The sequence below is a fragment of the Paenarthrobacter sp. PPS72 genome (assembly GCF_048537125.1).
Lineage (GTDB): Bacteria > Actinomycetota > Actinomycetes > Actinomycetales > Micrococcaceae > Arthrobacter > Arthrobacter nitroguajacolicus_E.
This window is the reverse complement of the sequence record NZ_JBLYIE010000003.1, coordinates 56,105-111,729: the sequence shown is the minus strand read 5'-3', so window position 1 is coordinate 111,729 and position 55,625 is coordinate 56,105. Positions and strand designations below refer to the sequence as shown.

The 55,625-nt window shown below is 63.2% G+C and carries 52 protein-coding genes, 3 pseudogenes and 1 riboswitch (2 of these 56 running past the window's edge); of the genes and pseudogenes, 20 read left to right on the top strand and 35 right to left on the bottom strand.

The window, feature by feature from the left end:
- Both gcvP and ACLRGI_RS01305 read right to left on the bottom strand, forming a co-directional pair.
- Positions 1-2,745, bottom strand: partial view of an aminomethyl-transferring glycine dehydrogenase gene (gene gcvP / locus ACLRGI_RS01310; protein ID WP_419199924.1) — the 5' portion only. 120 nt of this gene lie to the left of the window's left edge; the window shows 2,745 of its 2,865 coding nt (coding positions 1-2,745); its start codon is at positions 2,743-2,745; its stop codon lies off the left edge, out of view.
- 149 nt (positions 2,746-2,894) lie between these two features.
- Positions 2,895-2,993, bottom strand: a riboswitch (glycine riboswitch).
- A gap of 74 nt (positions 2,994-3,067) precedes the next feature.
- On the bottom strand, positions 3,068-4,597 hold the full coding sequence (locus tag ACLRGI_RS01305; protein WP_419199923.1) for a PucR family transcriptional regulator: 1,530 nt from the start codon (positions 4,595-4,597) through the stop codon (positions 3,068-3,070).
- 187 nt (positions 4,598-4,784) lie between these two features.
- On the opposite strand from ACLRGI_RS01305, the gene speB reads away from it, so the two are divergent.
- The 7 genes and pseudogenes from speB to ACLRGI_RS01270 all read left to right on the top strand — a co-directional run bounded on the left by speB (position 4,785) and on the right by ACLRGI_RS01270 (position 12,445).
- Positions 4,785-5,807 carry an agmatinase gene (gene speB / locus ACLRGI_RS01300; RefSeq protein ID WP_419199922.1) on the top strand — a complete coding sequence of 341 codons (1,023 nt, stop codon included), beginning with the start codon at positions 4,785-4,787 and terminating at the stop codon, positions 5,805-5,807.
- Positions 5,804-7,246 carry a purine-cytosine permease family protein gene (locus ACLRGI_RS01295; RefSeq protein WP_419199921.1) on the top strand — a complete coding sequence of 481 codons (1,443 nt, stop codon included), beginning with the start codon at positions 5,804-5,806 and terminating at the stop codon, positions 7,244-7,246. Before speB ends, ACLRGI_RS01295 begins: the two co-directional genes overlap by 4 nt.
- A 50-nt stretch (positions 7,247-7,296) precedes the next feature.
- A complete protein-coding gene (locus tag ACLRGI_RS01290; protein ID WP_419199920.1) occupies positions 7,297-8,808 on the top strand; it encodes an aldehyde dehydrogenase family protein in 1,512 nt (503 codons plus the stop codon).
- A 29-nt stretch (positions 8,809-8,837) separates the two neighbouring features.
- Entirely contained in the window at positions 8,838-10,121 is a 1,284-nt protein-coding gene (locus tag ACLRGI_RS01285; RefSeq protein WP_419199919.1) for a D-arabinono-1,4-lactone oxidase, read from the top strand.
- Positions 10,122-10,277: 156 nt separating this feature from the next.
- Positions 10,278-10,742 carry a large conductance mechanosensitive channel protein MscL gene (gene mscL, locus ACLRGI_RS01280; RefSeq protein WP_419199918.1) on the top strand — a complete coding sequence of 155 codons (465 nt, stop codon included), beginning with the start codon at positions 10,278-10,280 and terminating at the stop codon, positions 10,740-10,742.
- Positions 10,743-10,916: 174 nt separating this feature from the next.
- Positions 10,917-11,697, top strand: a pseudogene (locus ACLRGI_RS01275) (amino acid-binding protein); the annotation flags it as partial.
- 112 nt (positions 11,698-11,809) lie between these two features.
- The gene (locus ACLRGI_RS01270) at positions 11,810-12,445 is read left to right on the top strand and encodes a DUF502 domain-containing protein (protein ID WP_419199917.1); all 636 of its coding nucleotides are present in this window, start codon (positions 11,810-11,812) and stop codon (positions 12,443-12,445) included.
- Between the two features lie 110 nt (positions 12,446-12,555).
- Here ACLRGI_RS01270 and ACLRGI_RS01265 read toward each other — a convergent pair whose 3' ends face one another.
- The 4 genes and pseudogenes from ACLRGI_RS01265 to ACLRGI_RS01250 all read right to left on the bottom strand — a co-directional run bounded on the left by ACLRGI_RS01265 (position 12,556) and on the right by ACLRGI_RS01250 (position 16,452).
- Positions 12,556-12,903, bottom strand: coding sequence for a hypothetical protein (locus ACLRGI_RS01265; RefSeq protein ID WP_419199916.1), 348 nt, complete (start codon positions 12,901-12,903; stop codon positions 12,556-12,558).
- Between the two features lie 485 nt (positions 12,904-13,388).
- A complete protein-coding gene (locus ACLRGI_RS01260) occupies positions 13,389-14,762 on the bottom strand; it encodes an NAD(P)(+) transhydrogenase (Re/Si-specific) subunit beta (protein WP_419199915.1) in 1,374 nt (457 codons plus the stop codon).
- Between the two features lie 176 nt (positions 14,763-14,938).
- Positions 14,939-15,232: pseudogene (locus ACLRGI_RS01255) on the bottom strand (NAD(P) transhydrogenase subunit alpha part 2); the annotation flags it as partial.
- Positions 15,232-16,452: a Re/Si-specific NAD(P)(+) transhydrogenase subunit alpha gene (locus tag ACLRGI_RS01250; protein WP_419199935.1), complete on the bottom strand. Its 1,221-nt coding sequence runs from the start codon at positions 16,450-16,452 to the stop codon at positions 15,232-15,234. The gene ACLRGI_RS01250 and the pseudogene ACLRGI_RS01255, both read right to left, overlap by 1 nt.
- A gap of 185 nt (positions 16,453-16,637) precedes the next feature.
- On the opposite strand from ACLRGI_RS01250, the gene ACLRGI_RS01245 reads away from it, so the two are divergent.
- Both ACLRGI_RS01245 and ACLRGI_RS01240 read left to right on the top strand, forming a co-directional pair.
- Complete coding sequence (locus ACLRGI_RS01245) at positions 16,638-17,249, top strand: NADPH-dependent FMN reductase (RefSeq protein WP_419199914.1); 612 nt, start codon at positions 16,638-16,640, stop codon at positions 17,247-17,249.
- A gap of 143 nt (positions 17,250-17,392) precedes the next feature.
- Positions 17,393-17,767 (top strand): superantigen-like protein SSL4, encoded by a 375-nt coding sequence (locus tag ACLRGI_RS01240; protein ID WP_419199913.1) that lies wholly within the window; start codon positions 17,393-17,395, stop codon positions 17,765-17,767.
- Between the two features lie 35 nt (positions 17,768-17,802).
- Here ACLRGI_RS01240 and ACLRGI_RS01235 read toward each other — a convergent pair whose 3' ends face one another.
- Positions 17,803-18,504: an HAD family hydrolase gene (locus ACLRGI_RS01235; protein ID WP_419199912.1), complete on the bottom strand. Its 702-nt coding sequence runs from the start codon at positions 18,502-18,504 to the stop codon at positions 17,803-17,805.
- Entirely contained in the window at positions 18,494-18,808 is a 315-nt protein-coding gene (locus ACLRGI_RS01230) for a hypothetical protein (RefSeq protein WP_419199911.1), read from the bottom strand. The genes ACLRGI_RS01235 and ACLRGI_RS01230 overlap by 11 nt, the downstream gene beginning before the upstream one ends.
- A gap of 81 nt (positions 18,809-18,889) precedes the next feature.
- Between ACLRGI_RS01230 and ACLRGI_RS01225 the strand changes: the two genes are divergently transcribed.
- Both ACLRGI_RS01225 and ACLRGI_RS01220 read left to right on the top strand, forming a co-directional pair.
- Positions 18,890-19,531, top strand: a complete 642-nt coding sequence (locus tag ACLRGI_RS01225; RefSeq protein ID WP_419199910.1) for an NADPH-dependent F420 reductase — start codon at positions 18,890-18,892, stop codon at positions 19,529-19,531.
- 208 nt (positions 19,532-19,739) lie between these two features.
- The gene (locus ACLRGI_RS01220) at positions 19,740-20,522 is read left to right on the top strand and encodes a VOC family protein (protein ID WP_419199909.1); all 783 of its coding nucleotides are present in this window, start codon (positions 19,740-19,742) and stop codon (positions 20,520-20,522) included.
- A 41-nt stretch (positions 20,523-20,563) separates the two neighbouring features.
- Here the strand turns inward: ACLRGI_RS01220 and ACLRGI_RS01215 are convergent, their stop codons facing one another.
- Both ACLRGI_RS01215 and ACLRGI_RS01210 read right to left on the bottom strand, forming a co-directional pair.
- On the bottom strand, positions 20,564-21,448 hold the full coding sequence (locus ACLRGI_RS01215; RefSeq protein ID WP_419199908.1) for a PaaX family transcriptional regulator: 885 nt from the start codon (positions 21,446-21,448) through the stop codon (positions 20,564-20,566).
- 96 nt (positions 21,449-21,544) lie between these two features.
- The gene (locus tag ACLRGI_RS01210; protein WP_419199907.1) at positions 21,545-21,925 is read right to left on the bottom strand and encodes a hypothetical protein; all 381 of its coding nucleotides are present in this window, start codon (positions 21,923-21,925) and stop codon (positions 21,545-21,547) included.
- A 210-nt stretch (positions 21,926-22,135) separates the two neighbouring features.
- Between ACLRGI_RS01210 and ACLRGI_RS01205 the strand changes: the two genes are divergently transcribed.
- On the top strand, positions 22,136-22,669 hold the full coding sequence (locus ACLRGI_RS01205; protein WP_419199906.1) for an ABC transporter permease family protein: 534 nt from the start codon (positions 22,136-22,138) through the stop codon (positions 22,667-22,669).
- 120 nt (positions 22,670-22,789) lie between these two features.
- On the opposite strand, the gene ACLRGI_RS01200 is transcribed toward ACLRGI_RS01205, so the two are convergent.
- Genes ACLRGI_RS01200 through ACLRGI_RS01170 form a run of 7 tightly spaced genes read right to left on the bottom strand, consistent with a single transcriptional unit; the run spans position 22,790 to position 30,980 of the window.
- On the bottom strand, positions 22,790-23,197 hold the full coding sequence (locus ACLRGI_RS01200) for an acyl-CoA thioesterase (protein ID WP_419199905.1): 408 nt from the start codon (positions 23,195-23,197) through the stop codon (positions 22,790-22,792).
- 5 nt (positions 23,198-23,202) lie between these two features.
- On the bottom strand, positions 23,203-24,573 hold the full coding sequence (locus ACLRGI_RS01195; protein WP_419199904.1) for an MFS transporter: 1,371 nt from the start codon (positions 24,571-24,573) through the stop codon (positions 23,203-23,205).
- Positions 24,574-24,575: 2 nt separating this feature from the next.
- Positions 24,576-26,966, bottom strand: coding sequence for a bifunctional salicylyl-CoA 5-hydroxylase/oxidoreductase (locus tag ACLRGI_RS01190; protein WP_419199903.1), 2,391 nt, complete (start codon positions 26,964-26,966; stop codon positions 24,576-24,578).
- A 14-nt stretch (positions 26,967-26,980) separates the two neighbouring features.
- Positions 26,981-28,678 carry an AMP-binding protein gene (locus tag ACLRGI_RS01185; RefSeq protein WP_419199902.1) on the bottom strand — a complete coding sequence of 566 codons (1,698 nt, stop codon included), beginning with the start codon at positions 28,676-28,678 and terminating at the stop codon, positions 26,981-26,983.
- Positions 28,679-28,735: 57 nt separating this feature from the next.
- On the bottom strand, positions 28,736-29,608 hold the full coding sequence (locus ACLRGI_RS01180) for an acyl-CoA thioesterase (protein ID WP_419199901.1): 873 nt from the start codon (positions 29,606-29,608) through the stop codon (positions 28,736-28,738).
- A gap of 3 nt (positions 29,609-29,611) precedes the next feature.
- Positions 29,612-30,094, bottom strand: coding sequence for a cupin domain-containing protein (locus ACLRGI_RS01175; RefSeq protein ID WP_419199900.1), 483 nt, complete (start codon positions 30,092-30,094; stop codon positions 29,612-29,614).
- A 25-nt stretch (positions 30,095-30,119) separates the two neighbouring features.
- A complete protein-coding gene (locus ACLRGI_RS01170) occupies positions 30,120-30,980 on the bottom strand; it encodes a fumarylacetoacetate hydrolase family protein (protein WP_419199899.1) in 861 nt (286 codons plus the stop codon).
- Between the two features lie 136 nt (positions 30,981-31,116).
- Between ACLRGI_RS01170 and ACLRGI_RS01165 the strand changes: the two genes are divergently transcribed.
- Positions 31,117-31,515, top strand: a complete 399-nt coding sequence (locus ACLRGI_RS01165; RefSeq protein ID WP_419199898.1) for a RidA family protein — start codon at positions 31,117-31,119, stop codon at positions 31,513-31,515.
- A gap of 40 nt (positions 31,516-31,555) precedes the next feature.
- Positions 31,556-31,900 (top strand): iron chaperone, encoded by a 345-nt coding sequence (locus ACLRGI_RS01160; RefSeq protein WP_419199897.1) that lies wholly within the window; start codon positions 31,556-31,558, stop codon positions 31,898-31,900.
- Here ACLRGI_RS01160 and ACLRGI_RS01155 read toward each other — a convergent pair whose 3' ends face one another.
- The 12 genes from ACLRGI_RS01155 to ACLRGI_RS01100 all read right to left on the bottom strand — a co-directional run bounded on the left by ACLRGI_RS01155 (position 31,901) and on the right by ACLRGI_RS01100 (position 43,629).
- Entirely contained in the window at positions 31,901-32,704 is an 804-nt protein-coding gene (locus ACLRGI_RS01155) for an IclR family transcriptional regulator domain-containing protein (RefSeq protein ID WP_419199896.1), read from the bottom strand.
- Between the two features lie 192 nt (positions 32,705-32,896).
- Entirely contained in the window at positions 32,897-33,565 is a 669-nt protein-coding gene (locus tag ACLRGI_RS01150) for a 3-oxoacid CoA-transferase subunit B (protein WP_419199895.1), read from the bottom strand.
- A 2-nt stretch (positions 33,566-33,567) separates the two neighbouring features.
- Positions 33,568-34,254 (bottom strand): 3-oxoacid CoA-transferase subunit A, encoded by a 687-nt coding sequence (locus ACLRGI_RS01145; protein WP_178993081.1) that lies wholly within the window; start codon positions 34,252-34,254, stop codon positions 33,568-33,570.
- Positions 34,255-34,268: 14 nt separating this feature from the next.
- Positions 34,269-35,486, bottom strand: coding sequence for a thiolase family protein (locus ACLRGI_RS01140; protein WP_419199894.1), 1,218 nt, complete (start codon positions 35,484-35,486; stop codon positions 34,269-34,271).
- A 99-nt stretch (positions 35,487-35,585) separates the two neighbouring features.
- A complete protein-coding gene (pcaC, locus tag ACLRGI_RS01135; protein ID WP_419199893.1) occupies positions 35,586-36,047 on the bottom strand; it encodes a 4-carboxymuconolactone decarboxylase in 462 nt (153 codons plus the stop codon).
- Entirely contained in the window at positions 36,044-36,847 is an 804-nt protein-coding gene (locus tag ACLRGI_RS01130) for an alpha/beta fold hydrolase (protein ID WP_419199892.1), read from the bottom strand. The genes pcaC and ACLRGI_RS01130 overlap by 4 nt, the downstream gene beginning before the upstream one ends.
- Positions 36,840-38,261, bottom strand: a complete 1,422-nt coding sequence (locus ACLRGI_RS01125) for a lyase family protein (protein ID WP_419199891.1) — start codon at positions 38,259-38,261, stop codon at positions 36,840-36,842. Before ACLRGI_RS01125 ends, ACLRGI_RS01130 begins: the two co-directional genes overlap by 8 nt.
- A complete protein-coding gene (pcaG, locus tag ACLRGI_RS01120; protein WP_419199890.1) occupies positions 38,258-38,872 on the bottom strand; it encodes a protocatechuate 3,4-dioxygenase subunit alpha in 615 nt (204 codons plus the stop codon). The genes ACLRGI_RS01125 and pcaG overlap by 4 nt, the downstream gene beginning before the upstream one ends.
- A 4-nt stretch (positions 38,873-38,876) precedes the next feature.
- Complete coding sequence (gene pcaH, locus ACLRGI_RS01115; RefSeq protein WP_419199889.1) at positions 38,877-39,746, bottom strand: protocatechuate 3,4-dioxygenase subunit beta; 870 nt, start codon at positions 39,744-39,746, stop codon at positions 38,877-38,879.
- 50 nt (positions 39,747-39,796) lie between these two features.
- Positions 39,797-41,671, bottom strand: a complete 1,875-nt coding sequence (locus ACLRGI_RS01110; RefSeq protein WP_419199888.1) for a bifunctional sugar phosphate isomerase/epimerase/4-hydroxyphenylpyruvate dioxygenase family protein — start codon at positions 41,669-41,671, stop codon at positions 39,797-39,799.
- Positions 41,671-42,576: a shikimate dehydrogenase gene (locus ACLRGI_RS01105; protein ID WP_419199887.1), complete on the bottom strand. Its 906-nt coding sequence runs from the start codon at positions 42,574-42,576 to the stop codon at positions 41,671-41,673. The genes ACLRGI_RS01110 and ACLRGI_RS01105 overlap by 1 nt, the downstream gene beginning before the upstream one ends.
- 282 nt (positions 42,577-42,858) lie before the next feature.
- Entirely contained in the window at positions 42,859-43,629 is a 771-nt protein-coding gene (locus ACLRGI_RS01100; protein ID WP_419199886.1) for an IclR family transcriptional regulator, read from the bottom strand.
- A gap of 205 nt (positions 43,630-43,834) precedes the next feature.
- Between ACLRGI_RS01100 and ACLRGI_RS01095 the strand changes: the two genes are divergently transcribed.
- The gene (locus tag ACLRGI_RS01095; RefSeq protein WP_419199885.1) at positions 43,835-45,172 is read left to right on the top strand and encodes an MFS transporter; all 1,338 of its coding nucleotides are present in this window, start codon (positions 43,835-43,837) and stop codon (positions 45,170-45,172) included.
- A 139-nt stretch (positions 45,173-45,311) separates the two neighbouring features.
- Here the strand turns inward: ACLRGI_RS01095 and ACLRGI_RS01090 are convergent, their stop codons facing one another.
- A complete protein-coding gene (locus tag ACLRGI_RS01090) occupies positions 45,312-48,032 on the bottom strand; it encodes an FG-GAP repeat domain-containing protein (protein ID WP_419199884.1) in 2,721 nt (906 codons plus the stop codon).
- A 227-nt stretch (positions 48,033-48,259) separates the two neighbouring features.
- Here ACLRGI_RS01090 and ACLRGI_RS01085 point away from each other — a divergent pair, with 227 nt between their 5' ends.
- Entirely contained in the window at positions 48,260-48,496 is a 237-nt protein-coding gene (locus tag ACLRGI_RS01085; protein WP_419199883.1) for a hypothetical protein, read from the top strand.
- Positions 48,497-48,519: 23 nt separating this feature from the next.
- Here ACLRGI_RS01085 and ACLRGI_RS01080 read toward each other — a convergent pair whose 3' ends face one another.
- Both ACLRGI_RS01080 and ACLRGI_RS01075 read right to left on the bottom strand, forming a co-directional pair.
- Complete coding sequence (locus ACLRGI_RS01080; protein ID WP_017197341.1) at positions 48,520-48,807, bottom strand: MoaD/ThiS family protein; 288 nt, start codon at positions 48,805-48,807, stop codon at positions 48,520-48,522.
- 7 nt (positions 48,808-48,814) lie between these two features.
- Entirely contained in the window at positions 48,815-49,963 is a 1,149-nt protein-coding gene (locus tag ACLRGI_RS01075) for a WD40/YVTN/BNR-like repeat-containing protein (RefSeq protein WP_419199882.1), read from the bottom strand.
- Positions 49,964-50,280: 317 nt separating this feature from the next.
- On the opposite strand from ACLRGI_RS01075, the gene ACLRGI_RS01070 reads away from it, so the two are divergent.
- A complete protein-coding gene (locus ACLRGI_RS01070) occupies positions 50,281-51,471 on the top strand; it encodes a GGDEF domain-containing protein (protein ID WP_419199881.1) in 1,191 nt (396 codons plus the stop codon).
- 192 nt (positions 51,472-51,663) lie between these two features.
- A complete protein-coding gene (locus ACLRGI_RS01065) occupies positions 51,664-52,443 on the top strand; it encodes an isocitrate lyase/PEP mutase family protein (RefSeq protein ID WP_419199880.1) in 780 nt (259 codons plus the stop codon).
- Positions 52,444-52,520: 77 nt separating this feature from the next.
- Here ACLRGI_RS01065 and ACLRGI_RS01060 read toward each other — a convergent pair.
- Positions 52,521-53,445, bottom strand: a pseudogene (locus ACLRGI_RS01060) (LysR family transcriptional regulator).
- Positions 53,446-53,626: 181 nt separating this feature from the next.
- Between ACLRGI_RS01060 and ACLRGI_RS01055 the strand changes: the two are divergent.
- On the top strand, positions 53,627-53,971 hold the full coding sequence (locus ACLRGI_RS01055; protein WP_419199879.1) for a CBU_0592 family membrane protein: 345 nt from the start codon (positions 53,627-53,629) through the stop codon (positions 53,969-53,971).
- Positions 53,972-53,978: 7 nt separating this feature from the next.
- Here ACLRGI_RS01055 and ACLRGI_RS01050 read toward each other — a convergent pair whose 3' ends face one another.
- Complete coding sequence (locus ACLRGI_RS01050; RefSeq protein ID WP_309074207.1) at positions 53,979-54,179, bottom strand: hypothetical protein; 201 nt, start codon at positions 54,177-54,179, stop codon at positions 53,979-53,981.
- Positions 54,180-54,307: 128 nt separating this feature from the next.
- Here ACLRGI_RS01050 and ACLRGI_RS01045 point away from each other — a divergent pair, with 128 nt between their 5' ends.
- The gene (locus tag ACLRGI_RS01045) at positions 54,308-54,814 is read left to right on the top strand and encodes a universal stress protein (protein ID WP_419199878.1); all 507 of its coding nucleotides are present in this window, start codon (positions 54,308-54,310) and stop codon (positions 54,812-54,814) included.
- 307 nt (positions 54,815-55,121) lie between these two features.
- Here ACLRGI_RS01045 and ACLRGI_RS01040 read toward each other — a convergent pair whose 3' ends face one another.
- On the bottom strand, positions 55,122-55,625 hold the 3' end of the coding sequence (locus ACLRGI_RS01040; protein WP_419199877.1) for a GntP family permease. It continues 888 nt past the right edge of the window; the window shows 504 of its 1,392 coding nt (coding positions 889-1,392); its start codon lies beyond the right edge, outside the window — the gene reads right to left on this strand; it ends in the stop codon at positions 55,122-55,124.

Sequence of the window (55,625 nt, the reverse complement as noted above, 5' to 3'; positions counted from 1 at the left end):
CGCGGCCTGCTCGCGCGGGTAGTCGCGGTCCCAATCGGAACTTACGACGGCGGCAGCTGTGTGCGGTGCGTTGCGCAGCGGCGACTTCTCAACAGTGAAATCACCGCCGGCCACCTGCTCGATCTCGGCACGGATGGTGATCATGGCCTCGATGAAGCGGTCGATCTCGGCCAGGTCTTCGGATTCGGTGGGCTCCACCATCAAGGTGCCCGCAACGGGGAACGCGAGGGTGGGGGCGTGGAAGCCGAAGTCGATCAGGCGCTTGGCCACGTCTTCGGCAGTCACTCCCGTTCGGGCGGTCAGTTCGCGGAGGTCCAGGATGCATTCGTGGGCCACGAGCCCGCCCTCGCCGGTGTACAGGACCGGGAAGTGCTCATCCAAACGCGAGGCAACATAGTTCGCAGCCAACAGCGCGGACTTGGTTGCTTCCGTCAGCCCTTGCCCGCCCATGAGCTTCACGTACGCCCAGGAGATGGGCAGCACGCCAGCGGAGCCGTAACGGGAAGCCGAGATGGCCACGCCGTGCCCTTCCTCATGAGCGGCTTTGTTGGCATCGCCCGGCATGAACGGAGCCAGGTGTGCCTTCGCAGCAACCGGACCAACACCGGGTCCGCCGCCACCATGCGGGATGCAGAAGGTTTTGTGCAGGTTCAGGTGGGACACGTCCCCGCCGAACTTGCCCGGCTGGGCCAAACCAACCAGTGCGTTCAAGTTGGCGCCGTCAACGTACACTTGGCCACCGGCTGCGTGGATCGCGTCACAGACTTCGCGGACGTCGGCGTCGTACACGCCGTGGGTGGACGGGTAGGTGATCATGATGCAGGACAGGACATCCTTGTTTGCTTCGATCTTGGCGGTCAGGTCCGCGTGATCGATGGTGCCATCAGGCGCGGTGGCCACCACTACTACCTTCATGCCGGCCAGCACAGCGGAGGCCGCATTGGTGCCGTGAGCGGAAGCCGGGATAAGGCAGACAGTGCGCTGCTCGTCGCCGCGGGACAGGTGGTAGCCGCGGATGGCGAGGAGCCCGGCGAGCTCACCCTGGGACCCCGCGTTCGGCTGGATGGACACTTGGTCGTAGCCGGTGATCTCCGTGAGGTCCGCTTCCAGGTCCTCAATCAGCTCGCGCCAACCCGCTGTTTGGTGGTCCGGAGCAAACGGGTGGATGGAGGCGAACTCAGGCCAGGAAATGGCTTCCATTTCAGCGGTGGCATTCAGCTTCATGGTGCACGAACCCAGTGGGATCATGGTGCGGTCCAACGCGAGGTCCCGGTCTGACAGCTTGCGGATGTAGCGCAACAGCTGCGTCTCGGAACGGTGCGTGTTGAACACCGGGTGCTGCAGGAAATCGGAGGTTCGGACAACATCGGCGGGCAGTTCGAACCCGGCAGCATCGCCTACAGGACCGGCACCAAAGGCGACGGCGACTGCGGAGAGGACCTCCGGCGTCGTGGTTTCATCAACGGAGACGCCCACGGTGTCTGCGTCGATGAGGCGGAGGTTGATGCCTCGGGCTTCGGCGGCGGCGATGACCTTGTCCGCCTTGCCGGGGACGCGGACGGTCAGGGTGTCGAAGAAGGCCTCGGAGACGAGTTCGCGGCCGGCCTTCTGCAGGGCGGTAGCCAAAACGCGGGCATGGCCGTGGACGGTTTCGGCGATCGACTTCAAACCTTCGGGGCCGTGGTACACGGCATACATGGAGGCCACGATCGCGAGCAGTGCCTGCGCAGTGCAGATGTTGGACGTGGCCTTTTCGCGGCGAATGTGCTGCTCGCGGGTTTGCAGGGCCAGGCGGTAGGCGGGGACGCCGGCGTTGTCCTTGGAAACACCAACGATGCGGCCCGGTAGTGTGCGTTCCATGCCTTCGCGGACAGCCATGTAGGCGGCGTGCGGGCCGCCGAAGAACAGCGGGACGCCGAAGCGCTGCGCGGTTCCGACGGCGATGTCCGCACCTTGCTCGCCCGGGGGCGTGATGAGGGTGAGCGCCAGCAAATCGGCTGCGACCGTGACCAGAGCGCCGCCTTCCTTGGCCGCAGCGATGACGCCGGAGTGATCAAAAACGCGGCCCGAAACACCCGGTTGCTGCAGGACGATACCGTTGATGTCGCCGTCGGGAAGGCCGGCGCTGAGGTCGGCAATCTCAACCTCGAAGCCCAGTGCCTCGGCGCGTCCCTTCACAATGGCGATGGTCTGCGGGAGGAGGTCGGCGTCCAGGACAGTCTTGCCGTCCTTGGCGCCTGCGTTTTGTCCGGTGGACTTATTCGCCCGGCGCATCAACAGCACGGCCTCAGCCACAGCGGTGGCTTCGTCCAGCAGAGAAGCATTGGCTACGGGAAGTCCCGTGAGATCCTGCACCATGGTCTGGAAGTTGAGCAGCGCTTCAAGGCGGCCCTGGGAAATTTCCGGCTGGTACGGCGTGTAGGCCGTGTACCAAGCGGGAGCTTCGAGGATGTTGCGGCGGATCACCGGCGGCGTGACGGTGTCGTAGTAGCCCTGGCCGATCATCTGGACGGCGGTCTTGTTCTTGGACGCGAGCTTGCGGAGCTCGGCGAGGACCTGCACCTCGGTGAGGGCATCCTGCAGTTTCAGGGCAGTTTCCTGGCGGATGGAATCGGGAACCGCGACGTCTACCAAGCCGTCGACAGAGTCGTAGCCGATGGCCTTGAGCATGGTGTCAACGTCGGCTTGGCGGCGGGTGCCGATATGCCGGTCCGCGAAGGCGGTGGGGGTTGATTGAACAGTCAAGAGGAACTCCATGATTCAGGCGCCCAGTGAGCGCCACGATGATGTGGGGTTCCTCCCCGCTCTGTATTGGACCTGAGAGATTCCGCAGGGATGGTTGCCTGCTTGCACCGTCGGTGAGCCCGGTTACCCGGACTGCTTTCCAGAGTTGCCTAACCGCGGCGGTACATGGGCCTGAGAGATTCCTGGGGAGGATTTGCTCCTACGGCGCCTGACTGGATGTACCGGCAGGACTCTCCCGCCGCAGATCAAAAGCGTTGCATCACGTGAGTGACACGCTTCACACCATAGCGGGTTCTTTTCTATAAGCGCAAGCAAGGCGAAGCTACTCATGCATCGCCTCATGGATCTGCAGGGCGAACCACAACTGCGCCACGGTGGAGGTCTCACCCATGTCCAGCCCCGTCAGTTCGCCGATTTTCCGCATCCGGTAAATGATGGTTTGCCGGTGGGCGAAGAGCGCCGTCGCGGTCTTCTGCCAGGAACGCTGCGAGTCCAAATACGTCCTCAGCGTGAGGATCAGATCCCCCTCTTGGCCCTGTTCATAGTCAAAAATCGGACCCAGCAGACGCCTGACCAGCGCCGTTCCTTCCTCGAAACCGGTGAGTCCAAGCCACGATGGTCCCTCGGCGTAGCGGGCCAGCCCCAGCTTGTTGGCCCGGGCGGAACCAAGCGCCCAGAGGGACTCCTGCAATGCCCTTTGGATGCCTGTGACGTCGGCAGGCGCACTGATCCCGATGGACGTTTCCACGCCGGCGCAGTGCACCAGGACGTCATCCGGCACGTCGGCAGGGACCACTACGTGGAGCCTGTTGTTCCGCTTCAAGGACGCCGACGCAACCCCGTGCCGCCATAGTTCAATGTGGACGTTGGCCAGCTTGTCGCCGTCGTCGGCTGTTGCTTGCCCGGCCGTCTTTTGATCGGTCGCGGCCGTCAGGGAGGCGAGCAGGAAAGCCTGGGGCGGAACGTCGAAAACGGCCAAGCGGCTCTCCATCTCGGCTGCCCCCAGGCGCCCATCCATGGCCTGCAGCAGGAATTCGCCGGCCAGCCGATGGCGGCCCTCCAGGGACAAGACGATGCGTGAAAGCTGCAGTCCCAGCACGGTCGCGGCATGGAGGAGTACGACGGCGTCCGGGTGCGGTTCGTTGTGGGGCAGCACCACCAGGAGCGCGTTGGCATGCGTGGGAATGTCCATGGTGAGCACGTGCCGGCCGCGGATGCGGTGCCATTGGAAGTTCTTCCCCGCGAGGGATACCTGCCCGGACAAAGGAGCCCACTCCTCGGCAAGGAACGCGGGGAGGGCCTGCCCGTCCGGATGCCAGGGATGAAGGCAACGTCGGTCAACCACGAACAGGTCCGCGTCGAGCTCGGTCGCCAGCCGCTGGACCAGGCTTTGCCAATGGTCTTCGGAAGCTCCGGCCGTGCGGAGCAGATCGTAGACGCGGGCAGTTTGGCGCAGCCGACGCGACTCTTCGAGCAGGGAGGATTCGGCCACGGACCGGGCGATCGCGATGAACGGCAGCGGGTACGGGATGTTGATTAGAGGCAATGGGAGGTTTTCGCAGGCCGCCACGAATTCCTGGGTGAGGGGCGGGGCGTGCATCTTCTCGCCGATCGCCAACGCACTGGCACCGCTGTCCATGAGCGCCTCCGCGAGCGCCACCTGGCCTACAGGGTCGGCGGGAATGGAGAGGCCGTTGGTCATCATGAGCTCTCCACCGGTGACCCATTCCCAGAGCCTGGGCAGGTCCGAGGTGTGGGCCCAGGTGATGCGGTTGTCCAGGCCCGCGGATCCGGCCAGGAGGGTGAGTCCGAGTTGCGGCTCTGCGATGAGTTCGGCCACGGTGATAGCCATTTTTTGTGCTCCTGAATCCCTGGTGCGGCACGTTGTGGCGCCGTTCCCAGCGGGACTTAGACATTCGTCTAAACGACTCGACCATTTGTAGTCAATGTACCGCTATCCGGGGTGATCCACGTCACCAAGAATGGAATTACTAACTTCCCGCTCAACGGCGAGCACCCCTCACCCCAAGGATCCGTCAATGACAACGCACAAGCCCATCGGCCCTGTCGACGCAACCAAAGTCCCCCGCTATGCAGGGCTGGGAACCTTCGCCCGGCTCCCCCAAATCGACCGCGTCCCGGACTACGACATTGCCATTGTCGGCGTACCGTTCGACGGCGGAACCTCCTTCCGCCCCGGCGCCCGTTTCGGTCCTGCCGCAGTCCGCGAGGCTTCCCGCCTCCTGCGCCCCGGCTACCACCCGGAGCTCGACGTCGAACCGGTGTACGAAGCCCAGGTTGTGGATGCCGGCGACATCGCCTGCACCCCCTACGACATCACCCGGGCTGTCCGGGAAATCGAAGAGCAGGCATTGCCCTTGATCAGCGGAGGCAACGGGCTCGGTGGGGGCAAGCGGCTCATCTCCATCGGCGGCGACCACACCATCGCCCTTCCCATGCTGCGGGCGCTGAATACAGTCCACGGTCCGGTGGCACTCCTGCATTTCGATGCGCATCTGGACACTTGGGATACCTACTTTGACCAGCCCATCACACACGGCACCATCTTCCGGCGGGCGTTCGAGGAAGGCCTGCTGGTGGAGGACAAGTCGATGCACGTGGGTATCCGCGGGCCTGTTTATGACCGCAACGACTTCCTCCGCGACCACGAGTTCGGGTTCCAGATCATCCGTTGCTCGGACCTGGATGTCATCGGCGTTCCGGCTGCCATCCAGCGCGTGAAAGAACGCCTTGGCGATACGCCGGTGTACGTCTCCATCGACATCGACGTCCTGGACCCGGCGTTTGCCCCCGGCACCGGCACGCCGGAGATGGGCGGGCTCCACTCCCGCGAACTCCTGGCCTTGCTCCGCGGCCTGGACGGCATCAACATTGTGGGCGCCGACGTCGTGGAAGTCGCCCCGGCGTACGACCATGCGGACATCACCACCGTTGCCGCCGCCACCCTGGTGTTCGATCTCCTGGGCCTCATGGTGAACCGCAGCAAAGCAACCGGCACTGCCGATCGTGAGCTCCAAGCAGTCTCGGCGAGCGCATCATGAGCACGCCCGCAGCTTCCACCGAGGTTCCCCGCCTCGAGGACAAAACCATCCAGCCCATCCCGGCCAATGAGCGGCACGGCAAGGCCCGCGACCTCTTCACCATCTGGTTCGGCTCCAACATCATGATCATGACCATCGTGACCGGCGGACTGGCCACCACGGTGTTCGGCCTCGGCTTTGTCCCGGCAATCGTGGGAATCATCATCGGCAACGTGGTGGGCGGCATCTTCATGGCGCTGCACTCGGCGCAGGGCCCACAACTGGGTGTGGCACAGATGATCCAGACCCGCGGCCAGTTCGGCTCCTTCGGTGCCCTCTTAATCGTGGTCATCGTGGTGGTCATGTACGTCGGCTTCTTCGCAGCGAACCTCGTGTTCGGCGGGGAAGCGATGGCCGCCGTCAGCCCGGGCATCAGCGTGGACGCAGGCATCATCATCATTGGCGTCGTTAGCGTAATCGCCACCATCTTCGGTTACCGTCTCATCCACGCCTATGCCCGCGTCCTCAGCGTCGCGGCCGGACTGGCACTGCTCCTGGCTTTCGGCTGGATACTGATGGTCCATGGACTGCCCGGAAACTTCCTGGAGACGGGCAACTTCAACTGGGTGGGCTTCATGGGGACCATCTCCGTCTCCGCCCTGTGGCAGCTGGCCTACGCGCCCTACGTCTCCGACTACTCCCGCTACATGCCGCAAGGCACCGGCTCCGCTCCGGCTTTCTGGGCATCATATTCAGGCTGCGTGCTGGGCACACTGTTCCCCATGATTCTTGGTGCACTGGTGGGTACGCTCGCCGTCTCCATGAGCAGCGGCGACGTCGAAATCGTCGGCAGCCTGGGTGCCCTGCTCCAGCCGTGGACCCTGATCATTGTTGGAATCTTCTGCCTGGGCGTCGCGGCCTCGAACGCCATGAACCTGTACTGCGGCGTCCTGTGCACCCTCACCATCGGGCAGACCTTCAAACCGAGTTGGTTGCCCCGTGCCAAGACCCGCAGCATCGCGGCAGTCATCCTCTTCGTCGTCGCCGTTTCCATCGCCCTCTTTGCCCGCGACAACTTCATCCTCTTCTACACCAATTTCCTCTCCTTCCTGATGTACGTCCTGGTTCCGTGGACCGCCATCAACCTGGTGGACTACTACCTTCTGCGGCACGGCGACTACCGGGTTGAAGACTTCTTCAAGCGCGACGGCGGCGTGTACGGGCGGTTTAATTGGGTGGCCATCGGCTCCTACATCGCCGGCGCCCTGATTCAGGTTCCCTTCTCGGCAACCGCCATCTACACGGGCCCGTTGGCTGCCGCGCTGGGTGGAGTGGACATCTCATGGATTGTTGGCCTGGTAGTGGTGGCTCCCCTCTACTACGTTGCGGCCCGCGTGTTCCGGAAGAAGGCAGAGCCCGCACCCTTTCCCGCTACGGCGCTTACCCCTGACCTGATCTGAACCTCCTCTGACCCGCCCCGCCCCCTAGCCTCCCCCGAAAGCGAATCATCATGACCACCCAGACCGAGCAGTTCACCGTCCGACGCTCAGACGCCCACACCTCTGTCCCCCAGCAACCCGCCCTTCCCCTGCCTCCGGCGGGGCACTTCATCAACGGTTCCTTCGTCCCCGGTTCCACGGGCCTGCTGATCGACGTCGTGAACCCCACCACCGAGGCGGTCATCGCCTCAGTCCAGGCGGGAACCGCCGGCGACGTGGACACCGCGGTGGCTGCCGCCGTCGTCGCCCAAAAAACCTGGGGTGCCACCACCCCGAAAGAACGTGCGGATGTCCTGAACTTGATCGCGAACATCATCGAGGAAAACCGGGCTGCTTTCGAGGCGATCGAGTCCGCCAACACGGGCAAACCGCGCGCCGTATCCGAGGACGACGTTTCGAGCACCATCGATACGTTCCGGTTCATGGCCGGAGCCTCACGTACCCTGACTTCCATGGCCGGCGGCGACTACGCCACGGACCACACCTCGGTGATCCTCCGCGAACCGGTAGGGGTGGTGGGTGTCATTACTCCGTGGAACTACCCGCTGCTGATGGCCGCCTGGAAGATTGCGCCTATCCTCGCCGCCGGCAACAGCATCGTCATCAAGCCCTCCGAACAGACCCCCTTGTCCACATTGAAGCTGGTGGAAATGCTGGCCGGGCGCATCCCGGATGGCATCCTCAACGTGGTCACCGGCCGTGGCCGGACCGTCGGACAACGTCTCTCGGAGCATCCCGACATTGCCTTGGTGGCCCTCACCGGCAGCGTAGTCAGCGGCCAGGCCGTGGCCGAAACCGCCGCGAAATCGGTCAAACGCGTCCACTTGGAGCTCGGCGGCAAGGCTCCTGTTGTTGTCTTTCCCGACGCCGACCTCCGCGCCGCCGCTGCCGGTGTCCGCAACGCCGGCTTCTGGAACGCCGGCCAGGACTGCGGCGCTGCCTGCCGGGTGCTGGTGCACGAGTCCGTGGCCGAGGAATTCACCGAGCACCTGGTCCGGGAGGTCGGCACATTGGTCATCGGCGCACCGGACGCCGGGGACGACGTCGAAATCGGCCCCATGATCTCCCTCCCGCACTATGAACGAGTCAAGGAGTCGCTCGCGGAAGCGCGCCGGGCGGGACTCACCATGGCTATCGGCGGATCCGCACTGGAAGGTCCCGGCTACTTCATCGAGCCCACGGTCATCAGCAACGTGCCGGCGGGTGCACACATCGCCACGCACGAAATCTTCGGGCCCGTGGTTACCGTGGAAACCTTCAGCACCACCGAGGAAGCCGTGACCCGCGCGAACGAGAGCCCCTACGGTTTGTCGGCCTCGGTGTGGACGCGTGATTCGAGCCTTTCCCTCCGGATTCCCAAGCAGCTGGACTTCGGAACTGTGTGGGTCAATGCACACCTTGTCTTGGCATGCGAGGTACCGTGGGGCGGATTCAAGGGTTCCGGCTATGGCCGCGACCTCTCGCTCTACGCCCTGGACGATTACTCGCGGACCAAACACGTCATGATCAACCACGGCGCGTAGGCGCACAGACAAGCAACGGAGCTTTCACCATGACCACCAACATTTCCCGGGCACCTGCCGCGGCCACCCCCACGGCCCCGTTCACCACGGATGCCACGTGGACCAACTGGGGTGGCAACCAAAGCGCGACACCCGCCTTCACCGTTCGGCCCAGGAATGAGCAAGAAGCGCTCGACGCCGTCCGTTTCGCCATCCGCGAGGGCTTGCCTGTGCGGGCGGTCGGCTCAGGGCACTCGTCCTCGCCTTTGGTTCAGACCGGCGGTGTGCTGATGGACATGTCGGGGCTCTCCGCCATCACCGGGACCGACCGTTCAGGGCGCCGCGCCCGGGCATTGGCGGGCACCACCATCAACGCCTTCGGGGATGCCCTGTGGGAGAAGGGCCTGGCACTCAGCAACCAGGGCGACATCGACAAACAGCAGATCGCAGGCGCCCTGGCCACCAGCACCCACGGATCCGGCAAGGATTTGGGCAGCTTCTCGTCCAAACTGCGGTGGGTGAAACTGATCAATGGGTACGGCGAAATCGTGGAAATCGGAGAGGGCCAACTTCGCGAGCTTCGCGCCGCCCAGACAGCCCTGGGCACCTTGGGGATCTTCCTGGAAGTCGAGTTAGCCGTGGAGGACAGCTACTACCTGCAGGAACAGATCACCTACCCCACGTGGGCCGAAACCACCGCTACCTGGCAGGCCGACATCGATGACAACAGGCACTACTCCTTCCTGTGGTGCCCCGAAGATGACTCCTGTGAACTCCTGGACCTTCCCGGTTCGCCCGATCACAGCATGGGAGGCCGCAGCTACACCAAGCGGTACAACGTGGCTTCCGTCCGGGACGAAAGCCGGCTCTCCGACGTCGAAGGTTCCCGTCTGGACCGTTCCTACCGGATTTACCCGGGCGGCTTCACCACGCAGTTCCATGAACTTGAGTACTTTGTCCGCAGCGAGGACGGTTTGGTGGCCGTCGAAGCCATCCAGGAAATGATCCGCAGCAAATACCCCGAGCAGAAGTACCCCGTGGAGGTCCGCTGGGTAAAGTCAGACGACGCCTACCTGTCCCAATTCCAAGGCCGCGACAGCACCGTCATCACGCTGACCACCGAGCCCGGAACCGACTACTGGCAGTTCTTCCGCGATGCCGATGCCGTGCTGCAGGATTTCGAGCCGCGCGCCCACTGGGGGAAGATTCACTTCATGACCCGTAGCCGCCTCGAACGCCTCTACCCGGAGCTGGACACTTTCCTCCAGGTCCGCCGCGAGTTCGATCCCCGCGGCATGTTCCTCAACGACCACACCCGCTCCCTCCTCGCCTGACGCTCTCTCACATCCCAAGCCCTTCCGCCCGATCCTCTCTCACATCCCAAGCCCTTCCGCTCGATCCTCTCTCACCTGTGACAACCCCCCGAAACCTCGGAGTGGTAGTTTGATCTCTGCTGAGCCAGACACCCGCACCCAATCGGAGGACCATCCATGCTTAAGGGTTTCAAGGACTTCATACTTCGCGGCAACGTGATCGAGTTAGCCATTGCCGTAGTCATCGGCAGTGCTTTCACCGCCCTCGTTGCTGCTTTTACCACCAACATCATCAATCCCGTGATCGCCGCCGCCGGCGGCATGAACGCTGACGGACTCGGCTTCAAGATCTGGGAAAACAACCCTGCCACGTTCGTCAACTTCGGCGCTGTGCTCACCGCGCTTGTGACCTTCGTGATCACCGCTGCCGTGGTGTACTTCATCTTCGTGGCACCCATGAACAAGATCAATTCCCTGGTCAAGAACCGCCTCGCCACCGAAGAACCCGAGGAAGAACCGCTCCCCGCAGACACTGCCCTGCTGGCCGAAATCCGTGATCTCCTCAAGGATGCAGCGGCCGCCCGAGGTACTGGTCGGAGCTCAGACTTCAACTCGGACCTCGACTCCGACCGCACACGTTAAGATCCTCCGCTCACCGCGCGCGCTGCTTCGCGGTTGCGACACACGAACCCGGCCTCCTCACTACGAGGGTGCCGGGTTCGCACGTTCACCTGGCTGTCCCCGGAGCGTGACGTGAAGGCAACCGGCTCGAAACAGGGGCAGGGCAGCATGAAAATATGAAGCCCAACCCGAGCACTCCCGTTGCTGGATCATGCCGCAGTGGTCGGAACCCAACTCCCCTACTTGGCCAAGGTCCTGCTGCTGGCAGTCACCGCCACGGTATTGATCATCTGGGTGGCTGAACCTCCGCAGTCAAGGTTCTCCGGCGTTGGTTGCACGCACCGGCCCTCCGTCAGCGGCACAAATTGCACCTCGCTCCTGCCGTGCGGCGTGCGCGAACTGCGCTGCTGGACCAATCAGGGTCGTTGCAGCAGATCACCCAGTCCCTCGCCCAGTTGGACGCCAACATTCTTAGCCTCCATGTCCCCCGATGACCGGAACAGGCTCTGCTGCCACGGGCTTCGGTGAGGGGGTGATGGATGAGTTCGTTCTCGCGACGCCGGGCGAGGTCACCGATCAGTAACTGTTGAAAGCACTGCACGACGGCGGTGGGCGTGAGTCCCAGGTGTGGCCCACCACGGCTTTGGCCATGGCCGACGGTCAAACCAAGGCCCTGAGTCTCGCCACCCGCATCGCGGGGAACCCAAGCGAACTTCCGATGGCCGTCGCCGAGCTCCTGTCCGCAAAAGTAGTTGCGATAGATCCCGAACGCGCCTCGCCCGGGGCGACTTCCGCCGTCGGGCCTTCCACTGACGTCTTTAAGATTCCGACGGCGTGGCACGGCCCGCTGGTCTTCTCCCGACCCGGCGAACCTTTTTCTCCCGCCGAGTCGGCACGTGCGCACCGGTTGGCCGAGCTTGCCGAAATCCTGGCGCACAGTCCGGCCGACTCCCGCCGCTCCGTGGGCACGGCTTAGCGGCAGCGACACATTCGGGCCGTTACTAGTCCAACGACGGCAGGGGTGCGAGGGCCGTGCGAGGATTTCTCCATCACTCTCGCATTGCACCATCTCTCTCATTAGGGGACCCATGTCTGACAACACACAATCCAACGCGCCCGAATTCAGTGAACCGGATTCGAGTCCGGCTCCGGAACCGCGATTCGGAATCCGTCTCCCTTCCGGGCAGGGACCTGAGGTCCCGTCCTGGCACCCTGAAGCCGCACCTTCCCAGCCGGGCACTCATTCCGCGCAGGTCAATGACACGTTCACCAGTTCTGTTCCTCGCGAGGACATCGGACGCGGCGCCCTGTTCGCCTTGGCAGCGCTGCCCATCGGTGTCATTCTTTGGATGATCATCTGGAATCTCGGATGGATGACGTCCTTGGTCACCTATGCAGCCGCTTTCATGGCCGCAAAGTTCTACGTCACCGGCGCCGGGGCACTGAGCCGCAAGGGAGTTTGGGTGGTGGCTATCGTCACCGCTGCGACGGCGCTGGCATCCTTCCTCGGCGGAGTTTGGCTCGACGCCGTGAAGTTCCTTGGCCGCGAACCCTTGGCCATGGTGATGAATTCCGAGCCGTGGGCCCTCATGGCCGACAATTTTGCTTACAACCCGGACTTCGTCTCCGGCTACGTGGGGGACTTCCTGCTGGCGCTCCTGTTTGGCGCCCTTGGTTGCTTCTTCACTCTCCGGCAGCTCTTCGCCGCAACCAAGGAAGCCTAGGAAGGGCTGACGTCAGCACGCGGTACCTCGAGAAGATGGTGCCGTTGCCAAAGGTGCGCTCTTGAAGGATTTGGCTCGGCTGATGTTTCCCGGCTGCTTGGCCACGGGGTTCAGTCCTCGTCAATCTTTTCGAGGAGCTTTCCCAAGGCATCGCGAATATCGTCGTAATCGTACTGGCCGGCCCTGCTCTCGGCGGAAATCACGCCGCAGCGGTGGATCTTCTTGAAGTCACCAAACGGAAATTTGTAATGCCCCTTTTGCTCGGCCGGGTGTTCGTCGTCCACGCCGAGGAACCACTTGGAGTATTCGGCGTGCCCATGCTTGTCCAGGAACGCGCTCTCAACCTTGGCAGTAGGGGCGTGCTCACTCCAGTCATCACGGATGTCCTTGACCACCTTGCCATCACGGATCAGGTGCTTCGCGTGGTCAAAAGCCTTCTTGTTGAGTTTCACGGTCATGGCGCAACCTCGCTTGGATGTGGCTGGCTATCGGTAGTTGGTGTAGCCCAGCTTAGGACCGCCGCGGAGTGTCCGGAAGCCCCGGCGGTCCGGCAGGGACACACCCAAATGGTCAGTTCATGAGCCTGATCCAGAGACCCGCGCCGCGTTCCTTCATCACCATCCGCCGTTCCACCGGCCCCTTCTGGCTGAGCCACAGCACCGTGCCGTCAGCAGTCACCGCTTCCACCATGCCCTGGTCCACGATGTCGTTGCCGCGACAGACCTGGACCGTTTGACCAACCAGATACCTCCAGTTAGTTACCCGTCTGCCTTTTGCTTGACCAAAGCGGGTCCCAAACAGCGAATCCCTTTTACCGTTCTGCAAATCGATGACCCCTCGCCCGCTGTACAAGCTCTCCCCAAAAGCTTTCTGTACAAGACGTGTGCCGACTCCGGTCAATCCATGACGCAGATGAGTGGGCGAATTGAGAGATCTACGTCTCCTAAAGCGCCTTCACAGCCCCCAGCACCTTGGTCAATGAGTCCTTGGCATCGCCAAACAGCAGGGTGGTGTGCGGTTCGTAGAGAAGTTCATTCTCAATCCCCGCAAACCCGGGACGCATTGAGCGTTTGAGGAACACTACTTGCCGGGCATCGGCCACTTCCAAAATGGGCATTCCGTAGATCGGTGAACCCGAGGTGGTCTTTGCTGCGGGGTTCACAACATCGTTGGCGCCCACCACCAAGGCAACATCGGTGGTTTTGAACTCGGAGTTGATCTCGCCCATTTCCTTCAGCGACTCGTACGGGACATTGGCCTCGGCAAGCAACACATTCATATGTCCCGGCATGCGCCCGGCCACAGGATGGATGGCGAAATCCACTTCAATCCCCCGTGATTCCAAGGCCAATGCCAGCTCTGCCGCGGTGTGCTGGCCTTGTGCGACTGCAAGGCCGTATCCCGGAACGATGATCACGCGCTGGGCATAGCCAAGCAGCACTGCTACGTCCTCCGCGCTGGAGGAACGCACAGGCCTCTCACTCACTGCGGTGGAACCCGCTGTGGAACCACCCTTGAAGGCCCCGAACATGATGCCTGCAACGCTTCGTCCCATTGCTGCGGCCATGGCACGGGTGAGGATGGTGCCGGAAGCTCCCACCAGCGTGCCGGCCACCACAAGGAGGACGTTGCCCAGCACCAGTCCGGACGCCGCCACAGCCAAGCCCGTGAAGGCATTCAGGAGCGAAATGACGATCGGTACATCAGCACCACCCACAGGAAGCACCAACAACACTCCGGTAACCAACCCCAACAGCAACAGGACGAGCGCCAAAGCCAACGAACCGTTCAGGATCACCACGGTGCCGGCTCCGACGGCGGCCAGCAGCACCACTGCCATCAGTGCAGGCAGGCCAGGGAATGTCACCGGCCGGGTGGTCATGAGGCCTTGAAGTTTGCCGAAGGTGACACCGGAGCCTGCGAAAGACACCGCCCCCACCAGCAGCGTAAAGACGATGGCCAAGCGAACCCACGGATCCTGCGCATGGGAGAGTTCCAGCAAAGCCACAAGCGCCGCAGCACCACCTCCCACACCATTGAAGAGGGCCACGAGCTGCGGCATCTGGGTCATTTGCACGCGTCGGGCTACCGGCGCAGCCACACCTGAACCCACTGCTATGGCCCCAAGGATCCAAGGTATGTTGTCCAACTTGACGGAGACAAATACGGTCACCACCGCCAGCAGGGCGCCAAAGGCACCGATCAGGTTGCCGCGACGGGCAGTCCGAGGTGAATTCAGGCCCTTCAACGCAAGGATGAAGCAGGCCGCCGCGGCAAGGTACAGGAGAGCCGTCCAGGTCGGGTTGAGCAGCGTCATGGCCGTCGCCCCTCATCAACCGGCTCCACGGGGTTGATCGGCTTCACGGCGTTGACCGGCTTCACGGCGTTGACCGGCTTCACGGCGTTGACCGGCTCCCCGGCACCAGAGCCTGCCGGACTCCCAGAACCTCCAGTACCGCCAGAACCTGCAATACCGCCGGAACCTCCAGAACCAGCCCTCGACGGCGGACGTTGCCTTCCGCGGAACATCTCCAGCATGCGGTCGGTCACCACGAACCCGCCGACGAGGTTGGCTGTGGCAAGGACTACAGCCAGCAGGGCGACCGCCAATACCCATGGATCAGCAGCCTGTCCGGCCACGATGATGGCGCCCACCAGGATGATGCCGTGGATTGCGTTGGCCCCGGACATGAGAGGAGTGTGCAGGGTGCTGGAGACCTTCGAAACAACCTCAAAGCCAACGAACACAGCCAGGACAGTGATCGTCAGCAGGCTCATGCCGTCCATCAGCGCACTCCTTCGTTGCCGGAACTGCCGCTTGAGGAACTCCCGGAATGCCCGCTACCCAAGGGATCGGTCTCCCCGGCGAGCGCCGCCAGCGCTTCCGCCGTTGGTGCGTGCCGGACTTGGCCTCCGTGGGTGAGGCACGTGCCGGCAACAACTTCATCCTCAAAGTCCGGGGCAACCACGCCGTCCCGCGTCATCAGGGCCAAGAGGTTGGAGACGTTCTTGGCATACAAGCGTGAGGCATCAGCGGGCATCGCCGAGGCAGGATCCTTGACTCCCACCAGCGTCACCATGCCCTGGCCGTCTCCGGTGGGGATGGGAATGTCCTGGCCGGGGATGCTGCCCTCCACGTTGCCCCCGGATTCGGCAGCCAAGTCCACCACCACGGATCCCGGGCGCATACCTTGGACCATTTCGCGGGTCACCAGGAGCGGCGCCCGCCTTCCGGGTACAGCGGCGGTGGTGATCAGGACGTCGGCTTGGGCCACGTGTGGCGTCAGGAGTGCGCGCTGCAGGGCACCGCGGTCCGCGCTGAGTTCCCTGGCATAACCGCCGGAAGCCTCAGCGGTTTCAAGGTCCAGCTTGATGAACGTGCCTCCCATGGACGCCACTTCGTCGGCCGAGGCTGGGCGGATATCGTTGGCGGATACCCGGGCTCCGAGTCTTTTGGCGGTCCCGATCGCCTGCAGGCCAGCCACCCCTGCCCCCAAGACCAGGACGCGGGCTGGTGGAATGGTTCCTGCTGCCGTCATGTACAGCGGAAAGAACCGAGGGAGCCGCATGGCCGCCTCGAGGACACAGCGATAGCCGGCCACCAAGGCCTGCGAGGTCAGGGCGTCCATGGACTGCGCGCGCGATATGCGTGGAACCAGTTCGAGGGCAAAGGAGGTGATTTCCCCAACGGCGAGCGCCCGCACGGTGGGCAACTCCGAGGACGGCGACCCTAAGCCAACGGTGACCGAGCCTCGGCGGAGAGCTCCCGCCGTCGACGGTTCCATGGGGCGCACGTGACAGTAGACATCCAGCGATCCAAGCACCAATGACTGCACTACAGTTGCGCCCGCCGTGCGGTAGTCGTGGTCGCTGTGTCCGGCTGCCAGTCCCGCGCCGGACTCCACCTCAACCTCAAGGCCCAACCCCACAAGTTGCTTCACCGTTTCCGGCGTTGCGGCAACACGTCGCTCACCGTCGAGCGTCTCGCGCGCTATCCCTGCCTTCACCCGCCACCCCTTTTCCGGAACCATCCAGAACTCAGTTGGCATGAGTCTATGACTGCGAGGGGCCGGGCGGGAGTAGGGGCTGCGCTATGTGCATAAGTCCATTAGGGTCGGTTGAAGCTGGTGGCAATCAGCCACCACACCGTCACGAGCCGGTTCCGGCCGTGCCGTCGGAAAGGAACGCCACTATGGACACTTTCAAAATCGGTTACTTCGTCGGAAGCCTGGCGAGCAATTCCATCAACCGGGTCCTTTCCAAGGCCCTCATCAGCGTGGCACCGCCGGAACTCGAGTTCCATGAAATCGCCATCAAGAACCTCCCCCTGTATAGCTCGGACTACGACGCTGACTTCCCCCCTGCGGGCCGTGAACTGAAGGATGCCATTGCCGCGTCGGACGGCATCCTGTTCGTCTCCCCCGAGTACAACCGCTCCATTCCGGGCGCGTTGAAGAATGCGATTGACTGGGGTTCGCGCCCATGGGGCAGCAATTCCTTTGCCCGGAAGCCCACGGGGATCATCGGCGCTTCGCCGGGCGGTATTGGGACCGCGGTGATGCAGTCATCCATGCGCAGCGTTTTGAGCTTCCTGGACGCGCCGCAGCTGAACGCGCCTGAGGCATATATCCGCTTCGTCGCGGACGCGTACGACGACGACGGTTCAGTTAAGGACGAAGGCACCGCCGGGCTGTTGCGGCACTATATGGAGGAGTACAGCGCGTTCGTTCAGCGTGTGCTCGCTGCCAATGCCCCGGGTCACATCGGCGATCAGGAACCGGATTCCGCCAAGCTCACGCGCTAAGGCGGCCGCGGGTGCCGTGGGCTGCCACCCACGGCGTGCCACCCACGGCGTGTTGCTGGCGACACCAGCCAATGCATCGACACTCACTGTTTAGTCAGTATGCTTACTATATGAGGAATCATGCTAGTAACCCAGGAGGAACGATGCTTCGCAGATTAGCCATGACCGCCCTTGCCCTGACCCTCTTCGCCGGGTCCATGCTCTCCACCAGCGTTGCAGCCAACGCGATAGTCCACGCTCAGGGCAGCGTCGCCGCAACCACCACGCCGTCACCCGAGCCCAGCAACCCCTCCGGGCCGTCCACGGCAACCCCAACAGCAGAGCCCACCACGGACGTCTCGAATCCCGCCGGCACCGGCCCCGCCAATCCGGGAACCAGCGAGACCGAACAGCAGGAGCAGACGCGCGTCGACGTCGTTCCCTGGATTCTGGCGGGAGTCGCGGCGGTCATCATCATCGCGTTGATCATTTGGACCTTGCGGAACCGGCGCGGCCAGGACAAGGGAATCCGTCACTAGCCAGATTGGTCAAGCCGGCGGGGCCCGGACGCACGCTAAGCGTCCCGCGACCCCGTCATCAACTTGCCGATCACGCTGGTCTCCAGGTGCTCCAACAGGTGCCGCGGATTGTCATAGACTTCCGCGGCGCCGGCGTCGCGCAGTTCTGCTTCGCTGATGCCACCGCACGTCAGGGCGATGACGGGAATGCCGATAGCGGAACCGGCCTTGACGTCCCATACCGCATCGCCAACGAACACCACATCCTGCGGGCTGAGCCCGAGCTTGTCCAGGCACGCCTCAAGGATGTCCGGGGCAGGCTTGCTCTCCTTGGCATCGTTGGAGCTGGTCCACGCATCAATGGAAGATCCAGCGTCCAGAAGGTGTCTGTTGACTTCCAAGTCCCGCTCCTGCGCCGAGGACGCCAAGCCCACGGCCAAGCCTGCGTCAGAGCAGGCGGCCAGAAGGTCCCGAACCGAATCGAAAGTCCGCAGCGTCGGCCAGAATGTCGCGAACACTGCACTGTGAGCGGACTTCAGATCTTCCTGCATATCCTTGGTGCAGTCAGGGACCAGGCTCTGGATGAGCCGATCGCCACCCATGCCTACCCGACGATGAATGGCAGACATCTCCATGTCCAAGCCCTCCCGCCGGAACGCCTGCCACCAGGCCATCGCATGGAAGTAGCTGGAATCGATCAGCGTCCCATCCACATCGAAGAGAACACCGCGCTTCTTTTGCGCCTCGTCAGCTGCCACAGTTGACCACCTCGGCCTGGGCCTGAGGTCCCTGCGCCGCCAGCGCAGAGTCAATCACGGGCTCCTCCAACATCAGGACCGCATATCGCTCTGCCGTTGCTGTACGAAGGAGTCCGGTCCCTGCCACCTCCCTGATGGCGGCAACTCCATCAACAGCCTCATCCACAGTGGAAAACTGCTTTGAGAGGCCCATCAATACGTCCTCGCCGTCCACCATCAAAATCCGAAATTCCCCATCAGGCGTTTCAACCAGTTCCAAATGCCCGGCCATCCGTACCTCCTCGTCTTCGATGCCAACCAGCATAGTAAGACTACTTAGTATAACCTCCCGGAAATATTGCGTAACGCGGGAAATAGGCGCCTGCAACTTATTGTTGGCAAACACATGACAACAATCGGAATCATCGGTGCAGGACACATTGGCAGCCAAGTCGCCCGCAAAGCGGTTGAACTGGGCTATGACGTCGTCATCAGCAACTCCCGCGGGCCCGAAACCCTCGGCGAGCTGGTGGCGGAACTGGGGCCACGCGCCCGGGCCGCGACAGCAGCCGAAGCAGCAGCGGCGGGCGATTTCGCCGTCGTGACCGTTCCCCTCAAGAACTATCAGGACATCCCGACAGAGCCGCTCGAGGGCAAGATCGTGATCGACACCAACAACTACTACTGGGAGCGCGACGGCCGCATTCCCGAGCTGGATAACGGAGAAGCCACCACCTCGGGCCTGCTTCAAAAGCACCTTCCCACTTCCAAGGTGGCCAAGGGCTTCAACCATATTTTGGCCCAGGACATCACCACCGACGGCACTCCCGCAGGTACTCCCAACCGTCGCGCACTGGCCACCTCAAGCGATTTCCCGGAAGCCGCAGAGCTGGTCACCAGGCTCTATGACGAATTTGGCTTCGACACCGTCAACATCGGCCCACTGGAGGACAGCTGGCGTGTCGAGCGCGACCGTCCGGCCTACGTTATCCGGCAGAATGCGGAGGAACTCCGCGAGAACCTCGCCAAGGCAACCCGCACGGTCTAACCCGGAACGCACGACGGCGGGGAAGCGGCTTCCGCTTTCCCGCCGCCCTGTTGGGGCTACCGGTTTTGGACCGCCGGAAAATTGGCCGAAATCGTGTCACGAATCGGGACCAAGGTGCACTTTATGGGTGGTTGCCTCTCCGAACGCTCGGCGCATCGGGCGCTCGGGGAGGCAGCTGTGCCCCAAGAGCCTAATCCCGAGGAGTCCCATGTCCACCAAAATCTCGAACTGGCCGGCAGCAACTCCTATGTGGGTGGATTTGGGCGTGGACAACCTCGTTGCGGCGAAGTCCTTCTATGCGGATCTCTTCGGTTGGAACTTCGTATCCGGTGGCCAGGACGCCGGCGAGTACTTGCTGGCCCACGTTGGCGGGCGGGCCGTCGCAGGGGTGGGGCCTAAACAGGATCCGGGCATGCCCACGGTATGGACCACGTTCCTGGCATCGGACGACGTCAATGTAACTGCCAAGAAGGTCACCGCGGCAGGTGGGCATCTGATGGCACCCCCCTTCGACATGATGGAGTCGGGCCGGATGGCGATTGCCGTTGACACCGTGGGCGCGGTCTTCGGTATATGGCAAGCCGGCACGCACATCGGAGCCGAACGCGTCAATGAACACGGCGCCCTCTGCTGGAACGAGCTCCACACCCGTGACTTCGCAGCGGCCAGATCCTTCTACTCCGAGGTCTTTGATGTCAGCTACCAGGACGTCACGGAGGAAGGCCTGGTCTACTCAACCATCCGCAGGCCGTTGGATGGCCGGGAAGTCGGCGGCGTCCAGCATGATACTGACATTCCCCAGGGCATCCCGGACCATTGGCTGACCTGGTTTGCCAGCGACTACGTCCAAGGCACTGCGGACCGCGCCGTCGAGCTCGGTTCCACGCTCTTGATGCCCGTGACAGAGACCCCCTTGGGACGCATGGCCATCATTCAAGCGCCGCAGGGTGAAGTGTTCGGCATCATCGACGCACCCCGCATCAACGCGTAACCGGACCACCGAGGCCCAAGCAGGTTTCAGGACGGCAGGCTTCAGGCAGCTGCCGGATTCAACGCCTCAGCGATGACCTCATGCGCGTGCGCGGCCGCGAGTGGGGCCGCCAAGCGATGAACCGCCTGGAAGGTCTTGCGCACCGCGGGTCCGTGCCACTCGGGCGGGAGGTAGTCGGCGGGGAGGTTGGGGTCCCGATACGGGAACTTACGCCACATGGTGAGCATGGGAATGTAGTAGCGGAAGGCGTCTCGCCGCAGCTCTTCAGTGGACGCAGCCAGGGCGGCTTCGGGATCATCGCCCACCCGCTCGGTCCATTGCTGCTCCGCGCCCTTGTACACCTCAAGGAACTCGGTGAACTGCTGATCCAATTCCTTGAGGTCCCACCATTCAGAAATCTTGGGTCGCATGGGCCCGTCAAAGACGTAGTCGCTCCTGAACAGGTCCACGAACTCGATCAGACCGCTCGCAGTGAGACGCTCCCGGGCTTGCTCGAGCTTGTGCGCAGGAGCGATCCACACACCGTTGGCCACGGAGCCGAAGCCAAGTCCCAGTAAGGCGGAGCGCAGCTGGTGCCTGCGGTTGCGCATGGATTCGGGCACGGAGAACACAGCCAGCACCCAGGTATCCACCGGCGCAGGCTGCTCCGGCGCAAAGATCCGCCGGTCGCCCTCACGGAACACATCACTGACCGACTCGGAAATCTTGTACTTGGCTATTCCGCCTTCGCGGACACTCTTCAGCACGCCCTTCGCCTTGAGCCGTGAGACTGACGACCTCACGCCCGGAGCGTCGTAACCGAGTGACCCCAGCATGGAGATCAGTGCAGAGACCGGCAAGGCGTCGCCCGCATTCCGGCCGTAGAGACCGAAAATCGTGACGAGCAGCTGCTGGTGGCGCACCGGGGGTGCCGGGACGGCGAACATCTAAGAATCCTCATTTCCGCGCCGCAGTTCCGGCGCCAGTCCAGTTCATCATAGGTGCGGGATAAACCCGCCCCCCTAAGGATCTGGCCGGCGGATTCAGCCCAGCGAAAGAAGCAGGAAGAGGACGGCCAGAAGCAACGCCACCGGAGTCATGACAAATCGCTCGGGCTTGCTGCGGGAGATCGCATTCATGGCAACGCCCAAGGTGAAGTAGGCGGTAAGTACCCACATGAAAACCTCGGTGAACCCTTCGCTGATCAGCACCGGCACCAGTCCAGCCTTGGCCAAAGCCGTATACCCGAAGACACCGTAGAGCACGATGGAGACCACGCTGCCCACCCTGAGCTTCTGCGGAAGGACGCGGTAATTCCCACCCCAGGCGAATCGCCCGATGGGGGCACCAGCCACCAATGCCACTTGGAAAACGGCCAGACCACCAAGAATTATGCACGCAAGAATTGCGTAGAGCTGCTCCACGGGCTAAGCGTAACCGCCAGGCCCCTGCCCTACTGTCGAACCCGAGATGAACGTGAAACAAAACCTGGACGGAACCTACAGGCAACTCAAGAACGAAAGAGTCCCCACGACTGGCCGCATCTTAGTAAGCATGCTTACTATAGAAGCACGCTGTTTCGGGGCTGACACGCTTCGAAAGGTCCTTTCCGTATCAACGATAGGAAGCACATCATGGCAGGAAATCTCGTAGCCCGTTCCATTCACGACCTCACAGCCGCGGCATGGTTCGGTGGCTCGCTGATGGGGGCCATCGGACTCAACGGTGCCGCAGCAGAGGCCAAAGACCCCACCGAGCGAACCCGCCTCTCCAGCAAAGGCTGGGGTAAATGGGCTCCGGTTCAGACAGCAGCTTTCGCCGGGCACTTGGCCGCAGATCTGGCAATCGCTTGGGAAAACAAAGGCCGGATCGCCAAACAGGACAGCGTCGCCGCCAACACCATCTACAAGACGGTGGTGACCCTGGCCGGAGCCGCTGTCACCTTGTATGCAGGTGTTGTGGGCAAGAAAGTGGATGAGCTCTCCGAGGAAGGCGCCGAGGGTGCCACCGAACCGCGCGCCGGCGCTTCGGATGAATTGAAGGCCGCCCAAACACAGCTGAAAGCACTCCAGTGGGCCATTCCGGCCTTTGCCGCCTGGGTGATCATCCTTGGCGCCAAGCACGGCGAGATGCAGCGGCCCAAGAACATCCTCAAGGGCCTGCGCTAACCCGACATTCCCACGCGCGGACCCCACACCCGCGCGCGCCCCCACCCACGCGCCGAGATGGCAGTTGACACCAATCCCGAGCTTCAACATTGGTGTCAACTGCCATCTCGCGGGGGGTATTCAGGCCTCTTGCACAGCTTTGACGGCCCTGATCAGATGCTCCGGCCACGGCTGGGCCGAAGTCGTGCCATGAGGGACGTGCACCGTGGTGACCGTTCCATACGCGGCGACCTCACCGGCGTCGGACGTTACATCGAAAGCCAAGGTCAGCGAGGTCCGGCCGAGCGCCTGGATCTTCACCGTGGCGGTGATGCGCTGGCCGAACCACAGCTTGGCCTTGTAGTTGATCACTTGCTGAACCCGCGGAGCGCTCGGGAAATAGTCCGGCAACTCCAGCGAACGGAAGAGCTCAGCTTCCGCAGCCTCAACCCACCGCAGTATGGCCGAGTTGTGCTGGTGTCCGGAGGCGTCGGTGTCCACCCACTCCACCGTTCGCTCGACGCTCGCCTCCGGAAACCCGTTCACCATCAGTCCTAGCGGGTGCTGACGGTGGCGTCGTCAGGATCAACGTCGACGGCGGCAACCGGCACCTCGGGCTGTGGCTTGGGAATCATTGCCACAGCACCGGCGGCCAGTACTGCAATGCCGGCGAAGATCGCGAAGTTGGCTTCGAAGGGCAGCTTGGAACCTGCGATCCAGCCACCGATCAACGGCCCGGAGATAGCACCCAAGCGGGCGAAGCTCAATGCCCAGCCCGTCGCTGTACCGCGGACCTTGGCCGGGTAGTAGTCGGCGATGTAACCGGTCAGGACCAGCGACGTGGAGATGGAACCCACACCCGCGAAGGCCACGAACAGCAGGTTGACCACCATGGTGTTGGGGAAGACCAGCAGCATGATCCCCAAGCCGCCCAGGATGTAGAAGACCACCAGGATGAGCTTCTTGCCGTACTTATCCGCGGCTCGGCCCAGGAGCAGGCCACCGATCGCGGAAGCCAGGCTGAAGACCAACAGGAACGTCAGGGACGAGCCGAGGTCGTAGCCGGCCTTCTTCATGATGCTCGGCAGCCACGTGTTCAGGCCGTAGACCAGCACCAAACCGCAGAACAGCGAGATCCAGAAGAACACCGTGGAGCGCAGGTACTTCGGGGAGAACATGGTGGTGATGGTCTTCCACCACGGATCGGCCTGACCGCCATGGGCAAGAGGAGCTGCCGGAGCTGCGGGAACAACAGGCTTGTAGTTGGCGATGTTCAACTTGGCGGCCAAAGCCTTGGCCTCGGTCTTCCGGCCCTTTGATTCCAGGAATTCCAGGGACTCAGGCAGGAACTTCCAGATGATCGGAATCAGGACCACCGGTGCAGCGCCAATCGCGACGACCGCGCGCCAACCGCCCATGGGCAGGACGAACAGGGCGGCGAGAGCGGCTGCGACGATGCCCAGTGAGTAGCCGGAGTACATCAGGCCGTAGTTATACGAGCGCTTGTTCGGTGCCGAGTATTCAATGGTCAAGGCCGCTGCCACCGGAATGACACCGCCCATGCCCAAGCCACCGATCAGCCGGAACAGGCCGAACAGCTCCGGCGTGGGAGCCCACGCGGCGCCGGCCTGGGTAAGCGTGAAGATCGCCATTGAGGCAAGGAGCATCTTCTTGCGGCCCACGAGGTCGCTGAGCGTACCGATGAACAGGGCGCCAATAAGCATGCCGATCAGGGCATATGAGCCGAGTCCGCCGAGGGCAAGCGGGCTGAGGTTCCATTCCTTGAATTCCGCGAGGGCGGGAAGGATGGCTCCGAGGACGCCGACGTCGTAACCTTCGGCGAGGATGGCGAGCCAGCAGCAGAACAGCACCAGGCCGGTGGTCTTCTTGGGCACGTTCCAGTCGTTGACGGGTGCGGTGGCCATGGCTACTTCACCAAGACCGATGCCGTGGTGGACTCGGGAGTCCAGCGCAGGTGGGTGTTGGACTCCTGGATGTCCGCTTCCTTGAGCAGCGACAAACGGGGACGGACAGCGTCAGTGCGGGAGCTCGGTGGTTTCCTGCGTCCGGCACGGAATTGCGGAATCCAGTCAGCGCCGGGCCCCTGGTACTCCTGCTCAGCAGCAGCGTGCAGTGTCCACTGGGGATCGTAGAGGTGCGTACGGCCCAGGGCGATCAGGTCTGCGCGGCCTGCGAGGAGGATGGAGTTCACGTCGTCGTAGGTGGAGATGGCGCCGACGGCGATGACAGCCACGCCTGCCGGAGCGGCAACTTCCTGACGGATGCGGTCGGCGAACGGCGTCTGGTAGCTGCGCCCGAACGCGGGCTTTTCTTCCTTGGCCACCTGGCCGGTGGAAACATCCAGTCCCGCCGCGCCATGCTCAACAAAAGCCTTGGCGATGGCCACGGAATCGTCGGAGGTGTTACCACCCTCGATCCAGTCAGTGGCCGAGATGCGCACCGTCACCGGCTTGCTGGCCGGCCAGGCCGCACGAACGGCGTCGAACACTTCAAGCGGGAACCGCAGGCGGTTCTCCAAGCTGCCGCCATATTCGTCCGTCCGTTTGTTTGACACCGGCGAGAGGAAGGAGGAGAGCAGGTAGCCATGGGCTGCGTGGATTTCCAGGAGGTCGAAACCAGCCTCGCCAGCGCGGACCGTGGAAGCGACGAACTCAGCCTTGATGGCCTCCATCCCGGCCCGGTCCAGCTCCACGGGGGTCTGGTTCTCCGGGCTGTACGGCAGTGCCGAGGGGCCGACGGCGGTCCAGTTGCCCGAGTCGAGCGGCTGGTCGATGCCCTCCCACATGAGCTTCGTGGAGCCCTTACGCCCCGAATGTCCCAGCTGGGCGCCGATCTTGGCGGTGGAACGGCCGTGAACGAAGTCCACGATTTCCTTCCAACTGTCACGCTGCTCGTCCGTGTACAGGCCGCTGCAGCCCGGGGTGATGCGGCCGGCCTCGGAGACGCAAACCATTTCGGTCATGACCAAGCCGGCACCGCCGAGGGCCTTGGAACCCAGGTGGACCTTGTGGAAGTCGCCCGGAATGCCGTCCGTGGCGGAGTACATGTCCATCGGGGACACCACAATGCGGTTCTTGAGTTCCAGCTCGCCGATACGGAAAGGCTGGAACATGGCTGGTGCCACCTCGGTAAGGCCCTGGGACTGGGCGAAACCGCGGTCCACGGCATCGGCGAACTCGGGATCGCGCAGGCGCAGGTTCTCCTGGGTGATGCGGCGGCTGCGGGTGAGCAGGTTGAATGCGAACTGGGTGGGGTCCTGGTCCTTGTACTGACCGATCCGTTCGAACCACTCAAGGGACGCCTGGGCCGCGCGTTGGGTGGAGGCAACCACGGGCCGGCGCTCTGCCTCGTAGGCGGCCAGTGCAGACTCAACGTCCGGGTGCTCATGCAGGCAAGCGGCCAGAGCGAGTGAGTCTTCCATAGCCAGCTTGGTGCCCGAACCGATGGAGAAATGGGCCGTGTGGGCGGCGTCGCCCAGCAGCACCACGTTGTTATGGCGCCAGCTCTCATTGCGGACCGTGGTGAAGTTGATCCACTTGGAGTTGTTGGTGAGGACCTCGTAGCCGTTCAGTTCCTCGGCGAAGATCTCGCGGATCTTGGCGATCGCCTTTTCATCCGAGACGCCGGGAGGAAAGACGTCGTTAGCCGTCTCATCGAAACCTGCCGCGTGCCACACATCCTGGTGCATTTCCACAATGAACGTGGAGCCCTCATCCGAGTACGGGTAACCGTGGATCTGCATGACGCCCCACTCGGTTTCCTTCACAAAGAATTTGAAGGCCTCGAACACCTGGTCCGTACCGAGCCACATGAACTTGTTGGTCCGCATATCCAGGTTCGGCTTGAACGAGTCAGCGTACTTCGCGCGGATCTGCGAGTTGATGCCGTCCGCGGCGAGAACAAGATCGTAATTGGCTTCGAGTTCCTCAACAGCCGGGGCCAAGGTACTGAAGCGCACGTCGACGTTCAGTTCGATGCAGCGGCGCTGGAGCAGCTCCAACAGTTCCTTGCGGCTCATGGCCGCGAAGCCCTGGCCACCAACTGTCATCATTTCGCCGCGGAAGTGGATGTCGATGTCGGACCAGCGGGCGAAGCGACGGCTCATGTATTCAGCCACCACGGGATCCGCGTTGCCGATGCCGCCGAGCGTCTCGTCTGAAAACACGACGCCGAAGCCAAAGGTGTCGCTGGCAGCGTTGCGTTCCCAGAGGGTGATGTCGTGCGTCGGGTCCAGCTGCTTCATCAGTGCTGCGAAGTACAGGCCGCCGGGGCCGCCTCCAACGATTGCGATTTTCATGGTGTTGCTCCTTCTCAGGCCTGGCTCTGGCCGGCGGGGGTAAGTTGTTCGGACTGGCTCGCGTTCGCCTTCACAAGGCCGTCGCGGAGCTTGAAGTGCTGGAGTTTGCCGCTGGGGTTGCGCGGCAGTTCGCTGACGAAGCGGACGTCCCGGGGGTACTTGTACGGGGCGATGGTTTGCTTCACGAAGTCCTGGATTTCCTTGCGCTTGGCGGCGTCGCCGGCGACGCCGTCGCGCAGGACGATGAACGCGCAGACGATGCTGCCCCGCTCTTCATCCGGAACCCCGATGACCGCGTTTTCCACAACATCCGGGTGCTGGTCGATAGCCGTTTCTACCTCTGGCGCACCGATGTTGTAACCGGAGGAGACGATCATGTTGTCCGAGCGCGCCTGGTAGGTGAAGTACCCGTCCGCGTCCATGGCGAATGTGTCGCCCGTGACGTTCCAGCCGCGGACTACGTAGTTCGCTTGGCGGGCATCGTCCAGGTAGCGGCATCCGGTGGGGCCGATCACTGCCAGGCGGCCGATGTTTCCCGGGCCGAGTTCGTTGCCGTCGTCATCCAGGATGGTGGCCCGGAAACCCGGAACAGCCCGTCCGGTAGTCCCGGGGCGGATGTCGTCGCCGGCAGCGGAAATGAACACGTGCAGCATTTCCGTGGCACCGATGCCGTTGACCAACCGCAAACCCGTAGCCTCGTGCACCGCTTCCCACGTTTCCTTGGAAAGGTGCTCTCCTGCCGAGACTGCGATGCGCAGGCCCCGGAGGAGATCTCCGCGCTTTTCCTTCAGGATGGCCCGGTAGGCAGTCGGCGCGGTGAAGAGGATGGTGGCCCCGGCAGAGGCTGCGTTCTCGGCGAGTTCCACGGGTCCTGCCTTCTCGGTCAGGAGCGAAGACGCGCCGAAACGGAGCGGGAAGACCACCAAACCACCCAGGCCAAAGGTGAAGGCCAGAGGCGGCGAACCGGCGAAGACGTCGTCTGCGGTGGGCTGCAGGATATAACGGGCGAAGGTGTCCGCATTGGCCAGGATGTCCCGGTGGAAGTGCATGGTCACCTTGGGCACACCGGTAGTGCCCGACGTCGGGCCCAACAGGGCAACGTCGTCAGCGGACGTGTCCACTGCGGTGAACTTGCCGCTCTTGTGCCCGCAGCGCGAGGTGAGGTCGCCGTCGTCGTCGAATCCGTTGCCGGCCCCGTACGTCAGGACCTTTACTGTGTTGCCGTCCACCTCGGCGTCGGCAGCGACCCTCAGTTCATCCACGAACCGGTGATCGGAAATGGCGACTACCGGCTTGGTGAGGCCGATCAGGGTGGAGACCTCAGTGGAGCGCAGCATGGGCATGGTGGTGACCACCACGGCGCCGGCTTTCAGCACACCGAGCCAGGCTGCGACGCTCCAGGGGTTGTTGGGCCCGCGCAGCAACACGCGGTTGCCCGGAACAACGCCGAGGTCTTCGGTGAGGACCTGGGCCACCTGGTTGGAACGCTGCTGGAGCTGACGGTAGGTCCAGACAGAGCCGTCGGGGGTCCACAAGGCGGGGCGGTCTGCGCCGTACTGTTCGACGGCGTCGTCGATCAGCACCGCGGCGGCATTGAGCCGTTCCGGGTAGTGGAGTTCGGGGAGGGCGAATTCAAGCGCAGGCCAGGTATCGGCGGGCGGCAGGTGGTCGCGGGTGAACGTGTCCACGTGGGCCGATGGCATCATGCTCATGGCCGTTCCTTTCAGTGGTGCGTCGTTGAAGCGAGGGAGTTGGGGGTTTGAAACTGTTCAGGCGCGGGCGCGGATCATGCCCTCTTGTGCCACCGTGGCGAGCAGCCTTCCTTGCCGGTCGAAGAAGCGCCCCATGGCGAGGCCCCTGTTGCTTTGACCGGAAATAGCGTCCTGGGAGTAGAGCACCCAGTCGTCGGCGCGACCGTCGCGGTGGAACCACATGGAGTGGTCCAAGCTGGCGGTGGCGAGTCCCGGGCTGGACCAATTGAGTCCGTTCACCCGGAGCAGCGGCTCCAAAATTGTGTAATCGCAGACGTAGGCCAGGGCAGTGCGGTGGAGGTCGGCGTCGTCGGGCAGGGCGACGAAGGCCTTTACCCAAATTGCTTGCTGCGGCACCGAACCGCCTTCAAGATCGATATATACCGGCCCGGGAATATGCCGCATATCGAAGCTGCGGCCAGTGGCCCAATAATCCGCCGAGGGCCCTTCGGTTCCTTCCAACGCTTCGGCAGCGGTGCGCAGCGATTCAGGCTCGACGGCGGCCGGGGCCTCGGGCTGGAAGTCCGGACCGTCCTCGGGAACCTGGAAGGATCCCATGGCCGCATAGACGGGTTTGCCGTTCTGGAAGCCGCGGACGGTGCGTGTGGAGTAGCCCCGGCCGTCCCGCAGGCGCTCCACCTCGTAGCGGACACTGGAACCGATATCCACGGGACGCATGAAGTAGCTGTGCATCGAGTGCAAAGTCCTGTCAGCATCAACGGACCGCATCATTGCGGCCGCGGCCTGTGCCACCATGTCTCCACCATAGGCTTTTGGCCACGGCACGTACTGGGTGGTTGCCTCATAGGCTTCGTCAAAAACCTCAGCGTCAACCGGCGTGAGTTCAACGGCCTTGAGGAAGGTCTCGGAGGTCAGGGTTCCAGTGATCATGGCTTAGGCCCGGCGGTAGTCGGCGAGGGTTTTGTCGGCTACGTCCTCGAGGTTGACCACGAGGTTCTCCGGCGTGCGCGCCGTGAGCCATACGAGTTCTTCCGTGACGGACATGTTGGCCTCGATGTGGGGCATGAACGGCGGCACGAACACCCAGTCGCCGGCCTTCATGTCCAGGAACTCGGAGTAGTTCTCGCCGAAGTAGATCCGGCCGTGGCCGCGGAGCACGTAGCCGCCGGTCTCAGCCTCGCCGTGGTGGTGCGGGAGCGAACGGTAACCGGGGGTGTTCGATACCTGGCCGAACCAGATCTTGGTTGCCGGAGTGTGCTGGATGCTGACGCCGGACACGCGGATGCAATCGCCGGACTGGGCCGTGTTGCTGTCTTCGGCGCCGGCGCGGGTGACCACAGGGACAACTTTGCCGTCAGCCTGCGCGTAGATGGAGTTGTCGCCTTCGAGGCGGTATTCACTGGTGGTCTGGCTCATGGGTCTCTCCTTTTGGTGTGGTGTTCTAGGCGTTTGCCGGGACGGGCGCGTGAATGCGGAACTGGTTCTCCAACCGGCCGATCCCGTCGATTTCGGTAGTGAGGACATCCCCGTCCTTGAGGTAGCGAGGCGGGGTCATTCCCATCCCCACTCCCCCGGGCGTGCCCGTGAGCACAAGGTCTCCCGGGCGCAGGACGGTGAACTGCGAAATGTAGGACAGGAGCCGCGCCGGGCCGAACACCAAAGTGCTGGTGTTCCCTTGCTGCACCAGCTCGCCGTTGACGTAGCCGCGGACGTCGAAATGCTCACCGGCTTCATCGGCCGTGACCATGACCGGCCCTACCGGGGTAGTGCCGTCCCAGGCTTTGCCTTGGAACCACTGCAGCGTCCGGTTCTGCCAGTCGCGCATGGAAACGTCGTTGGCAACCGTGTACCCGGCGATTCCCTCGCGGGCCTCGTCTTCGTCTGCACGGAACAATTCAGAACCGACGACGACGGCGAGCTCGGCTTCCCAGTCGACGCGGCCGCTGCCGTGGACTTCTACGGCGTCGTTCGCTCCCACCAGGGTGTCCGCGTACTTGGCGAAGAGGGTGGGGTACTCCGGAAGTTCGCGGCCCATTTCCTGGATGTGGTCACCGTAGTTCAGGCCGCAGCAGATGACTTTGCCTGCACGGGGAAGGAGCGGTGCCAGGTCAGCGTCCGCGGCTGCAATGACCTGGTCATTGGATGCTGCGGCCTCTACAGCCGCCTCGACCACGGCACGCCACTCCGGCTTGGCCAACAGCGCCCCGACGTCAGGAGCAGGCAACGCGAGGTAAGAGTCGGCACCCATGGCGAGTGCCGCCGTCGTACTTCCGGTGGCCGTGCGCAAAGTGGCGAGTTTCATTGCGGGTTCCCTTCGAGATTTTGTGATGTGTCGACTTTTTTACGATCGTCACATATGCTCAACGTAGCACGGCGGAAATGATCTGCACAGAGGCTTTCCAAAAGTTTTTGCAGTTGCCACAACGAGGAGGAACAGCATGAGCCACCAGACGATCAACCCGGAATCGCTGCCCAAGCCATCGGGTTTCGCGCACGGCATTCTCGCCGGAAACACTGTTTTCCTGGGCGGGCAGACGGCCTTGGACAAGAACATGAAAATCGTTCCCGGCGGCATCGTGGAACAGTTCACCCAGGCGTTCTCCAACGTCATTACCACCCTCCGCGAAGCCGGCGGACAGCCGCAAGACCTGGTCAACGTGACCATCTACCTCACGGACGTGGACGACTACATGGCCAACGGCCGCGAAATCGGACGGATCTGGCGCGAAATGGCGGGCTCGCAGTACCCCGCGATGGCCGGCATCGGCGTCACGCGGCTCTGGCAGAAAGAGGCCCTGATCGAAATCCAGGGCATCGCGGTGATTCCGGAACGCTAAACTCTGGCCTTTACCGGTGCCAGTGGTGAAGCATGTCCCTATGGGAACGGTCACCGAATATCTTGAGAGCGTCTCTGCTGGCAATCGCGTGATTCTTGAGCGGATTGTGGGGATCGCCCGCGAACTCGCGCCGGACGCCGAAGAAGGCGTCAGCTACGGAATGCCCGCGCTGCTGGTTGATGGCAAGGGCTTCCTGAGCGTGCAGGAAAGCAAGAAACACCTGGCCCTGTACCCGTTCAGCGGGCAGATCCTGCCGGAAATGTCCGAGGAGCTTGGGGGTTATTCGTGGTCTCCCGGGACGTTGCGCTTCTCCGCCGACAACCCGGTACCGGACTCGATGGTGCGGCGCATCCTCGAGACACGCTTGGCGTCGATCCGGAAGTAGTCAGTGCTTGGCGGAAACGTCTTGCGAGATGGCGTTGGCCGTGGCCACGACCTCCTGCCGGACGGCGTCGAGGTACTTCGCCGGGTTCGACTGGGCAGCGACAGCTTGGGCTTGCAGGGACACGTTGATCGCCGCCACGTTGTCGCCGTTGTTGTGGTTCCAGACCGGAGCTGCGATGGACATCAGCCCGATCTCTAGCTCCTGGTCCAGCAGGCACCAGCCCTGCGCACGGACCTGCTCGACGGCGGCCCTCAAGTCGGGCACGCTGGCGACGGTTCGCGGTGTGATCGGCCTGAGTTCCGCCGTCGAAAGGTAAGCCTCAAACTTGGCCTGCGGCAATCCGGCCAGCAGGACCCGCCCCATGGACGTGGCGTAGGCGGGGAATCGGGTGCCGACGGTGATGCCGACGTTCATGATCCGTCGCGTGGCGACGCGGGCAACGTAGAAGATGTCCGGACCGTCCAGGACCGCGGCGGACGTGGACTCCCCCAGCTTCAGGCTCAGCTGCTCCAAGTGCGGCTGGGCCAGTTGCGGCAAGGAAAGCGCGGACAAGTACGAGTATCCGAGCTGCAGCACCTTGGCCGTCAGCGCGAAGGTCTTGCCGTCAGTGCGGACGTATCCCAGCTCAACCAAGGTGTGCAGGAACCGCCGGGCAGTAGCGCGGGTCAGATCCGTGCGGGCCGCCACTTCGCTGAGGGTCATCACCGGGTTGTTCGCATCGAACGCCCGGATCACAGCCAATCCCCGGGCCAGCGACTGGACATATTGGTCGCTGGCCTGCGGGGTAACTGTGGAGTCGGTCATGGTTAACAATCCTAGATTGCCTTGCGGGGCGCGACTTGCGGGGCCTACTCTGCGCCCCAACCTCGGGGAATAAGGCGCAAAGCGGGCCCCACAACGGGAGGTGCCGAACTTGCGGGGCCTACTCTGCGGCCCAACCTCGGGAAATACCCCGCAAAGCGGGCCCCACAACGGGACCCGCGCGACTTGCGGGGCCTACTCTGCCTTCTTCAGGGGCAGGGGAACGAGGTCCTGGATTTCCTCGAAGGTGCAGCCGAACGTCTCGCGGACGGTGACGCCGTCGGGTCCTGTCAGGAAGACTGCTTTGTCCGTGTACACCCGGGTGACGCAGCCGACGCCGGTGAGCGGGTACGTGCACTGTTCCACGAGCTTGGACACGCCCTCGCGAGTCAACAACGTCATCATCACGAACACGTCCTTGGCGCCGGTGGCGAGATCCATGGCCCCACCCACTGCGGGGATCGCGTCCGGGGCGCCGGTGTGCCAGTTGGCGAGGTCACCCGTAGCGGAGACCTGGAAGGCGCCGAGCACGCAGATGTCCAGGTGCCCGCCGCGCATGATCGCGAACGAGTCGGCGTGGTGGAAGTACGAGGCCCCGGGCAGTTCGGTGACTGGGATTTTGCCGGCGTTGATCAGGTCGCCGTCGATCTCCTCGCCCTCGGCGGCGGGGCCCATGCCGAGCATCCCGTTTTCCGTGTGGAGGGTGATGTTCTGTTCTTCGGTGAGGTAATTGGACACCAGCGTTGGCTGGCCGATGCCCAGGTTCACGAAGGATCCGGGCACGATGTCCCTGGCCACCAGTTGCGCGAGTTCGTCGCGGCCCAGCGGCTTTTCGGAGGTTTGGATGCTGGTTTGGGTGCTCATGGTCAGGCCACCTTTTCTTTTGTTCCGGCAGAATCGACACGGACCACGCTGTTGACGTAAATCCCCGGGGTCACCACATTTTCCGGGTCCAAGGAACCGGTGGGCACGATCTCCGAGACCTGGACGATGGTGTGCTTCGCGGCAGCAGCCATGATGGGCCCGAAGTTCCGTGCGGTCTTGCGGTAGACGAGGTTGCCCTTGCCGTCGGCTTTGAGTGCCTTGATCAGCGCCACGTCGGCGTGGATGGGCGTTTCGAATACCTGCCATTTCCCGTCCAGCAACCGGGTTTCCTTGCCCTCAGCGAGCGTGGTGCCGTAACCGGTGGGCGTGAAGAAGCCGCCGATTCCGGCTCCGGCAGCGCGGATGCGTTCGGCCAGGTTGCCCTGCGGGACGAGCTCCAGCTCGATCTCACCGGCGTGGAACTTGGCGTCGAAGTGCCAGGAATCGGACTGCCGCGGGAAGGAGCAGATCATCTTGCGGACCCGGCCTTCCTTGATCAGCAGCGCGAGGCCCTGATCGCCCTGGCCGGCGTTGTTGTTCACCACTGTCAGGTCCTTCGCGCCGCAGTCCATGAGGGCGTCGATCAGTTCGAACGGTTGCCCGGCGTTGCCGAAACCGCCGATCATCACCGTGGAACCGTCCTTGATGCCGGCAACAGCTTCGCCAACAGTGTCAATGAAATTCAGCATGGTCTTTTACCCTTCTATGCCGACGCGCCGGCAGTGACGTTTTCGAGCACCACGGCCAGGCCTTGGCCCACCCCGATGCAGATCGCCGCGACACCCCAACGCTGACCGGAAGCCTGCAGGGAACGGGCGAGCGTGCCAAGGATGCGGGTACCGGAAGCGCCGAGTGGATGGCCCATCGCGATCGCGCCGCCGTGCTGGTTCACAATGGACGGGTCAATCCCCCAGGCGTCGACGCACGCCAGCGATTGCGCGGCAAACGCCTCGTTAAGTTCGACGGCGCCAACCTGGTCCCAGCCGATGCCCGCCTTCGCGAGGGCCTTGTTCGCGGCTTCCACCGGAGCGAAACCGAAGTACTGGGGATCGTTGCCGTGTGCACCACGGCCGGCGATGCGGGCCAAGGGTTCCAAGCCCAGGATCCCAGCGGCTTTCTCCGAGCCGATCCACGCAGCCGAAGCACCATCGGACAGCGGAGAGGCGTTACCGGCCGTGACCGTTCCGCCCACTTCGGCGCCCTCGGGCTCGTTGCGGAAGACGGTCTTCAACGTGGCGAGCTTCTCCGCGGAAGAACCAGCACGGATTCCCTCATCGCGGACCAGGCCAGTACCCGGAACGGGGGCCACCAGATTGTCGTAGAAGCCATCGTTCCACGCAGCATCAGCCAGGTTGTGCGAGTCAGCCGCGAACTGGTCCTGCCGTTCCCGCGTGATGCCGTACTTCTCGCGGAGACGTTCCGTGGCCTCACCCAAGGAGATGGTCCAGTCCTTGTTCATGGCCGGGTTCACCAAACGCCAACCGAGCGTGGTGGACGCGAGCGTCATGTCCCCGGCCGGGTAGGGCTTGGAGGTCTTCGGGAGCACCCAGGGCGCCCGGCTCATGGATTCGGCCCCGCCCACGAGCATCAGTTCGGCGTCGCCGGCGTTGATCTGGCGGGAAGCAATGATGGCCGCGTCCAAGGAGGAGCCGCACAAACGGTTGACCGTGGTGCCTGGAATGGAGACGGGCAAGCCAGCGAGCAGGGTGGCCATGCGCGCAACGTTGCGGTTTTCTTCGCCGGCACCGTTGGCGTTGCCGAACACCACCTCGTCGATCCGCTCAACATCCAGCCCCGGCGCCCGGCGAACGGACTCGCGAACAACGTGGGCGGCAAGGTCATCGGGACGGACGGCGGCAAGCCCGGAGCCGAACTTGCCAAAGGGCGTGCGCACGGCGTCGTACACAAAAGCCTGGTTCATGGGATTTCCTTCGTTCTCTCTACCCAACTAGCTAGCAGTAGTGGTTGTTCTCAGGGCTCAGAACCACCACTAATGCCAGTCAGTTGGGTGGGGTGGGGACTAGTTGGGTTCGTTGGCGGGGGAAGGGGAGTCGATCTCGGCGAAAACCTTCTGGGCCGTCTTGAAGGCCGAGTTGGCCGACGGCACACTGCAATAGATAGCCGTCTGCAGCAGGATTTCCTTGATCTCGTCCCTGCTCAGTCCGTTGTTGAGGGCTGCCCTGATGTGCATGGCCAGCTCCTCCCAGTGACCATGTGCCACCAGTGCCGTGAGCGTGACGGCGGAGCGCATTTGCCGGCTCAGGCCGGGCCGCGTCCAAATGCCACCCCAGGCGATCCTGGTGATCATGTCCTGGTAATCCTCGGTAAAGGAATCCTTGGCGGCGTTGGCTCGGTCCACGTGCGCATCGCCCAGCACTTCGCGGCGAACTACCATGCCGGCGTCGTAAATGTCCTGCGCGGTGGCATCCGGCTGGACTGCCCCATTCCGTACGGCGTCATGCTGCTCAGAAAAAGTGCTCACAGTCCGTTCTCCTTCATCAACGTGCGCATCAAGTCAGCCACAGCGGCCGGTGCCTCTGCGGGCGCGAGGTGGGCGACGCCGTCGAGCGCTACAACCTCAGCGGCACCGCCTCCAGCGGTGATACCGGCCGCAACAGCTTCAGCCATCGACGGCGGAGCAACGGAATCCTCGACGCCGGCGATCACCTGCGTGGGGACAGTGATGCTGCCGAGCTGCTCGCGGACATCGAACGCCGCGAGGGCTTCGCAGCAGAAGGCGTAACCGAAGCGGTCGGCGTCGCGGAGGGCATGCAGGAGCCTGCTGCTGATGTCCGGTTGCCGGTCCATGAAACCGGGGCCGAACCAGCGCCCGGCCGAGCCTTGGATCATCACGGGAGTACCCAGCTTTCGGACCGTTTCGGCACGCTCCAGCCAGCCTTCCGGCGTGCCGAGATTGGCACCGCTGCACTGGACGGACAGGCTACGAAGGCGGTGTCCGTGCTTGATACCGAGCTGCAGCCCGGTAGCCCCACCGAGTGAGACGCCCGCGTAGTGGAACTTTCCGCCCGGCGAAACAGAGTCGACAAGATCCACGACGGCGTCCGCCAGTTCCGCGACGTCGAAACCTTCCGTGACCGTCGGGGAGATGCCGTGGCCGGGGAGGTCCCAGCCGATGACGTCATAGTCATCGCCCAGGAGTGCCGCGGTTTCGGTCCAGAGAATAGTGGAGGTTCCCAGCGACGGACCCACCACCAGGAGCGGTTTGGTTCCGAGCTCGCGCTGCGGGGAGAGCAGCACGGCCTTGACGGTTGGCTTAGCCACGAGTGGCTCCCTTCTGTACGGTTCCTGCGTAGTCCGGATAGGCCGCGAGGATTCGGCGGCTGATCTCTTGGGCCTCGCCGAGGTAGCTTGCGGGGTCCAGGAGCGCCCTAAGCTCAGTGTCGGAGAGCTTGTCCGCCGGAACGGTTTCCCGCAGGAGCTTGGTGTAGATACGTGACTGCTCCGCGGCGGGCGCTTTGAGGGTCTCGTCGACGACGCCCTGCAGCTTCTGCTTTCCATCCTCACCGAGGAGAGGTGCGACGGCGGCCACCGCACCTTCGCTGAGCAGCAGCGGCCCCGAGATTTCCAAATTCCGGCGCATGGCATCGGGGAAGACGCGGAGGCCTTCGGCGAGTTCGCGGAGGAGTCCGGCTGCGCCGAGGGCCAGGGCCAACAGCTGCCGGAGGGCAGGCCATTCAGAGTGCCAAGCGCCGTCGGCTCGCTCATCATTGAAGGTGGCGGCGGCGAGGTGCAGTTGCGAGGCCAGACCCGGGGCCTGCAACGCAGCACTGCGGATCAGCACGGACAGTACGGGGTTCTGTTTCTGCGGCATGGCCGAGGAAACTCCACGTCCGGCGGCCAACGGTTCGCCGAGTTCGGCAACTTCCGGGCGGCTCAGGAACAACAAATCCGCGGCGATCTTGCCGAAGGAGTCGATGAGTGCCGCCAACGCATCGCCCAAGGCCGTAACAGCCAGGCGGTTGCTGTGCCAAGGAGCGGGAGCGGGCGCGAGGCCAAGTTTTGCGGCCAAGGAATCCGCAAGACCAAACGGTGTGGAGCCGGAGCCCGCGGTCAGTTTTGTCCCCGAAGCCAACGTTCCACCCGCTCCGCCGAACTGAACCGGCAGCTCCAGCGACTCCAATCGAGCGGCCGCAGCGGCGACACCCTGGAACCACTGCGCCGCCCTGAGCCCGAACGTGTACGGAAGTGCGTGCTGCGTCAGGCTCCTGCCAACGCACAGCGTCTCCGCATGCTCCCCCGCCAAGGTGGCGAGCGCCGTCGTCGTGCCCTTAACCTCTGTCAGCAACGAAGAAATGGTGCGGCTGGCGAGAAGCATGAGGGCGGAGTCGAGGACGTCCTGGCTGGTCAGCGAGGTGTGGACAGCTTTAGCCGCGCCGACGCCGGAGGTGTCCAAGGACTTGACCCGGGCACGGAGGTCACCGAGCAACGGAATGACCGGGTTACCGCCGCCTTGGGCGCGTTCCGCTACGGAAACGACGTCATAGGAAGCGGCATCGGCGGCTTCGGCCACTACAGCGGCGGATCCCGCAGGAACCAGTCCCTCATCCTCGAGGACGGCAGCCCAGGAGGCTTCGACGTGGAGGATTGCCGCGATCACGGCACGGTCGCCGGTCAGGGCGGCGACAGCGGACGACGCCGAGACGGGGCTGAGGAGGCCGAAGTCGCCGTAGGTCATGCCTGGTTTTCCCTTGCAGAATGGTCCGCGTTGACACTTGTTTCCAGCGAGCCATCCTGCTGGAAGTCCAGGAACACAGTCTCGTCGCCACCCTGCAGGCGGATGTCCCAGGTGAGGCCGCCGTCGGGATCACGGCGTGCGATCAGCGTCTTGCGGCGCTCAGGATCCAGGGAGCTGAGCAGGGGATCGTTGGCCAGCGCTTCCTCGTTTTCGGGGAGGTAGACGCGGGTGAAGAGGCGGTTCATGAGGCCGCGGGCAAACACGGCCACGGAGATGAACGCCGCTGCCCCGGGAGCCGTGGGACCGGGGTTGACCGTGGTGAAGGTGTACACGCCGGAGTTGCCCACAGAGCCGCGGCCCCAGCCGGTGAAGGTGTAGCCGTCGCGGACCAGGGAGCCGGTGCGCTGGACGATTCTGCCGTCGGAGTCGGGCTGCCAGATCTCCAGGATGGCGTCGGGGATGGTGTTGCCGGCGCCGTCGTACACGGTGCCCTGGAGGCGGATGCTGCCGGGGCTGCCGGGGGCCAAGAGTTCGTTGTCCTTGGTGAAGGGAAGTGCGTAGCCGTAGAAGGGGCCTACGGTTTGGCCCGGTGTGGGTGCCAGCTTGCTCATGCGCTTACTCCTCGTCCCCGGCGTCGCCGTATGCTTCGTTTTCGGTCCAGGTCCGCTTGGAACCGGTCAGGATGATGTCCCACTTGTAGCCGAGCGCCCATTCGGGGCTGGTGAGCTCGTGGTCGTACTGTGCCACGAGGCGGTCGCGGGCGTCCTGGTCCACGATCGACTGGTAGATGGGGTCCAGCGGGAAGAGCTGGTCACCCGGGAAGTACATTTGGGTGACGATGCGCTGCGTGAACTCCGAGCCGAACATGGAGAAGTGGATGTGCGCCGGACGCCAGGCGTTCAGGTGGTTCTTCCACGGGTAGGCGCCGGGTTTGATGGTGGTGAAGCTGTAGGAACCGCCGTCACCGGTGATGCAACGGCCGACGCCGGTGAAATTCGGGTCCAACGGGGCGGGGTGCTGGTCGCGCTTGTGGATGTAGCGGCCCGATGCGTTGGCTTGCCAGATTTCGACGAGCTGGCCGGCTACCGGGCGGCCGTCGCCATCAAGGACCCGGCCGGCAACGATGATGCGCTCACCCTGTGGTTCGCCGTTGTGCTGGATGGTGAGGTCGGACTCCAGTGCGTGGACGTCCTGGTGTCCGAAGGCGGGCGAGTAGAGCTCGATGGTTTCCGGGTCCGCGTGGTGCAGGCTCTTGGTGGGGTGGCGCAGGATGCTGCTGCGGTACGGCGCGTAGTCCAGGCGCGGCATGGTCTCCGGACCCTTGCCGTTCTTCAGGGCCTCGGCGTAACGGTCCCCGATGCCCTTGATCTCAGCACTGAGATCCGCCTGGGTTTCCACCTTTTTGGCTTGATGTGCGGCGTGTGGTTCAGCGGGCGGCACGAGTTCCTCGGATTCGAGCGCCTGTGCTGTCTGTTCGTGTGGCACGGCCGGCTCCTTTCGGTTGATGGGTTCTCTTTGGTTTGCGGGGCGGCGTCTTAAACGCGGTGGAGCGAGTCGTATTGGACGGCGTGGCGCACCGGAGCGTTGGGCGCCCCATAGCCGTCGTAGTTGCCCCGGCGTTCCACCATTTCGAAGAACACACTGCCCACGGTGGCGGTGTAGAAGTGGAGGAATTCGCCGTTGGCGTCCCGGTCGTACAGGAGGTTCAGTTCCTTGAGGGTGGCCAGGAAACCGGGTTCCAGATCGAACCGGGCGTCCAGGTCCTCGTAATAGTTGGCCGGAATCTGCAGGAACTCGAGGCCCCTTTGATGGGCGGCCCGGGCGGTAGCCACGAGGTCGTCCACGGCAAAGGCGATGTGTTCCTGATACGTTTTGCGCGCTGTTTCCTGGGCTTGCTGAGCAGGTGCCAGGTTCAGGACCAGCCTGACCGCGCCATTGCTGGTCTCCATGACCTGCGAGCGGACCAGGCCGCTGGGGCTCGGGACCTCGGCGAACGGCTGCGGCTCCAGAGCGAGGGCACTGGTGTAGAAGAGGACAGCTTCATCGAAGTGCTGCCATGGCTGAGCCAGGTTGACGTGGTCAATCACGGCGTTCCGCTGGGCCGGGGAGGGTTCCGAGCCTTCGCCGAACTCGTGCGTCCAGGCCGCGGTGCCGTCGGGGCTGCCTTGGCACAGGAAGATCTCAGTGGAGTCCGGGGCGGAGATGCCCTGGAAGACTTCCTCATCCGCCTGGACCTTCCGGGCCACCACGGGTGCCCTGAGTTGCTGGGCGCGGGCCGAGGCAATCACGGGCGAGTCGACGTCGAATCCCAACGCGGCGATGGCCGGTTCCGCATGCGATGCCGCTTGCTCGTTGATGATCACGCGGGCCTGGCCCATGGTCCAGAGCTGGACGTCCTTGGTGCGGTGCCGGCCCTCGAACCCGAAGCCGAGCTGGCCCAGGAGCTTCTCCAGTTGCGCGGTGTCATCCGCCTTGACCTCGGCGAAGTTGAAGCCCGCGGGTTCGTTCACCTTGGGCAGCGTGGCCAGTTCCATGGGATAACGACGGCGGACTGCGGCTGATGCTTCGGTTCCAGCTTCGGCGGAGGTGCTGGCCAGCCATGTGGCGCTCTGCTCCTCCAGCCAAATCAGGGAGCGCATGGCATCAATGGCCGTGCGCTCGGTGTCCGACTGGCGGAAGACGTCATTGAAGACTTCGAGGGAGACCGGACCTGTGTAGCCGGCACGGACCACGTGGCCCATGAACTTGTGGAGCTCGAACTGTCCCTCGCCCGGGAACACGCGGTAGTGGCGGCTCCAGGAGAGGACGTCCATGGAGAGTTTGGGGGCGTCGGCAACTTGGACGAAGAAGATCTTCTCCGCGTTGATGTCCTCGATCGGCGCGGTGTCCCAATCGCGGGACAGGATGTGGAACGAGTCCAGGCAGGTCCCCAGGTTCGGGTGGTCCACGGCCTCGACCAGGCGGTAAGCGTGCTCGTAGTCATTGACGTATTTGCCCCAGGCCAGTGCTTCGTAGGCCACTTTGACGCCGTGGTCTCCGGCAAGCTTCGCCAGTTCGGCCAGCTGCGCGGCCCTTAGGTCGTCATCATCAATGGTGGCCGTGGCAACGTTGGAGCAGACCAGTATGGTGTCCATGCCGAGTCGTTCCATCAGGTTGAACTTGGCCTCGGCCCGCTTGAGATTGGCCTTCAGCAGCTCCGGAGTGACGCCGTCGAAATCACGGAACGGTTGGTAGAGATCAAGGCCCAAGCCGAGATCAGCGGCCATCTTGCGGACTTCCTCGGGGCTGAGCGGCGACGTGACGAGGTCCTGTTCAAAGATCTCGATGCCGTCAAAACCCGCGATGGCGCAGGCCTGCATCTTCTCCTTCAGCGTGCCGGACAGGCAGACCGTGGCAATTCCGGTGCGCATCAGTGGCCCGCCTTCGCAAGCTCGGGGGCCGCTGCATCCTCAGCCGCGATCAGCTCGAGAAAATGTGCCCGCATCCGTTCACGATCAGCTTCGTGTCCTGTGATGAGTTTGAAAGCGTCGGCCGCCTGCCCGACCGCCATGCGACCGCCGTCGAGGACGTCGCAGCCCTTGGCACGCGCTTGGCGGACCAGCTGCGTTTCGATGGGCCTGTACACGATGTCCGCTACCCAGTGCCGTGGCTCCAGCAACTCGATATCCAGCGGAAGGCCAGGGTGGGCCGCCATGCCGATTGGCGTGCAGTGCACCAGGCCGTCCGCGAGCGGCAGGATTTCGTGGAGTTCGACGGTACTCCGCGGCGTGACGGTGGCTTCCGGGAACAGCCCGCCGAGTTCGGCAGCGCGTTCCGCAGCCCGGGCAGGATCCATGTCCACGAGGTCCAGCATGCTGACGCCCGCCTTGAGGAGTGCGTAGGCGACGGCGGAACCGGCACCACCGGCCCCGAGCTGCACCACACGATCCAACTTCGCTCCGGGGAGTCCGTCGGCGAGCGCCGACCCGAAACCCGAGAAGTCTGTGTTGTGGCCGATGAACCGACCATCCTGAATCAGGACCGTATTGACGGCACCCAAGCGAGCGGCGTCGTCGGAAATTTCATCAAGGTGCTCCAGCACCAGCTGCTTGCACGGATGCGTGATGTTGAGGCCGTTGAAGCCCATGCGCTGCGCTGATGTGAGGAGATCCCCGACGGCGGCGGCCGGCAAGGCGAGTTCCAGGAGGTCCAGGGGGCGGTACAGCAAGCGAACGCCCTGCACGTCGGCTTCGTGTTCGTGCATGGGCGGCGTGAGCGAGGGCTTGACGCCTTCGCCTATGAGGCCCACCAGAACGGACTCGGCTCGGTTGCTCATCCTAAAGCTCCTTTGACTTCAGCACCGCGGGCGTTTGGCGCTCTTTGAGGGCGCCGCCTGACCGGGTGTTGTTTAGATTACTACATATGTTCATATTCCGCACGCACGTTCTTATCGCGAACAATTGAGCTAGGGCGATGCGTTGCGGGGCCTACTCTGCGTCGCATTCCGGGAGTTTGCCGCGCATAGCGGGCCTCACAACGGAGGTGGTCGAGGTTGCTGGGCCTACTCTGCGTCGCATTCCGGGAGTTTGCCGCGCATAGCGGGCCTCACAACGGGGAGTCATCGCTGGGGCAGGCGGGCCGAAAGCTCTGCGGCGGCCTCCTGCAGGGTGGGGACATGGGCGATGAGCTCCGCCATGCTCATGCGGAACACCGGCACTGCCGTGGCGACGGAAGCGAAGGCGTGCCCTTGCGAGTTGAGGACCGGGACAGCAACAGCCCGCATCCCGATCTCGTTTTCTTCGTCCATCACGGCATAACCCTGGCGGCGCACCTGCTCGATTTCCGCCCGGAACGCGTCCCGGTCCGTAATGGAACGCTCGGTCAGCGGCTCCAGGGGGAGCTCCTCAAGAAGGCGCTTCCGCTCAATCTCGTCCTCGAACGCGACGATGGCTTTGCCTACGGAGGTGGTGTGCAGGGCGCCCAGGTGACCGGGGTCGCTGGTGACGCGGAAGGTCTTTGGGCCGTCCACCTTATTCACGGTGAGGTGATGATTTCCGTCGCGCACAGACAGGATGGTGGCCTCATGCGTACTCTCGGTGACGCGCTGGAGAACCGGCAGGGCGGTGGCGGCGAAGCCATGATGGTTGGAAACACGCTGTCCGAGTTGGAAGACGCGCAACCCCAAGTGGTAGCGGCGCCCATCGGGCTCATAGTCAACAAATCCGTCGCGCGTCAGGGAGCCCAGCAGCCTGTACGTGGTGCTGAAGGGGAGGTTCGCACTCCTCGCCAGATCGGCCGCACTCGCGCCGCGGGGTTCATTGCCCAGCAGAACCAACAGGCTCAAGGCCTTGCCGACCATGTCGGTCTTTGTGTCTTCTTTCACACTCATAGTTTGATGCTCTCACATAGTGAGAGCTATTTCTAGATGGTGGTGACTTCTCTTGACAAGTGACCCCACTCACAGCCAGTATTGCTGTATTGCACAAGTAGCTCTCACCATGTGGTTACTTGTCTGGGATCGACCGGCCGCACCTCGCTTGGGTCTCCCCACAGAAGCCAGATCCGCGACATCGTCGTCACAGAAGGAACTACCCATGAGCCAAACAATGCCGTCAGCGACGCCAGGCACTGAAACCACCGCCGGAACCCCCAAGAAAGCAGCGCTTGCCAGCTTCCTTGGCAGCGCCGTCGAGTACTACGACTTCTTCATCTTCGGCTCTGCCGCGGCCCTGATCTTCCCCCACGTTTTCTTCCCCTCCGCCGATGCCAACGCGGCCATCATGTCCTTCGCGACCTTTGGTTTCGCTTACATCGCACGTCCCGTGGGCGCCGTGATCCTGGGTCACTTCGGCGACCGAATTGGCCGGCAGAAGGTCCTGATGTTCACGCTGGTCCTCATGGGAGCCGCCACGTTCGTGATCGGCTGCCTTCCCGACTTCAAAACCATTGGCTGGTGGGCGCCCATCCTGCTGGTAGTTGCCCGTCTTTGCCAGGGTCTTTCTGCGGCCGGCGAGCAGGCCGGCGCTTCCTCCATGACCCTTGAGCACGCCCCGGACAACCGCCGTTCCTTCTTCACCTCCTGGACCCTTACCGGCACCCAAGGCGGCCAGATCCTCGCTGCATTGGTGTTCATCCCCGTGGTCGCCCTGCCCGACGACATCAAATACGGCATCGGCTGGCGCATTCCGTTCTGGCTCAGCGCAGTGGTGGTGTTGGTAGCCTTCTTCATCCGCCGCACCCTCCACGAGCCGCCAGCCTTCGCCGAAGCCAAAAAGAACAATGAAATCTCCAAGCTCCCCGTCGCCGATCTCTTGAGGCTGCACTGGCGCGATGTCCTCCGCGTCGTCTGCTGCGCCTTCATCGCCGCAGTCAGCACGGTCTTTGGAACCCTGGCCATCAAGTACGCCCAGGATGTTGCCGGAGTCAACAGCACCATCACACTCTGGCTGGTGGTTGCGGCCAACGTTGTGGCCTTGGGAACCCAGCCGCTGTTCGGCATGCTCTCGGACAAGATCGGCCGCAAGCCCGTGTTCATCTACGGAGCCTTCTCCAGCGCCATCATGACCCCTGTGTTCCTGCTGACCCTCGAAGGTGGCAACGTGCCGCTGATGTTCCTGGTCTCCATAGTGTTCTTCTCCTTCGGCTACGCCTCCGCCAACGCCGTATGGCCGTCCTTCTACGGTGAAATGTTCAGCACCAAGGTCCGCTTCTCCGGCTTGGCAATCGGCACCCAGCTGGGCTTCCTCATGGCGGGCTTCGCACCGGCCATCGTCACGGCCTTGGGTGGCACCAAGCCCGGCGGATGGGTGCAGATTTCAATCTTCACCGCGGTGATCTGCGTGATCGCAGCAGTTTCTGCCATGACCGCCCGCGAATCAGCCAAGACTCCCACCAGCGAACTCGGCCTGCACAAGCCAGCCCAGCACGCCTAAGCCCGACGCTCCTGCCCAGTTGCCTGGCCTGGAGCGCCGAAATGCCCGGCACGTCACCTGACATGCCGGGCATTTCGCTGCTCTCGCGCAGAGCCAGGGGGAGGCAACCGGGGAGGAACGTCGCTACCTCCGACATGTCCTACCGCGGGTCCACCACCACGGTTTGGAAAGCCCCCCGGCCATTGCCTGTATAGAGGAACAGGGTCCCGTCACCCGCCACGCCCACCACGGAAGGGTTGCCCGTTCCCGTAAAGCCGTTTCCAAGGGCAGCGAAGGACGTAAATATGTTCCAGCCGGCCCCCATGGCCACCCTGCTCAAGAAGCCGCCGCTGCCGTTGCCCGGGTAGAGCCACAGTGCGCCGTCGGTTCCGCGGGCCATGATGTCTTCCCTGCCATCGCCGTTAAAGTCGCCGCCCTGCATCACGGAATTGAAGATGTTCCAGCCGGTACCGATCTGCCGCCATGGCTGGAAGCCGCCAGTGCCGTTGCCGGGGTACAGCCACAAGCTCCCATCAGCTGCCCGTGCCACCAGGTCTGCCTTGCCGTCGCCGGAGAAGTCACCCGGTGCGAGCAGTTGAGTAAATCCTTGCCAACCCAAGCCGATCTGCTTGCGGGCCAGGAATTGGCCACGCCCGTCCGTGGGATACAGCCACAGAACCCCGTCGGAGGTCCGCGCCACAAGATCCGGGTGCCCATCGCCGTCGAAATCGCCGGCACTGAGAACCGAATTGAACGCTGCCCAGCCCGAGCCCACCTGCACCCGCGGAAGGAAAGCGCCGGAACCATTGCCGGGATAGAGCCACAGGATGCCGTCGGTGCCGCGCGCGAGGATGTCCGCCACAGCATCGCCGTCGAAGTCTCCCGCTTCCCACACCTGGCTGAACTGGTTCCATCCGGCGCCAATGGCCAGGCGATCAGCGAAGCCCGAGCCGCTGCCCGGGTAGAGGCGCATGGTTCCCGCCGCCGTCGCCGTCAGGACGTCCGACTTCGTATCCCCAGTGAAGTCTTGCCCGCTGACGATGTCACCCACGGCGTTCCATCCGGTTCCCACGACAACGCGTGGCGCGAAACCACCCCAGCCATTGCCTGGATAGAGGTAGAGGGTGCCGTCGCTCACCCTTGCAAGCAGCCCGGCTCCAGCGCCGCTGAAGGAACCGTCGGAGGTGATGCTGGTGAAGCCGTTCCAGCCCGAACCGACCTGCGACCATGTGCGGAAACCCCCTTGGCCATCGCTTGGGTAGAGCCACAGGCTGCCATCCGGTTTGGTGGCCATGACGTCGGGCCTGGCATCGCCGTCGAAATCTCCCATGCCAATGAGGTTCGAGAAGCCCTGCCATCCGGAACCCACCTGCCTTTTGGCGAGGAAGCCGCCGTTTCCATCCCCGGGATACAGCCAAAGCACGCCGTCGCTGGTGCGCGCCAGGATGTCGCCTCGACCATCGCCGTCGAAGTCCGCGATCCCGGTGATGGCGTCGAAGATGTTCCACCCCGAGCCGATCTTTCGGGGATTATCAAGCCTGTTGCCGGGCAGGCCTGCGTAGAACATCAGGGAACCGTCAGCCTCGCGGGAGAAGGCATCGGCGAGCCTGTCGCCGTCGAAGTCGCCCGCCGAGAAGCGGACCTTTGCCGTGAGTTTGGGATCGGCAAAGATAGTGACCGACGCCGATGTGGTGGACACCGAATTGATAGTCACCTGCGTGCCGGTATAGGTGGTGAAAGTGCTGCCGGCCTGCCATGCGTGGTTGCTGGCGTACCACGGTTCCGGGAACGGCTTGGTGGACGGCATGAGGATCAGGGACGATGCGATGGTGGCTCCACCACGCTGAACGATTTTGACGCCCCGGTTTCCGGCTGGCCCGCCCGAGTCGTCAAGGTAGCTGTCATAGCCGGCGGCCTGCCTCAGCTCCAGGTAATAGACCTCTTTACTGATGGGATCGGTGAACTTGATGGCACGTTGGGCTTCGGTGCCGCCCCAGGGTTTGAGCGTGTACGTCTTGGCGCCGGTTGCGACGCCCACGTCACGAATCTCATCACCGCGGCCCAACCCCGCGTAATCCCACAGCGAGCTGCTGATCACGGGAGATTGGAATTGGGCTGCGCCCATGATGTCCGTGGTGTCGCCGTACTCCCGGATGTAGCAGGAAGGATCCGTGAAACGCCCGTTGCCGTCAACGCCGACGTCGGACGCTCCACTGCCACATTGCAACGCGTCCGCATGCATGAGGCCAATGACATGCCCGAACTCGTGGCTCATCACGTTGTTCGTGAACCCGCTGAGCTGTGGCAGGAGGACTCGTCCACTGTAACTTCCACTGCTGTATCCGGCTCCGAGTGCGTTTCCGGACAGGGTGGATGTCGGAATGAAAATTACCAGCGCCGTGTAAGGGCTTGCCGTCCAATTCAGCTCACTGGTGATGATGGACATGATGGTGCTGTAGCTATCCGTTGACTTGGCCCTGGATTGGTGCCCGGCCACCTTGGTATTTACCGTCATGGACAGTTTGTTGGCCGTCATCGCTTTCCAGTAATTGCTCGATGCAGCAACAGCCTGTTCCGCGCCCGTCATGGACACCGTGTTGGTGTTGTCCGCCAGCTTGGCCGTGACCAACCTGACGCGGATGTCGCCGCTGGGTCCCACAGCTGCCGGGCCGGTGTCGGGAGAGGTGTTAAACGGCGTGGCGAGCTCGGGGGGATTCTCGAACGTATGCTCCGAGTGCGGCGTCCCCTCGACGAACTGGACATTTGGGTTATCCGGCCCGGGCAACGGCACGGCCGTCGCGGGGGTCTGTACAAAAAACAGGCCGGTAGCAAATACCACCAAGCCTGTGGACAACGCGATTGTTCGCCGTAACGCACCCATTCGATCTCCCCGGGGACGGAGCCTGCGGTTGCTGTGAGACTCAACAACCGAGATCAGGCTACAACCGGGTAGGCAGCGAGCCCGGCAGGCGGGGCTGCCGAGGCGGAAACCCAACCAACCCGGAATGCTAACGGGACCCTAACCAGGCCGAAATACCGTGGCAACATTGCCGCGCCACACTGGAATAGCCGGCAAGTGCAGGCACCAGCTCCAGCCAGGAGGAAACCATGCTGAAGGAAGCCACCACTCACACAACACGAATACGCACGATCAGCCAGCTCCACCGCGGGGACGAGATCGAAGCCCGCCTGTCCGTCGGGCCCGCTTACGACGACGTAGTGATCCGCCGCGGACGCGTCCAGGAAACAGCCCCCGGAATCGGCGTGGTGTGGATCATGGACCACGCCTCCGGTATGCGCAAAGCCATCAATACCGACGAATGCAGTGTTTGGCGCGTCGCCTGATCCGGCTTGACCCCAAACCGCTCTCAGCCGCCAGCCACGGACTGGATGATCAAAACCTCCTGGCCGGCCGCAACTTCCGTATCAAGACCTTTCACACGCCGGATCTCATCACCGTTCACGTAAATATTCACGTAGCGGCGCAGGGCCCCGGTTTCATCACGCAAACGCCTGGCGAGCACCGGATAATCTCCGGTCACGGAGTCCAGCAACTGTCCAACGGTCACAGCCCCGTCGGCGGACGCAGTCAGGTAGGACTGTCCGCCGACGAGGGGCTGGAGGACACCTGGTAACAGGACCGTGAAGTCAGCCACGACCGGCCTACCCTTGCGTCGTGGCGCTGGCTTTTTGTGCCAACTCGCCGCGGTCATCAACCACGACGGCGGCCCTTACGCACAGCACGTCCGGCAAGTGTGATGCCACTTCCGTGAAGGTCTCACCCTCATTAGCGCTGGCATACACGGCGCCCCCGCGCGTTCCGAAGTACACACCGGCGGGTTCGGCTGCGTCGACACACGCGGCGTCCCGGAGCACGGCGTTATATTCGTGATCCGGGAGACCCGTGTGCAGTTCCGTCCACGTTCCGCCGGCGTTGTCCGTGCGGTGGACACTGAGCTTGCTGTCCGGGGGGATGCGTTCACCGTCAGCCTTCAACGGGATCACCCATGCCGTGCCCTCCCGGCGCGGATGAGTCAGCATGACGAAACCAAAGTCAGCCGGCAAGCCGTCCGCGATTGAGTTCCAGTTCTCGCCGGCATCGTCCGTGCGGTACACGCCGTGATGGTTTTGCGCGTACAAACGATTCTCCACGGCGGCATCGGCCGCGATCTTGTGGACGCACTGGCCGAACTCGGGATTCGGATCCGGCATGAAGTAGGCCGAGATGCCTTTGTTGCGGGGCTCCCAGGAGGCACCGCCGTCGAGGGATCTGTAAACACCGCCCGTGCTCATGGCGATGTGGACTTTCTCCCCGGACGAGTCCACCACAATCGAGTGCGCCGCCGCTCCACCGTAGCCGGCGCCCCACTCGCTGCGGTGGGGGTGGTCCCAGAGTCCCCGGTTCAGCTCAAAGTGCTCACCGCCGTCGGTTGATTTCCATACTGAAATCGGCTCGCAACCCGCCCAGACGACGCCCGGGCGGGAATCGGCGTCGGGGTATATCTGCCAGACGCGCTCCAAGGCGGCGTCAGTACCGTCGGGGAACTTGATGGCACCTTGCTCGGGCTCGGTCCAAGTGGCGCCAAGGTCGTCGGAGTGGGCCACAGTGGGACCCCAATGCTCGGATCTCACGCCCACCATGATCCGTGTTTTGCCGTCCCGCGTGTCTATCCCGATGCTGGGGATTTCACTCATCAGGAAGTGCGGGCCGGAGAGGGACCATTCTTTGCGGTCCGGGCTGCTTGCAAGCCACAGGCCCTTCTTTGTCCCGATCGCGATGACGTAACTCTCTGCGGTAGCCATGGTCCCCATCGAACCACCAGGCCGTGTGGGTGGCAACGATTTTTTGTGCCTATGTGGATAGCCCAGATTCAGCGCAAGAATGATCCTTACGGATACAGTGCGGCCAAACTCCAGATCGTGACGCGAAAATCGAAAAAACTTTTCGCGTCGATGTGGCGACCGTGGTCCACTGGCCGGAGAAAACGTGCTTGACTGTGGTTTTGCGGTCAAAAGGCGGTCAGAGGACCGTGCAACTTATTGGGGGATTACATGTTTTGCGAGGTCAAAGAGCCATGAGGCCAACAAAGGGAGATTCCGTGGTGGTCGGCCGGTAGCGGGTCCGAGCCATGATTGCAGTCACTTTGCAAGAGGGAGCCATAGTCCTGGACCCGTTCTCCGTAAGGATGGTCACCGGGGTGGTCACCCTAACCCTGATACTCCTCTCCTGCGTCTCCTCCCGACGCCTCCGGTCTCCGTTCACCGGTTGGTGGCGGCTGGCCCTGTGCCTCTTCTTTGCCGGAAATTGTGCCTTCCTGCTGAACGAAACCTCTTTTCTGGCGTGGGTCAATCCGATCGGCAAGGCACTGGTGGTGGCCGGAGCATTCAGAGTATGGGCAGGAGCACGAACACTTCGAGGCCTGGACGTCCGCGCTTGGCAGTTGGCGCCGGCACCGCTGATCACCGGCCTTGCATCTGTGGCGGACAATGCGGAATCCGGCCTGTGGTCCGGCGGCTTGGCTTATCTGGGCATCACTGCGGCGGGCCTTGCCATGGCTGCTGGAGAACTGTGGTTCGCAAAAACGATGCAGAACCGGGTAACGAAGTTTCTGGCCCTCATCGCCGCCCTTACGTCCCTGTATTACCTGGGCCGGGCAATCGCGCTTGCGCTGGAAGGATCGGACGGGACTTCATTTCGGACATTATTCGGCTATGCCCCCGCAGCCCTGATCCACGTCCTTTTCCTGGTGGCGCTGTCCTTCACCATGAACGCACTCAGCAATAGCCACCTGATCACAAAATTGAGGGAGCGCGCCGAACGGGATCATCTGACCGGGCTGCTTAACAGGGGTGCCTTCCTGGGCCTCGCGGCAAAGGAACTTGCAGGGCCGGCCTCCCGGCAGGGTGCGGCCTTGATCCTGGCCGACCTCGACTATTTCAAAGCCGTCAATGATGAACACGGACATGCAGCCGGTGACGCTGCGCTACGTGCCTTTGCCACGGCCTGCACCGCCTCGGTCAGGTCAACCGACCTTGTGGCGCGTTACGGCGGAGAAGAATTCATCATCTTCCTACCGGGAGCGACGCAACAGCGGGCCGAAGCCATCGCCGCCGGGATCAGCCACCGTATGGCCGCCATGGCAGATCCGGATGGTTTGCCCTATCCAACGGTCAGCTACGGAGTCACGTCCACCGGGGCGGAGGCTGCCGACCTGAATTTCATGATCAATGTGGCAGACGCCGCGCTTTACAGCGCCAAAGCCCAGGGACGTAACCGGGTTGTGGGCGCAGCCGCCGTGGAAATTCCGCTGCGGCCGTAGTACACGGACATACGACGCATTGTGTCGGGCATGGGCACCCTGCTCCAGGACCGGGAGTTGTCGCTCGAAAGTCACGCGTCAAGGGTGGGGCGTTCCGTGTCCGCGAGCCCTTGGTATCGCGTTGTGTGGCGTTATGCCTAGGCTGTGGGTGGCAAGTGAGAGCATGACGGACAACGATGACGGAGAACAACGATGACTGAAGCAAACACCACTGCACGTGCGCAACAGCTGAAGGCCCTGCATGAAGCACCGGAGATCCTCAGTGTGGTTAATGTGTGGGATGCCATTAGTGCCCGCACGGTGGCAGAACTTCCTGAAACCAAGGCAATCGCCACTGCCGGGCATTCCATTGCCGCAGCCTTTGGCTATGCCGACGGAACCATGCCGTTGGACGTTGCGCTGGATGGGGTCAAGCGAATCGTCGACGCGGTGGACCACCCGGTCACTGCGGACCTGGACGATGGCTACGAAAACCCGGCAGAGACCATCCGCAGGGCAATCGGGATCGGCGTGGTCGGGGCAAATGTTGAAGACCGCTTGCGGCCCTTCGACGAGGCCGTTGCCCGCGTGCAGGCGATCATTTCGGCCGCCACGGACGAAGGCGTCGCGTTCCAGCTCAACGCCCGCACTGACGCTATTGCCCGCGGTGGGGACCGTCCCGTCAAGGAGAGCATCGAGGATGCCATCGCCAGGGGACGTGCTTTCCTCGACGCCGGTGCTTCGCTGGTGTTCGTCCCGGGCGCCATGACGCGTGAAGTAATCGAGCCGCTGGTTGAGGGCCTTGGTCACGGAAAGCTCTCCGTGATCGGCGCACCAGGCGCCCTCCCGGCGGCCGAGCTTCAGGAACTTGGTGTGGCCCGTGTTTCCTATGGCCCCTTCACCCAGCGGGTGGCTTTGCGTGCCCTCCGGGATCTTGCCTCGGGCCTTTACGGCTCAGGCGTAGTCCCCACTGACACTCCGGCCCTGAACTAGCTGACGCCAGCCCCGGTGCACTCTGCCTTGCCTGTCCCTTCTGCGTAGTCGGGGCAGGTCAGGCTAGTGGGGACAGGTCAGGCCCCCGAGCGGGTATCGAATGCAGCCGCCGATTCCCGGAGAAGGCGGGCCACCGTGTCCACGGGCAGGCTCGCGGCCTTTCTCCGGTCGAACCGCCGCAAGGCGATGTGTCGGGTCCCCAAACCGGGAACATCCAGGATGTCCACTTGGTCATGGACGACGCCTGTCAGTGCCAGCGTGGGCACAATCGCAACCCCCTCACCAGCAGCGACGAGGGCAAGCGCGGTAAGAGTGTCGTGATACTGATGAATAGTCTCAATCCGGGCACCCGTCGAGTGACGGAGGCGCCCAAGTACTGCCGTGTTGGCCGCTGATGGCTCGACTCCCAGCCACGGCAAGTGCAAGCGGCTCAGGTCAATGTTGTCTGTGCCGAGCAGGCTTCCAGCCGGCACCACCAGCTTCCACGGCTCGTCGAGCAGGGGCTCCTGGACCATCCCGGCCGCCATCGGTTGCTGCTCTGCCGCCGAGGAATCCTGCTCGATGACCACAGCATCGAGCTGGCGCTGACGAAGCAGCCGCATCAGCGCGGGAAAGCTGTCTTCAACGATCTGAATCTGCAACTGGGGATATTGGCTACGCCAGTCGGGAAGGCGGGGGATCACCACCGTGCGCATGAAGCTGGTGAATCCGCCAACCCGTACGACTCCCGCGATATTCACCTCGCTTTGCATCCGTGCCCTGGCCACGTTGAGTGCCCGTTCTATCTCTTCCCCTGCCTCTGCCATGGCCAGGCCGGCTGGTGTGAGTACTGAACCTTTGGGGGTGCGGAGGAGCAGCGCCTGCCCTGCCTCGTTCTCGAGTTTGCTGAGTTGCTGCGACACCGCAGAGGGCGTGATCCGCAGTTCATCAGCTGCCGCCAGGACGCCTCCTGTGCGGGCAACCGCGAGGGAGTACCAGCAGCCGGCGCGGGTCCATATCGATGTTAAGCGCTCCTAAACATGGGCTTCAGAATAATGCAATTGAACTAAATGACTTCCTCACTCAATATTGACTCAAAAGCACGATTCAGTCGCACAATACCGACCATCGAATCAAGCCCCATCCCGGATCGAACGCCGACACTTGGCGTCATCCGGAGTGCCCAAATCCTGAAAGGACTCCCATGGAACTGCTGTTCGAAATCACCGGCTGGGTGGGCGCGGTGGCGATGCTCGGCGGCTACATGGCGGTGTCCATGGGTTGGTTGCAGGCGGGCAGCACCTTCCAGACCGTGAACCTCTTTGGTTCGTGCGCCTTCATCGTCAATGGCACGCTCCACGGAGCCTGGCCCTCGGTAGTGACGAATGTGGCGTGGTTCCTGATCTCAGGCGTGGCCCTTCTCCGGATGAGGGCCAAGCAGGAGCCTGCGCAGGCGACGTCCCAAACCCAGGAAAGTCCCTCATTGGGCCCGGACACTGCTGCCCAGGTCATCGTCACGGCCACCCGACCAGCCGCCGGCTGCGCTTAGAGGGCAGTCAGTCCACGAACTCCGACTGCGTCTCGATGAAGTCCCAGTCCGCAGTGGTCAGCACGCCGCTGACCTTATCCGGATGAGGTCCGCCGGCTTCGGCAATATGCTGCATGACCTGCAGCGGCAGTTCTTCGGCACGCAGGTTTTCGCGCAGCCACTCCTTGCTGTCCAAGTGCAGATCGAGCCACCACATGTAGATTTCCATCGCGGACCGCCTTCCTTCGGATGAGCCGTGGACCCGGATTAACCGTAGGCCCGGCCAGGAACGTCTACAAGGGTCCGCGCCAACCCAAGTGGCTGTTCAAGCGCGCGCCGCAGCGCAACAATAAAGGTATGGCTGCGGAAGAATTCGTCGGACGCATTCCCTTGGTTGTTGGAGTACTTCCGGACCAGCACGTGGAGGTCCTGCAAACCGCCAGGACCCTCGCCGAACAACTCGGCGTGCCGCTGGTTTGCGCTTACGTGGATGAGGCCAGCTACCTGGTGGAGTGGGATCCTTCGCGCGAGACTCACCGTATGTCGCTGCATCCCGAAAAGGACGACGAGGACGTCGCAGCCGTGCGCGGCGATCTTGGCAGGGTCATCGCAGAAGCGATGGATGGCGGCACGGCTGACTGGACGTTGCGTCTGCTCGCCGGTGATCCTGCCCGCGCGCTTGGCCGCTTGGCCTCGGATATCAATGCATCCATGATCATCGTAGGGACCCCCGAACCCGGGCTAGGTCACCGGATTTCCGAAGCACTCAACGGCTCGGTGGCGGCCTGGCTGAGTCATCACCAACGGCGCCCGGTGCTGATCGTGCCCCAGAAGAAACGGCCTGACGGTGCCCATAGAAACTAAAGCGAAAGTACTTATTCGAGGTGGTGGCAATGAGGTTCCGGGCAACGTAGAGTAATTACTGCAGGTGGGCGAAAGCTCCTGCTCAAAGACCGCTCCGGAGTGCGTATCCCCCAATAACGCACTCCGGAGCTCTTTGTTTAACCGCGACCTGGCCCCTGTGCCGCCACCACCTTCTTTAATGCGACAGCGGCCCCGACACACCCTTCGTAGGGCGTGTCGGGGCCGTTCTCATTTCAATGTGGGTGGTTACGGAACAGCTCGCGGGATCAAACGCACGACGCCGCCACCGGGCTTTGGTGCCGAAACCTCACCTCACGAACGTGTACAGCAGGGCCGCCATGCCAAATCCCACAATGGAGAGAACGGTCTCCAGCACGGTCCACGTCTTCAGGGTGTCCTTGACTGACATGTTGAAGTACTTGGAGATGATCCAGAATCCGCCGTCGTTCACGTGGCTGGCGATGATGGAGCCCGAGGATATGGCAACCACGATCAGCGCAAGCTGAGGCTGGGAGTACCCGGACGCGAGGCTGGGAGCCAGGATGCCACCGGTGGTCACGATCGCCACGGTGGCCGAACCCTGCGCGATGCGCATGCCTGCGCTGATCACGAACGCGGACAGGATGATCGGAAGCCCCGCTTGGGACAGTGAATCTGCCACGGCTTTGCCAACGCCGGTGGCAGAAAGCACCGCGCCGAAGAAGGCGCCGGCACCAACCACCAGCAGGATCATGCCCACGGGACGAAGCGATGAACCCGTGATTTCGCTGAGTTCAGCCGAGGTCATGCCACGGCGGATTCCCAGCAGCCA

What these genes read in the sequence shown, in the direction of transcription:
- ACLRGI_RS01295 (WP_419199921.1), top strand. Translation starts at nt 5,804, where the DNA reads ATGAGCACGCCCGCAGCTTCCACCGAGGTTCCCCGCCTCGAGGACAAA.
- mscL (WP_419199918.1), top strand. Translation starts at nt 10,278, where the DNA reads ATGCTTAAGGGTTTCAAGGACTTCATACTTCGCGGCAACGTGATCGAG.
- ACLRGI_RS01185 (WP_419199902.1), bottom strand. Translation starts at nt 28,678, where the DNA reads ATGAGCATGATGCCATCGGCCCACGTGGACACGTTCACCCGCGACCAC.
- ACLRGI_RS01160 (WP_419199897.1), top strand. Translation starts at nt 31,556, where the DNA reads ATGGGAACGGTCACCGAATATCTTGAGAGCGTCTCTGCTGGCAATCGC.
- ACLRGI_RS01105 (WP_419199887.1), bottom strand. Translation starts at nt 42,576, where the DNA reads ATGAGCAACCGAGCCGAGTCCGTTCTGGTGGGCCTCATAGGCGAAGGC.
- ACLRGI_RS01305 (WP_419199923.1), bottom strand. Translation starts at nt 4,597, where the DNA reads ATGGCTATCACCGTGGCCGAACTCATCGCAGAGCCGCAACTCGGACTC.
- ACLRGI_RS01230 (WP_419199911.1), bottom strand. Translation starts at nt 18,808, where the DNA reads ATGCTGGTTGGCATCGAAGACGAGGAGGTACGGATGGCCGGGCATTTG.
- ACLRGI_RS01170 (WP_419199899.1), bottom strand. Translation starts at nt 30,980, where the DNA reads ATGAAACTCGCCACTTTGCGCACGGCCACCGGAAGTACGACGGCGGCA.
- ACLRGI_RS01045 (WP_419199878.1), top strand. Translation starts at nt 54,308, where the DNA reads ATGGCTGCGGAAGAATTCGTCGGACGCATTCCCTTGGTTGTTGGAGTA.
- ACLRGI_RS01260 (WP_419199915.1), bottom strand. Translation starts at nt 14,762, where the DNA reads ATGACGCTGCTCAACCCGACCTGGACGGCTCTCCTGTACCTTGCCGCG.
- ACLRGI_RS01205 (WP_419199906.1), top strand. Translation starts at nt 22,136, where the DNA reads ATGGCAGGAAATCTCGTAGCCCGTTCCATTCACGACCTCACAGCCGCG.
- ACLRGI_RS01090 (WP_419199884.1), bottom strand. Translation starts at nt 48,032, where the DNA reads ATGGGTGCGTTACGGCGAACAATCGCGTTGTCCACAGGCTTGGTGGTA.
- ACLRGI_RS01055 (WP_419199879.1), top strand. Translation starts at nt 53,627, where the DNA reads ATGGAACTGCTGTTCGAAATCACCGGCTGGGTGGGCGCGGTGGCGATG.
- ACLRGI_RS01100 (WP_419199886.1), bottom strand. Translation starts at nt 43,629, where the DNA reads ATGAGTGTGAAAGAAGACACAAAGACCGACATGGTCGGCAAGGCCTTG.
- ACLRGI_RS01075 (WP_419199882.1), bottom strand. Translation starts at nt 49,963, where the DNA reads ATGGGGACCATGGCTACCGCAGAGAGTTACGTCATCGCGATCGGGACA.
- ACLRGI_RS01285 (WP_419199919.1), top strand. Translation starts at nt 8,838, where the DNA reads ATGACCACCAACATTTCCCGGGCACCTGCCGCGGCCACCCCCACGGCC.
- ACLRGI_RS01265 (WP_419199916.1), bottom strand. Translation starts at nt 12,903, where the DNA reads ATGACCGTGAAACTCAACAAGAAGGCTTTTGACCACGCGAAGCACCTG.
- ACLRGI_RS01070 (WP_419199881.1), top strand. Translation starts at nt 50,281, where the DNA reads ATGATTGCAGTCACTTTGCAAGAGGGAGCCATAGTCCTGGACCCGTTC.
- pcaG (WP_419199890.1), bottom strand. Translation starts at nt 38,872, where the DNA reads ATGAGCAAGCTGGCACCCACACCGGGCCAAACCGTAGGCCCCTTCTAC.
- ACLRGI_RS01270 (WP_419199917.1), top strand. Translation starts at nt 11,810, where the DNA reads ATGTCTGACAACACACAATCCAACGCGCCCGAATTCAGTGAACCGGAT.
- ACLRGI_RS01245 (WP_419199914.1), top strand. Translation starts at nt 16,638, where the DNA reads ATGGACACTTTCAAAATCGGTTACTTCGTCGGAAGCCTGGCGAGCAAT.
- ACLRGI_RS01190 (WP_419199903.1), bottom strand. Translation starts at nt 26,966, where the DNA reads ATGAAAATCGCAATCGTTGGAGGCGGCCCCGGCGGCCTGTACTTCGCA.
- ACLRGI_RS01290 (WP_419199920.1), top strand. Translation starts at nt 7,297, where the DNA reads ATGACCACCCAGACCGAGCAGTTCACCGTCCGACGCTCAGACGCCCAC.
- ACLRGI_RS01240 (WP_419199913.1), top strand. Translation starts at nt 17,393, where the DNA reads ATGCTTCGCAGATTAGCCATGACCGCCCTTGCCCTGACCCTCTTCGCC.
- ACLRGI_RS01155 (WP_419199896.1), bottom strand. Translation starts at nt 32,704, where the DNA reads ATGACCGACTCCACAGTTACCCCGCAGGCCAGCGACCAATATGTCCAG.
- ACLRGI_RS01150 (WP_419199895.1), bottom strand. Translation starts at nt 33,565, where the DNA reads ATGAGCACCCAAACCAGCATCCAAACCTCCGAAAAGCCGCTGGGCCGC.
- ACLRGI_RS01200 (WP_419199905.1), bottom strand. Translation starts at nt 23,197, where the DNA reads ATGGTGAACGGGTTTCCGGAGGCGAGCGTCGAGCGAACGGTGGAGTGG.
- ACLRGI_RS01140 (WP_419199894.1), bottom strand. Translation starts at nt 35,486, where the DNA reads ATGAACCAGGCTTTTGTGTACGACGCCGTGCGCACGCCCTTTGGCAAG.
- ACLRGI_RS01065 (WP_419199880.1), top strand. Translation starts at nt 51,664, where the DNA reads ATGACTGAAGCAAACACCACTGCACGTGCGCAACAGCTGAAGGCCCTG.
- ACLRGI_RS01175 (WP_419199900.1), bottom strand. Translation starts at nt 30,094, where the DNA reads ATGAGCCAGACCACCAGTGAATACCGCCTCGAAGGCGACAACTCCATC.
- ACLRGI_RS01050 (WP_309074207.1), bottom strand. Translation starts at nt 54,179, where the DNA reads ATGGAAATCTACATGTGGTGGCTCGATCTGCACTTGGACAGCAAGGAG.
- ACLRGI_RS01110 (WP_419199888.1), bottom strand. Translation starts at nt 41,671, where the DNA reads ATGCGCACCGGAATTGCCACGGTCTGCCTGTCCGGCACGCTGAAGGAG.
- ACLRGI_RS01145 (WP_178993081.1), bottom strand. Translation starts at nt 34,254, where the DNA reads ATGCTGAATTTCATTGACACTGTTGGCGAAGCTGTTGCCGGCATCAAG.
- ACLRGI_RS01215 (WP_419199908.1), bottom strand. Translation starts at nt 21,448, where the DNA reads ATGTTCGCCGTCCCGGCACCCCCGGTGCGCCACCAGCAGCTGCTCGTC.
- ACLRGI_RS01220 (WP_419199909.1), top strand. Translation starts at nt 19,740, where the DNA reads ATGTCCACCAAAATCTCGAACTGGCCGGCAGCAACTCCTATGTGGGTG.
- ACLRGI_RS01195 (WP_419199904.1), bottom strand. Translation starts at nt 24,573, where the DNA reads ATGGCCACCGCACCCGTCAACGACTGGAACGTGCCCAAGAAGACCACC.
- ACLRGI_RS01085 (WP_419199883.1), top strand. Translation starts at nt 48,260, where the DNA reads ATGCTGAAGGAAGCCACCACTCACACAACACGAATACGCACGATCAGC.
- ACLRGI_RS01125 (WP_419199891.1), bottom strand. Translation starts at nt 38,261, where the DNA reads ATGACCTACGGCGACTTCGGCCTCCTCAGCCCCGTCTCGGCGTCGTCC.
- ACLRGI_RS01225 (WP_419199910.1), top strand. Translation starts at nt 18,890, where the DNA reads ATGACAACAATCGGAATCATCGGTGCAGGACACATTGGCAGCCAAGTC.
- speB (WP_419199922.1), top strand. Translation starts at nt 4,785, where the DNA reads ATGACAACGCACAAGCCCATCGGCCCTGTCGACGCAACCAAAGTCCCC.
- ACLRGI_RS01095 (WP_419199885.1), top strand. Translation starts at nt 43,835, where the DNA reads ATGAGCCAAACAATGCCGTCAGCGACGCCAGGCACTGAAACCACCGCC.
- ACLRGI_RS01180 (WP_419199901.1), bottom strand. Translation starts at nt 29,608, where the DNA reads ATGATCACTGGAACCCTGACCTCCGAGACCTTCCTCAAGGCCGTTGAA.
- ACLRGI_RS01165 (WP_419199898.1), top strand. Translation starts at nt 31,117, where the DNA reads ATGAGCCACCAGACGATCAACCCGGAATCGCTGCCCAAGCCATCGGGT.